Source organism: Nitrospirota bacterium (assembly GCA_030645475.1).
GTDB lineage: Bacteria > Nitrospirota > Nitrospiria > Nitrospirales > Nitrospiraceae > Palsa-1315.
In genome coordinates, this window is the sequence record JAUSMA010000033.1 from 1 (window position 1) to 57,671 (window position 57,671).

Genomic DNA, 57,671 nt, shown 5'->3' on the forward strand with positions numbered 1-57,671 from the left:
CACCCGGCGACGGTGGCGAGGGTCGAACGCCTGCTCAACCGTAGACCTAGAAAATCACTCGGATTTAAAACGCCCAACGAGGTCTTTCAGGCTCTGGTCAGACGCGGCTGAATGTTATGCACTGGGGAGTTGAATCTGCGGCGAGTTGGGAGAGGGCGGCCAGACCTCAGGCCGATTCGTAGAGGCGAGGGACGCGAGAACCGATCCCGCAGAGGACTTCGTAGGGGATCGTGCTGATCCAATCAGCGACTTCATCTGCCCAGATAGCTGCCCCACCTTGCTTCCCGATCAATGTGACGGTCTCGCCAACTTCTACCGTTGGGATGTCTGTGACATCCACCATGATCATGTCCATACAGACCAGGCCGACGATCGGGGCGCGACGACCTTGAATCAACACCGATCCGCGATTGGAGAGTTGCCGACTATAACCGTCGGCATAGCCGATGGGCAGTACTGCGATCCGCGTTGGTCTATTCGCGATAAATGTCCTGTTGTAACTGACTGTTCCTCCCCGTGGAATGGTCCGTATGTGGGCGATGGTGGAATGCAGTGAAAGGACCGGTTGTAGGTTTGGCGCGGGCGTGGAGACTGGCAGGGTGTGGTACCCATAGAGCATGATGCCGGGGCGCACGAGTGAGTAATGAGATTCGGGAAACCTGACGATGGCGGCACTGTTGGCCGTATGTACCAGCGGGAGGGCAAGTCCACGCCGCCGGACCTGTTCCAGGATGGCCTGAAATATGCCAATCTGTCGCTCCGTAAAGGCGGTATCCGTTCCGTCTGCGTCGGCAAGATGTGTCATCAAGCCCTCGACGTGAAGTGCACCCCGCAAGAGAGGGTTATCGAGGAGCGGGCGCAATTCTTCCGGCGAAAAACCCAACCGCCCCATGCCGGTTTCGATCTTGAGGTGAATCGGATAGGGGGATGGCTGTGAGTTGGCTGCTTGTGCCAAGGCAGGTAGGATAGATCCATTGCTGATGACCGGGGTCAGCCGGTGCGCGACCAGGTCTGCCAGTTGCTGGTCGAAGAGTGCTCCCAGCACGACGATGGGAGTCGAGAGGCCGGCTTGACGGAGTGTGATCCCCTCCTCAAGCGAGGCGACGGCAAATCGTCCGATACCTTTGCGTGCAAGGGCGTGAGCGATCTCAACGGCTCCATGCCCATAGGCGTTGGCCTTGACGATGGCCATGACCTCGCAGCCGGGAGAGAGATAGCCTTGGATACACGAGAGATTGTGGGCGAGTGCCGAGAGATCGACGGTGGCGTAGGTGGGTAGCAAGGTCGAGGCCGCAGTCACACTTCCATGATTTCTTGTTCTTTTTTCTTCACCACGTCGTCGACCTTTTGAATGTATTGGTCGGTCAGCTTCTGGGTGTCTGCCTCGGCTTTCCGTAAATCGTCTTCTGTCAACTTGGCATCCTTTTGCAGTTTCTTCAACTCTTCGTTGCCATCTCGACGAAACCCTCGCACCACGACTTTGGTATCTTCGCCGTGCTTTTTGCAGACCTTGCCGAGTTCCTTACGGCGTTCTTCGGTGAGCGGAGGAAGGGGAATGCGAATAATTTTTCCGTCGTTTGACGGGGTCACGCCGAGGTTCGATCCGGCCAGGGCTTTTTCGATTTCCTTGATCAGGTTCGGTTCCCACGGTTGGATCGTGATGAGGCGCGCTTCGGGTGTCGAAATATTGGCCACCTGCTTCAGCGGGGTCATGGTGCCGTAGTAGTCGACACGGACACCGTCGAAGAGGGCCACAGAGGCTCTTCCTGTCCGCAGTCCAGCCAAGTCGCGCTTCAGATATTCCAGTGCGGACTCCATCTTTTCCATGACTTTTTGGTGGATAGCGGCAGGATTCGACATGCGAGACTCCCTGGAATATTAGCGGCGATCGGGCGTGACAACTGTTCCGATCGCTTCGCCAGTGGCGACGCGTTTGAAGTTGCCTTGTTCCTTCAGGTTGAACACGATCAGCGGAAGATTGTTGTCCATGCAGAGGCTGATGGCCGTCGCGTCCATGACTTTCAAATTCTGATTCAAGATCGCGAGAAAGGAAATGGTCTGATACTTTGTGGCCGTGGGATTCTTCACGGGATCGGCATCGTAAATGCCGTCGACTTTGGTCCCCTTCATGATGACCTGCGCCCCGATTTCCATCGCTCTGAGTGCGGCGGCGGTATCGGTGGAGAAGTAGGGATTACCCGTGCCACCGGCAAAGATCACAACACGTTTTTTCTCAAGGTGGCGAATGGCCCGGCGGCGGATATAGCCCTCTGCCAGTTGACGCATTTCGATTGCCGATTGGACACGCGTCATGATGCCGATGCGCTCGAGTGCATTTTGCAGAGCCAAGGCATTGAGGACGGTCGCGAGCATCCCCATATAGTCGGCGGAGGCCCGTTCCATGCCGGATGCGCTGGCGGCAATACCGCGGAAGATATTGCCGCCGCCGATGACCACTGCGACTTCGATGTCGAGGGCCACGACGGAGGCAATTTCCGTGGCAAGACCTTCAAGGATGGAAGGTTGGATGCCATAGCCCTGCTCACCGGCCAACATCTCTCCGCTGACTTTGAGGAGGATGCGCCGATAGTTGGCAGAGCTCATGCTTCGCCTAATTGATACCGGGTGAAGCGGCGGATGTTCATGTTCTCGCCGATCTTTGAGATCTTCAAGGCCAGAAGATCTTTGATCGTAACGGCGGTGTCTTTTACGAAGGTTTGTTCGATGAGACAGCTCTCTTGGAAGAACTTCTCCAGCTTGCCTTCGACGATCTTCGGCCAAGCCGCCGGAGGCTTGCCCATTTCTTTGGCCTGTCCCTCATAGATCGATCGCTCTTTTGCGATCAGCTCGGCGGGAATATCTTCCCGTTTGACGTAAGAGGGCTTTCCAGCTGCAACCTGGAGGGCCAAGTCGTTGACGAAGGATTTAAACTCTTCGTTCCTGGCCACGAAGTCGGTTTCGCAATTGACTTCGATCAGCACGCCGATTTTTCCACCCATGTGGATATACGAGTGGATGAGGCCTTGGTTGGTCTCACGGCCGGACTTTTTGAGTGCCGCGGCCAAGCCCTTTTGCCGTAGGTAATCCACGGCTTTCTCGATATCGTCGCCATTCTCGGTGAGTGCTTTCTGGCAGTCGAGGAAACCGGCGCCGGTTTTTTCTCTCAGTTCTTTGACAAGCTGACTTGATCCAGCCATACGTGACGGTCCTTTTCAGTAAACAGTGAGTGCCGTAGTTGACCTATGCTATGCCGGACGTTATGAGGCCGGCGTGCTTGCGAGGCTCATGGCTGCTGGTTTACCGCCAGCCACAGGCGCTGGTTTAAAGTCCGCCTCTTCGCGCTGTGCCCGTATATTGGCGCCTTCGATACAGGCGTTGGCAATAAGGGACGTGATGAGTTTAATGGAGCGAATGGCGTCGTCGTTTCCAGGGATCGGGTAGGTGATGTGGTCCGGATCGCAGTTCGAGTCCAGGATCGCGATCATCGGAATCTCAAGCCGCTTGGCTTCCTGCACGGCAAGGTGTTCGATGCGGGTGTCGAGCACGAAGACGGCTCCGGGGACGCCGCGCATGTCTTTGATGCCGCTCAGATACTTCTGGAGCTTGACGATCTCTTTCTGCATCTTCATGATTTCTTTTTTCTTCAAGCCGTATTGGCTGGGATCCGCGAGCTTGGTCTCCAGCTTTTTCATCTTATCGATGCTCTTCCGGATGGTCTGGAAGTTCGTGAGCATTCCGCCGAGCCAACGCTGGTTGACGAAGAACATGTTGGCGCGCAGGGCTTCTTCTTGAAGGATCTCGGCAGCCTGTCGCTTGGTCCCGACAAACAAGACCGACTGGCCGGCGGCGACGGTGTCGCGGACGAAGGCATAGGCCTGCTCCATACGAGCCAATGTTTGCTGAAGGTCGATGATGTAGATGCCGTTACGTTCGCCAAAGAGGAACTTCTTCATCTTTGGGTTCCACCGATTCGTCTGGTGTCCGAAATGGACACCCGCTTCTAGCAATTCCTTGATCGAAACCACTCCCATGCCTTCACCTCCCCTCAAGACTTGCAGAGCACCCGCTGACGCAGATGAGGGGGACTGGCCCCCTTATTCTCAAGTCGAGCGACGTCCATGACGCCGATATGAATTTGATCTGGTTCCTCAACGCACGAAATTATGCGAGAAGGAGACAGTCTCCTGACTACTAAAGCCTTGGCACGCTAGCATAATGACATTGCGTTTGCAAGACGACAGGGTGGAATTATGCCCTAGGATCGATAGCTTGCGTTAATACGGACATAATCGAACGACAGGTCGGTCGTCCACATATGGGATCGGTGACGACCGTTGCCTAATCCCACAGAAATCGTAAATTCTTTCTGACGGAAAACCTTGGCAATACGGCGTTCGGCAACGAGTCCGAGGCCCATTCCGCTCCGGACCATCTGGACCTCGTCAAACCACACATTCAGTTTTGAGGGGATAATTGGAACTCCGGCCCGGCCGATTGCGGCCATGACACGTCCCCAATTGGCATCCTCTCCGAAGAGAGCCGTTTTTACCAAGTTTGAGGTGGCAATGGTTTGGGCAACCTGCCTGGCTTGTGCCACGGTGGCTGCGCCGGTTACCTCAATCTTCACGACTTTGGTGACTCCCTCGCCGTCGCGGCAGATCGCCAGCGCCAGAGCCTGACAGGCTTCTGTCAGGAGTTGCAGAAACCGACGAAAGGCGGGAGTGCCTTCCTTGATAGTGCGGTTCTCCGCCATGCCGTTCGCCAAGCAAAGGACGGTATCGTTGGTGCTCGTGTCTCCATCGACCGAGATGCAATTAAATGACTCGTTGGCCGCCAGCGTGAGGGCTCGTTGGAGGGCGCTCCTCGTGATCGAGGCATCCGTGGTGAAATAGCCCAGCATCGTGGCCATATTGGGATGGATCATGCCAGAGCCCTTGGCCATCCCGCCGATGGTAATCAAGCGACCGCCGATGGTGTCTTGAAGGGCAATCGATTTAGGGCGCAGATCAGTCGTCATAATTGCTCGTGCGGCGTCTGGGCCTCCACGATTGCTGAGCTGGCTGAATACGTTCGGGATTCCCTTCATGATTTGAGTCAGCGGCAAGACACGGCCGATCACGCCGGTCGATCCGATGAAGATCTGGTGCGAGGGGACTCCTACGTGTCGTGCGACCAGGGCCGCGGTTTTTTTTGCGGCAGCCAACCCTTTAGCGCCCGTACAGGCGTTGGCGTTACCACTATTGACGAGAATGGCTCGCCCGACTCCTTTGCGTAAATGTAGGCGATCGACGACGACCGGTGCTGCAACCACCTGATTCAGCGTGAAGACACCGGCAATGGGGCCGCTCTGTTCTGAGGCGACCAGCGCGAGATCGAGTAGGCCAGGCTTCTTGATCCCGCAATGGATGCCGGCAGCGCGGAATCCTTGTGGCGCGGTGATTCCGCGTCGTGGAGATGTGGTTGATGTCTTCTTGGTTGTCATGGTGAAAGGGCCGTCTTGGTTTGTATGCGTTAGGGATAGGCCGCTGGAGCCGTCAATCCTGTTTCCTCCGGGAAGCCGGACATGAGATTCATCGCCTGAATGGCTTGCCCTGCGGCACCCTTCACCAGATTATCCAGCGCGGCCACCGTAATGACTGAACCGGAACGGGGGTCGAGATAGACGCCGATGTCGCAATAGTTTGAACCTTTGATGTAGCGAGGATTCGGCATGATGTCTTCCTGGACTCTGACGAATCGCTCCCCCTTATAAAAGTCTCGATACAGCATGCGGAGGTTGTCCAGTGCCATCGGGCTCTTCAGTTTGCAGTAGGCGGTGCTCAAAATACCGCGATTCATTGGGACAAGGTGGGGAGTGAATGTCACGATCGGCCGTGTGGCCCCTGCTCCCGTCGGCGATGAGGCCCGTTGAAGTAATCCACCGAGTTCCTGTTCGATCTCTGGGATGTGCCGATGCTGCCCGATTTTGTAGGGCTCTAGAGATTCATGGGCTTCCGGAAAATGATAGGGGAGAGCCGGGCTTCGCCCTGCGCCTGAAATGCCAGATTTCGCATCGATGACCACGGTGTTCGGTTGCACGAGGTCGTGGGCGAAGAGTGGGGCCAACTGTAGAATAGCGGCAGTCGGATAACAGCCTGGCGAGGCCACCAACTTGGCTTTGGCGATGGCGGCACGGTGTAATTCCGGAAGTCCGTAGACCGCATCCTTCAGGAGGCCCGCATAGGTATGCGGCGTGCGATACCATTGCTCATAGACAGCGGAATCTTTCAGGCGATAGTCGGCGCTGAGGTCGACCACCAGTTTGCCTGTTTGAAGACAGGCGGAGACTGGCTCCAATGACTTGGTATGAGGAAGCGCTAAGAAGACCGCGTCGACCTGATCTGCTAAGGCTTCGGGTGAGAGCGCTTGAAATGAAAGAGATACGAGCCCTGCCAGACTGGGGAAGACTGAGGCCACGGGGGTTCCCGCGGATTTTTCCGATGTGACGGCGTGCAGCTCGAAATACGGGTGGAGGGCTGCCAGGCGGACGAGCTCCGCTCCGGCATATCCACTGGCTCCTGCAATTGCGACGCGTATCTTTTTCATCGTGCTCACCTATGGCGGACCCTACAGACACAAAAAAAGGGAAGGCATGGAGCCTTCCCTTTTTCTGACTGTGGCTCCGATGTTTATCGCTTCGAGTACTGGAACTTCTTTCTCGCGCCCTTCTGTCCGTACTTCTTCCGCTCTTTGACGCGCGAGTCGCGTGTCAGCAAGCCTTCCTTCTTCAGTGGCGTACGGAGGGGGAGATTCAGCACGACCAACGCACGTGCGATTGCATGACGGAGGGCGCCGGCTTGTCCGACTTCTCCGCCGCCATGTACCGTGGCTTTAATCGAGTACTGCCCGACGACCCCGCCGATTTCGAGCGGGAACTGGATGATCTGCCGCAAGGTCAGGCGTGGGAATGCCTTCTCAATCGGTTGATCGTTGATCGTAATGTCGCCTGCCGTCCCGGTGACCCAGGCTCTGGCGACTGCGCATTTGCGTCGTCCGGTTGCATATTGAGTTACTGCTGCCATGCTACAACGTCTCCTTCTTCACTCTCGGTGATGATTGATTACAGGATAATCGGTTCCGGTCCTTGGGCCTGGTGCGGATGAACTGGTCCGACATAGACGCGGAGTTTCTTGGCCATGCCGTTTCCCAATGGGGTCTTCGGCAACATGCCTTCGATCGCTTTGGTCAAGAGGATCGTGGGGTCTTTTCGGAAGACATGCTGCGCCGATTCGGTCTTGAGTCCGCCCGGGAACCCGGTATGGTGACGATAGAGCTTCGTGGTCATCTTGTCGCCGGTCAGGTGGATCTTCTCAGCGTTCACGATCACGATATGGTCGCCCATGTCGACATTGGGGGTAAAGGTCGGCCGGTGTTTGCCGCGTAACATTCCTGCCACGCGAGCTGCCAGGCGGCCCAGTGTTTTCCCTTCTGCATCCACGAGATACCACTTCTCCTGTACGTCTAAAGGCTTTTGTTGGTAGGTCAACATTGTGTTTTCGTGCTCCTTCGCTAACGAGTGAATCAGGTTTCCTGTACTTCCGGTGTGCCGATATTCTTCGATTCGAGTTTTGCGAGCCAGGCATCGAGATTGGTGGTGCTCCGCCTGGTCAATACGTCCTGGGTGATGTAGATCGGGCAATGAGCTCGCAACGCCAGGGAAATCGCATCGCTGGGTCTGGCGTCGATCGTCCGCTCCACGCCTTTGTTGGCGACATAGACGGTCGCATAATAGGTGCTGCTTTTCACGTCGGCAATGACGACACGCTGAATCGTGACGCTCAAGTGTTCCGCGAAACTCTTGATCAAATCATGGCTCATGGGGCGTGGCGTGATCATGGCATCGAGCGCTAACTTAATGGCATTGCCTTCCGCGGCCCCGACCCAGATCGGGAATGTATCGAGGGAGCCGTCCTGTCTTGCCAGCACGACGATTCGGGTATCAGTGTTGGCCTCCTCGAGAATGCGGTCTACCCGATATTCAATCAGGCTTTGCTCTTTGGGTGAATTGACGGTGCTCATATATCGGGTGTCCTTGGATCAGGAGTCCAGTTTGCCAAAATCTTCCGGCTTAAGATTTTCCAGCCACTGTTCAAGTTCCTCGGAGCTTTGTTTCGTAATGACGCTGTCATTGGCAAATACCGGCGCATTAGACCGAAGGGCGAGTGCAATCGCATCGCTGGGTCTGGCATCGACGGTATATTCTGAGTCTTCGTACATCAAGTGAATCTTGGCAAAGTAGGTATGCTCAGACAGATCCGTAATGACCACACTAATGACTTTCGCATTATATGCATCGAGAAACGACTTCATGAAGTCGTGCGTCATCGGCCGGGGAGGCGTGACATTTTCCATCGCCATGCTGATCGCCCCCGCTTCTGATTTCCCGACCCAAATGGGGAGCATGTCGGAATGTTCTTCATCGCGTAGCACCACGATATAGGCGTTATTATAGGGATCGAACATCAACCCCTTAATATGCATCTGTGTAATCACGACAAACCCGTTCCTCTTCCCTGCATTTTTAAGGTCGTGAGGAGATGCTGATCATCCACATGGATGGATCAAGAAGGGAGCAACTTAGCATTTCCGAAACAGGCCTGTCAACGAAGCCTGCGAGATCGCTGGAGAAAATCAGGTGAAATTCGCCAGCACGGACAAAGAGGAGGTGCCGGAGCCCGTTGAGTGGCTGTGAGGCTTAGGCTTGCGGGCGAAAGTTTTGATCGATCTTTGCGGTGTCAATTTGTTCGCCGAGCTTCAGGAACGCTTTCATCTGCTTTTTGACGAGTTCTCTGCCGCTTTCTTCGCCCAGGTTGACCTGATACTCGTTAATGACCATGACCCGCATGCCTTCCCATTTTTTCCAGCAGGGTTTGCAGACCTTGGCTTTGATCTCGGTTTCGAGCTTTCCCATGAAGAGGGTGTCTGTGATGGCTTCTCCTGCCTGTCCGCACGTGACGCACTGAACGTCTGACATAATCTAAGGATCCTCCTGCACATAATGTATGAGTGGGTAGAGGCGTCAGTGTAGCACTGCGTTCATGTGTAAGAAAAGAGGGGAGATTGATTGACCCGCACATGGCTTCGTGTTAAGAATGTGCGGCGTTTCTTTTGTGAATATGGTCTATGCCCGGATGGCGGAACTGGCAGACGCGCCGGACTCAAAATCCGGTTCTCGTAAGAGAGTGGGAGTTCAACCCTCCCTCTGGGCACCATATAGTTGCAGTAGAGCAGGATTTCTGAGTGTTTTTATTGCGGGGCAATCCTTCTGTAGTGCTTCAATCAATGCTAAATTACTCACGATTATGCCTCTTGACATGTCCGAATTGGTGGCCTATAGTCCGCCCCGTAGTCGTAATGAAACAGCATAAACCTGATCATGTTGGTCCCATCTTGTTTGTCCGTCATTTCACTTCATTCTCTAATCTCACCAAGGAGGCAGCACATGCGTAAAGTGTTGGCACTAGGAACGGCAATTCTTTTTGTCGGTTCCGTGGGTGTGTCAATCGCTCAGGAGCGCTTGCAATCTAACCAATCAGGGTTGGGCGTGGGCGAAGGAGTCGGCGATGTGTCGGGGTCGAGCACCCGTGTGACCACGTTCGATCGGAGCAGCTTCCTCGATCGTTTGTCACAGGCCGAGACGATCTATGGCCGAGTAATCGGCCTTGATCTTCCGGCGAAGAAGATGCATCTTGAGGGCGGTGGAAGCTCTCATGATGAGGGTCGTGCAGGTGGTGGCGCCATGAACTACCGCACGGTGTACTTTGATGACAAAACCAACTTCGACCAGATTCGTATTCTTGAGACTGGCGACGATGTGACCATTCAGGCGTTCGAGGAAACGAGTGCGGCGCAGCCATTCGGCACTGGACGTAAGATCGTCCGAGAGATCACCGTCATGCGTGGCAATGAGCGCCTCGCCGGTTTCGGCGGACTCGGGCAGCGCCCGAATCCCGGGACTGAGCGTGGGATTAACACGACCAGCGCTTCCACCACCGGTGGTATTGGTGGCGCAGTGTTGCCAGGGAAGATCGATTCCGGTATCACCAGCCCGGTTGGTGAATATACCGGTGCCGCTCCCTGCTGGCAATGTGAACCGCAGCCAGGATGGGGCAATGCAAGCGGTAACAGATCTGACTATGGGACGGACTATTCCAAGCCAAACTTGGTCAAGGGTCTGAACTAAGTCGCAATACATTCTGTGACTCTGTGGGAAGGGGCAGCGTTTCGCTGCCCCTTCTTTTTTTGTCTGCTTTGCCTGCCATGAAGTGTAGTGCTTGCGGGGTTGCCGACTCCTTGCTAGGATTTGCGTCCTGCCTGTGCAAGAAGAATGGCTTGGACTGATGCGAAGGAGAGACCTGTGGCTGGAGATGAAGAGAAAGGCACGATTGTGACGGATCAACCGTATGCCGAGTTGGATTTACGAGGAGTGATTTGCCCCTATAACTTCGTCAAGACGAAGTTGAAGTTGGAAACGATGGAGCAGGGACAGATCCTTTCGGTATTGTTGGATGATGGAGATCCGATTCAGAATGTCCCGCGCAGCGTGAGTAATGAGGGGCATAGTGTCCTCTCGCAGGACCGCGTCGAGGGATCATTTCGAGTGCTCATCCGCCGCCGCGAAGATGAGTAGTGCGGGGTATTGTTCCGCTCATCTTTTTCGATTTTGATCCTGCCCTGTGCCCTTCAATCACGACCGTCACTGCTGAGTCTTTCGATACCTGTCTGATCTGATCGAGCAGCTTCTCAGACCTTCCGCGCATAAGAGTCTCCTTGGGCGTCGTCAGATCTATCGCAATGGCAACCTGTCTATTGGGGAAGATTTGCGCCAGAGTTTGTAGCAGTCTTCTGAGGGATCTTGAGGTTACATAGAAGGCGAGCGTTCTGCGCTCCTCGCGAAGTTTGGCGAGGAATGCTGTGAGACGCAGGCTGGATGACGGCAGGTGCCCCTCAAAAATGATCGCATCGCCAGAAAACCCAGAGATGGCCGTAGCTGCCGTCATGACAGAGGGGCCCGGGATCGTTTTAACCATGATTCCTGCTCGATGGGCCGCCGCCACAAACAGACTGCCTGGGTCGTAGATCACCGGGGTGCCATTGTCTGAGACGAAGGCCACATCATGCCCCTGCGTGAGTCGATGCAGAAGGAGCTGTATTTTTTCGTGGCGATTGAGCGGGCCGTAGCTCGTGATCGTGGCGGTGATGCCGTGATGGGTCAGGAGTGCCTGGGTCTTGCGTGGATCTTCTGACGCAATAATCGAGACGCGGCGCAACGTCGCAAGAGCCCGAAGCGTAATGTCGTCAGGGTGACCAATTGGCGTGCCGACGATGTAGAGGGTGCCGGGGAAATGAGGGGCGGTGGTCCGGCCTTGTATCTTGCGATCGTTTGGTTGACTCCCGTCTCGCGCCATCGATATAATTCCTCGTTTCATGCGTGTCTTTTTGTCCTGAAAAGTTGAGGGGATAGCACTCTATGGCCGCCATGTTTTTCATGGTGACGATGGCCCTGTATTTTGCGGCCACCGTTTCCTTTCTTGCCTACCTGCTGTGGCCTTCAGAGGCCCTGTCCAAAGCCTCGTTGGGCATGACAGCGATCGGGTTTGCTGCTCATACCATTGCGTTGGTTGCGAGAATGGTCGGAACGGCAGACGTCTCGCCGCCCGGGTTCCATGAAGCCCTGTCGTTTTTTTCCTGGATGCTGATTCTCGTCTTTCTTGCTGTAGAGTTTCGTCATCGTCTGCATGTGCTTGGTTCGTTCATCGTTCCACTGGCCCTCGTGTCGCTCGTCTCTGCCGCGGCCTTGCCAGAAACCGCTCCGACGTTGAGTCCTGTGTTTCGTACGCTGTGGGTCCATGTCACGCTGAGTATGCTCGGGACCGTGGGGTTTGCGGTCGCCTTTGTAGCTGGTCTCATGTATCTGATTCAGGACAGGCTTCTCAAGTCTAAACGCTTCAATGTCCTCTACTCAAAACTGCCTGCGCTGGATTTTCTCGACCATCTCAATCAGCAATCGATCGTGATGGGATTTCCGCTGCTGACGCTCGGCATCATCACTGGGGCGTTGTCCGCCGAGTTCTCTCGAGGGTCGTACCTGAGCTGGAATCCCGAGCAAACATGGGCGTTGGTGACATGGGTATTCTACTTCGCCGTGTTGCTCGGACGACTCACGGTGGGCTGGCGAGCCAAACGAGCTGCCTATTTGACGATTATTGGATTTGCCGGAGTGATACTGACCCTCATTGGCGTGGTCCTCAAGGGCCACGGACCGGTGTCTTGAAATGCATATTGTTGTTGTCGGTCTGAGTCATAAGACCGCCCCGGTTGAAATTCGCGAGAAGCTCGCGATTCCTGAGAGCCGGATGAGTGAAGCCCTGACCCGTCTCTGTTCGTATCAAGGGGTACGGGAAGGCATATTGCTGTCGACCTGTAATCGTGTCGAGGTCTATGCCGTCGTCGATGAAATTGAAGCCGGGTATGGTCGTATTCAGGAATTTTTGGCTGATGCCCACCTGTCGCTGTCTTCAGAGCAACTGACACCCCATCTCTACTGGCACCAGGGGGATCGGGCGATCAGCCATTTATTTCGTGTCGCCTCTAGTCTCGACTCCATGATTGTCGGCGAGTCGCAGATTCTAGGGCAGATTAAAGATGCGTTCGAGGTAGCACTTACACACAAGTCGACCGGCATCATTCTGAACAAAGTCGTGAAGAAGGCGATCTCCGTCGCCAAGCGTGTGCGGACGGAAACGAAAATTGCCGAGATGGCGGTGTCGGTCAGTTATGCCGCGGTCGAGTTGGCCAAGAAGATCTTTTCGGATCTCAGCGAAAAGACGGTGTTGTTGGTGGGGGCGGGGGAGATGGCCAAGTTGGCGGCCAGACATTTTATTGCCAGCGGGATCCGTCATGTGCGGGTCACGACGAGGAATCCGCAACATGGAATGGAATTGGCCGATCGATTCGGCGGCACCGCGGTTCCCTTTGAACAGTTTCGGGAGGACATGGCGTCTGCCGATATTGTGCTGGTATCGACCGGTGCCGCTCATTATCTCGTGAGCGAGGACGACGTGCAGCGATCGGTCAAACAACGGATGAATCGCCCGATGTTTCTGATCGACATCTCGGTCCCGCGCAATATCGATCCGGCGGTGCGTCATGTGGATAATGCGTTTCTTTTCGACATCGATGATTTGAAAGCGCGGGTTGAACAGAACCGCGGAGGACGTTTGCTGGAGGCCGAGAAGGCCGAGCAGATGGTGGTGGATGAAGTCGGGATCGTTCGGCAGTGGCTCCAGTCGCTCGAAGTGACCCCCACCATCATGGCTCTCCGTACGAAAGCCGATGATATCAAACGGGTGGAGGTCGAGAAGACTTTGGGGCGATTGGCGAATCTCTCCGAGCCCGAGCGTGAATTGGTCGAGGCGATGGCGTCCTCAATCGTGAACAAGCTCATTCATAACACGATGGTGACGCTCAAGGCCGAGGTGAATTCTTCGGACGGGGCTGCGTTCGTCGAGGCGGCGAGGCGATTCTTTAGCCTTGGGGATGCCGCTGGTTCGGCCGTCAACGGGAGTGCAGTAGAGAGCAATATCCAGAGTCGTGAAGAGACGACTCCAAAAGCTGGCGCGAAGACACCGGATCGATGAATGCAGCAATTGTATGGGGAAGACCCGCACAGGGCCAAAACTCTTTACCTGTCCCAAATGTCGAAAGACGTACCTGGGACATGACCCTCTACCCGATTGCCCGGCCTGCGGTTTCGACTATCGCGAGCGGGAAGGGTTCCGGTGGGATGTGCTTGTCTACCTCTTGTCGATTCTTGGGTTGATCAGCTTTTTACTCGTCTCGTCCTCCTATAGAAGTTTCGTCAGCGGGACTTTGTCCAGCGAGACGTCACGGGCGGACCACGACAGTGTAGAGAAACTCCCGGGCCGCGAACGGGCCGCGACGTTTCCTACTCCATATCATGATACGAGTCGGTGAAAGGGAGCCATGTCGAAAGTCAGCCATGAACGATTGAGCGTCGTGCTGGGAACGCGCGGTAGCAAGTTGGCGGTGCATCAGAGCGAGTGGGTGCAGGCACAGTTACATGCGTTGGCTCCCCATGTGACGGTCACGTTGCGACGGATCCAGACATCAGGGGACAGGATTCTCGACGTTCCGTTGGCTCAAATCGGTGGGAAGGGGCTCTTTGTCAAGGAGATCGAGGAAGCGTTGTTGAGCGGCGAGATTGATCTGGCGGTGCATAGCATGAAAGATGTCCCCACGGAACTGCCCGATGGGCTGGAGATTCTCTGTGTGCCGCCTCGTGAGGATCCGCGGGATGCCTTGATCAGTCGTGACGGAAAGTCGTTCCTGGACCTTCCGCTTGGTGCCAGGATTGGAACCAGCAGCCTTCGCCGTCAATCGCAACTCTTGCATGCGAGACCGGATCTCACGATTGCGATGTTGCGAGGGAATCTGGATACCCGTCTCAAGAAGTTACGTGAGGGACAGTTCGATGCCATCGTGCTCGCCGCAGCCGGACTTCGACGATTGGCGTGGGCGCATGAAATCACGGAGTATCTGGCGCCTCAGATTAGTTTGCCTGCCATTGGCCAGGGCGCGCTCGGAATTGAGGGCCGGAGGGACGATGCCTTCATTCGTTCCCTCTTGAGCGGCTTGGACCATGCGCCGAGTAAGATCGCCGTTCTTGCTGAGCGTGCGTTGCTCCATCGGCTTCAAGGAGGCTGTCAGGTCCCAATCGCCGCCCATGCAACATTGACCGGTACAAAGGTGAGATTGGAAGGCGTCGTGGCCAGTGTGGACGGCAAGGAACTCATTCGCGATTCTGTTGAAGGCACGATCGAGGATCCTGAGTCGATCGGTGTTCAACTCGCAGAACGATTGCTTGCGCGCGGGGGCGAGAGAATTCTCCAAGGGATCTACGGGACGGCATGACGACAACGAGAAGGTCAGGAAAGGTCTATTTGGTTGGAGCGGGACCAGGCGATCCTGGCCTCCTGACACTGAAAGGGAAGGCATGCCTGGAGCAGGCCGATGTCGTGCTCTACGATTTTCTCGCCAATCCGGCCTTGCTGCAGTATGTTCCGGCCACGGCGCAGCGCATCTATGTTGGGCGACGGGGGCGTGGTCAGTATCGAGACCAAGCCGATATCAATCGGCTGCTGATTGAACGGGCTCAAGAGGGACATGTGGTGGTCCGGCTCAAGGGTGGAGACCCCTTTGTATTCGGGCGTGGCGGAGAAGAAGCGGAAGCGGTGGCCGCTGCAGGGATCGATTTTGAGGTGGTCCCTGGAGTGACAGCGGCGATTGCGGTGCCTGCCTATGCGGGTATTCCGGTGACCCATCGCACCCTGGCCTCCACGGTTACGTTTGTGACCGGTCATGAAGATCCCACCAAACCGGAGACCCTGTTGGAATGGCCTAAGTTGGCGGGCGCATCTGGCACGCTCGTATTCATGATGGGGATGAAGAATCTCCCCTCGATTGTTGGCCACTTAGTGGCAGAAGGTCGGTCGTCTGAGACGCCGGTAGCGGCGATTCATTGGGGGACCAAGGCGGATCAACAGACCATCGTGGGGACTTTGGACAATATTGTGGCGAGAACCGAAGCCGTGCACCTCGAACCGCCGACGGTGATCGTCGTGGGCGAGGTGGTGCGACTACGAGGGCAGCTGAATTGGTTTGAGACCAAGCCGCTCTTTGGGAAACGCATTGTGCTGACCAGGGCTCAGGAGCAGGCGCACGAGTTTTCTCAGTTACTTGCGGCTTACGGAGCGGAGCCAGTGGAGGTGCCGACGATTCAAATCGTCCCTCCGGTCAGTTGGCAGGCGATCGATGATGCGATCAATCGTCTTAATACCTATCAATGGCTGATCTTTACCAGCGTGAATGGGGTGAGGCCCTTCATGGATCGTCTCCATGCCGCAGGTAAAGATGCGCGCGCCTTGGCGCCGCTTCGTATTTGCGCGATTGGACCGCGCACTGCACAGGAATTGAGCATCCATGGATTGAGGGCGGATATCGTTCCAGCCGAGTTTCAAGCAGAAGGGGTCATTGCCGCGTTGGCTCAGGTGGGCATCCGTGGGAGCCGTCTGCTGATTCCACGTGCCGAAGTCGCTCGTGAGATTTTGCCGGAACAGTTGAGTGAGTTGGGGGCGGTTGTCGATGTGATTCCGGTCTACCGGACGATCGCTCCGACGGTAGATGTCGCGTCTTTGACGCAGCAACTTTGCGATGGCCGGGTGGCGGCGCTCACCTTTACGAGTTCGTCCACTGTGCGCAACTTTGTGGAGCTTTTTGGGGGGCAAGAGGCGGTCACGAAACTCGTGGCTCAGGTGGCGATTGCCTGCATCGGACCGATTACGGCACGTACGGCGGAAGAATATGGGTTGACGGTGACGATCATGCCGATTGAAAATACAGTGCCGGCATTGACCGAGGCCATTGTCCGGCATTTCAGTGAAGGGGTGCGAGTGGCCGTTTCTGCACATGGATAGGTCGCGGTAGACGACGGGGTACGGAACTGATTTGTTTAGTAAGAGGGGGGATTCTCATGGTTGCAGTCAAGTCGTTCATGGTTCCGAGAGAGAAGTTTATTACGGTTGAGCGGGATACCGATGCCCAGACAGCGGCACGTATCATGCGGGATCGTGGGATTGGCAGCCTGTTCGTGACGAACGGGAAGGAGATTGTCGGCATTTTGACCGATACCGATATGGTTCGGCGGGTGGTGGCGGCTGGAGCGGATACTCATAAGACGACGGTTGAGCAGATTATGTCGGCCCCGATTTTGACGATCGAGGAGAACAAGACGTTGCTCGATGCCAACGATCTGATGGCTCAAACGCATATTCGCCATCTTGGCGTGACGCGGGATGGCGGGTTGGTCGGTATGATTTCCGTTCGCGACCTCGTCGTGTTTTTAACGAATCTTCCAAGAAAGTAATTCGATGGCTTTTCCCATTCAGAGGCTCAGACGGTTGCGGCAGCAGGAGGCCTTTCGCCGTATGGTACGGGAGACGAACCTGGCCCCTTCCGACTTCATCTATCCGCTGTTCGTCGTCGAAGGACGAGATCGGCGGGAGGCGATCGCCTCGATGCCGGGCCAGTTCAGGCTCTCGGTCGATCTCTTGGTGAAAGAGGCCCGCGAGGTTGTGGCCTTGGGCATTCCCGCGATCATTCTGTTCGGGATTCCGGATCGGAAAGATGCGCGGGGAAGTTCAGGGTTCGATCCGAACGGCATCGTGCAGCGGGCGGTCAAAGCGGTGAAGGACCAGGTGCCTGGCGTGATGGTCATCACCGACGTCTGCATCGACGAATACACCGATCATGGGCATTGCGGGATCGTCAAGGACGGGCGCATCCTCAACGATGAAACGCTGGATTGTCTCCGTACCATGGCCAGAACCCATGCGCAAGCCGGGGCCGATATGGTGGCTCCATCCGATATGATGGATGGGCGAGTGGCGGCGATTCGGACGGAATTGGATCAGGCAGGATTTCCTGAGCTGCCGATCATGGCCTATGCCGCAAAATTCGCGTCCTGCTTTTATGCGCCGTTTCGGGATGCGGCCGGTTCAAGCCCGCAATTTGGCGATCGGCAATCCTATCAAATGGATCCGGCCAACCGACGGGAAGCGCTTCGCGAAATTGCCCTTGATGTCGAGGAGGGGGCCGACATCATCATGGTGAAACCGGCATTGCCGTATCTCGATATTATTGCCGCGGCCAGGGCGCAGATGTTGTTGCCGGTGGCGGCCTATCAAGTGAGTGGTGAGTACAGCATGATTAAAGCGGCCGCCCAAGCCGGTTGGCTCGATGAATCGCGCGCCATGATGGAATCGTTGCTCTCGATCAAGCGGGCTGGCGCAGATCTCATTTTGACCTACTTTGCTAAAGACGCGGCGCGTCTCCTTCACTGACGACCATGCTCAAAGTCACGCGTGGGCTGTCCGGTAAATGTCCTCCACGTGCGTATCCAGTCGCCACGATCGGTAATTTCGACGGCCACCACCTAGGCCATCGCGCGCTGCTGCAGACGGTCGTCGAGACGGCCAGGAAGGCGCAGGGGACTGCGCTCGTCCTGACCTTCGATCCGCATCCGGTCAAAATTCTCGCACCCCATATCGACCTTCGCTTTCTGACCAGCCCCGAGGAAAAGTTGGCGCATTTCGAGGCCGCAGGAATCGATGAAGTGGTGTTTCTGGAGTTTAGCCCCACATTCGCAGCGATGAGTCCTGATGAATTTGCAGAAGGCATCCTGCATCGATCTCTCACCCTCTCCGAACTGTTTGTCGGGAATCATTTTGCCTTTGGGAAGGGTCGGGCAGGACATATCGAAGATCTCATACGTCTCGGTGGGCTGTATAGTTTCCGCGTGCATCCTGTGACTCCCGTGATGCTTGAGGGAGGCGTGGTGAGTTCGACCAGGATTCGTCAGCTCATTCAGGCAGGGAACGTGGAGCAGGCTGCCACGCTCCTCGGGCGTTTCTACGGGATTCGCGGTACGGTAGTGCATGGGATGCAGCAGGGGGAAGCGATGGGCTGGCCCACGGCGAATCTACAGATCCCGGTCGATCGCGTCGTGCCGCCTGATGGCGTCTATGCCGCGAGAACGGTCCACGGGGCTCAGACGTCTGATGCGATCGCCTATATCGGGACCAGGCCGACTTTCGGTGCAGGGGAGCGCCTGATTGAAGTCAATTTATTGGATCAGCGCTGCGATCTCTATGGCCAGGAGATCACCGTGCAGTTTGTGGCGCGCGTGCGCGGCGATCATACCTTTGCCTCTGCCGATGAGCTGTCGCAGCAGATCGTCCGTGATGTGGCGCAGGCGCGCAGGAGCTTGCAGCGAATCCCACAGGGAGTTCAGTGACCATGGCTGTTGAGGCGGCGATCACGCGGACGTCCAGCAGACCTGCTGTACGTCTGGCTTTATTGACTCATCTCGTGCGAACGGTGCGTCAGCACCAGCTATTCGTTCCCGGCCAGCACCTCTTGGTGGCGGTATCGGGCGGGCCCGATTCGATCGCGCTGTTGTCTCTGCTGCATCGCCTGGCCCAGTCCTGGAGACTCACGCTCACGGCAATCCATTGTAACTACGGCTTGCGTGGAGCGGAGTCCGACGGCGATGAATCGTTTGTCAGGGATTTTTGTCAGGAACGGCAGCTGTCTCTTGTCATCCATCGACCCACGCTGGTCAAACGACGCCAGCGCTCATCGCTTCAGGCCAGGGCCCGTGACGCACGGTATGACTTCATGCGGCAATTGGCTTATGAGGTCGGGGCTGTCCGCATTGCGGTTGGTCATACCGCCAATGACCAGGCTGAAACGGTGCTCATGCGGATGTTGCGCGGGGCAGGGATGGCCGGGTTAGCCGGGATCCCGTATACGCGTGAGGACGGAATCATTCGCCCGCTCTTGGCCTCCACTCGTGAGGAGGTGTTGACCTATTTGGGGCATGAAGGACTGACCTACCGCCGCGACTCGAGCAATGAGAAGCCGCTCTATTATCGTAACCGGATTAGGAAAGACCTCCTTCCGGTGATCACTCGGTTGGCTCCGGCTGCCGTCCGTGTGCTGCAGCGACAGGCAGATGTTGTGCGTGAAGACGAACGGTACTTGGAACAGGTGACGAGGGATTTGGTGCAGGCGCTCGTGAGTCCTGATTTCGGAGGCGTGCAACGAGTCAATCTCCAGGCCTTCATGGAGTTGCCGGTTGCTCTTCAGCGGAGGCTCGTTCGGACAATCTTACGGACCTATGACGAAGAGGGGCGCGCGAGTAGCCTTCAGGTGGTGGAGTCGGTTCGGTATGTTTTGCTCAAGGGAAAGACCGGAGTTCGGCTGTCGTTGACGCAGGCCCTCGTGATTCTGGATCAGGGGTCGGTGCAATTTCGTCCCGTAGGAGGGGAGGACAAGGGGGCGGTTGGTGCGGGCCAGAGAAAGGGTGAGAGCCTCCGTCTTTCAGTGCCGTCAACGGTCTATTGGGCTAGAACGAATCAGCAAATTCATGTACAACGTATGGCTCGCCATGATGCGGAGCCGGGAGACGTGGGTTTGTCAGTACAACGAGCCTTGTTCGATGCCGACCGATGCTCGGAGCCGCTTCTGGTTCGGTCCTGGCAAGTCGGCGATCGATTCTCTCCTCGAGGGATGAAGGGGAAGAGTCAGAAACTCCAAGATTTCTTTACCGATCGGAAGATCGCGCGTTGCCGGCGGGAGGAGATTCCATTGTTGGTCGCGCCCGAAGGGATTCTGTGGGTCGTGGGGATGCGGCAGGATGAACGTTTCGTGGTCCGTCGAGGGACAACCAACTGTCTGATGGTATCGGTGAGCCATAGGGACTTAGAGAAGGAGTAGAGGGAGCATGGAACGGATTTTCGGTCGACCGATCGTGACGCAGGAAGAAATGCGTGCGAGGATTCGTGAATTGGGCAAGCAGGTCACGACCGATTATACCGGGAAGGATCTCGTCTTGGTCGGCGTGTTGAAGGGGGCCTATGCGTTTTATGCCGATCTGGCTCGCGCAATCAGGATCCCGATGCGGGTGGATTTTTTGATGGTGACCAGTTACGGGTCCCGGGCAAAAACATCCGGTAAAGTGAAAATGGTCACCGAACTGACCGAGGATATCAAGGGCAAAGATGTCTTGTTGGTTGAGGATATCGTCGACTCCGGACTGACCGTTCAATATCTGGTCAAGACCTTGGCGAAGAAGAAACCCCGCTCGATCAAAGTTTGTACGTTGTTGAGTAAGCCCGACCGGCGGACCATCGACGTCGCCATCGATTACGTGGGGTTCAATATTCCCAATAAGTATGTGATTGGGTATGGGCTTGATTACCAACAGAAGTATCGAAACCTTCCCTATCTGGCCGTGTTGGATGTGGAGGAGGATCAAGAGTAAGCGTATTGTCGTACGGTTGTCAGTATGAATGGGCATGTGGTAGCATCATCAAAGTGCGTGGTTTTTCTCACCAATTAAGCGTGCCATCCACAAGGAGATCTGGATGAATTCCAGGGCAAAGAATCTACTATTTTGGGTCGTCGTCGGCCTCTTCATGATTTTGCTATTCAACCTGTTCAGCGTGCCAACTCATGCGCCTGAAGAAGATGTCATTTTTAGTGAGTTTATGGCCAAGCTCGATAAGGGTGAGATCGAGCGAGTCATCATTAAATCGAGCCATATCAGTGCCGTGCTGAAAGACAAGACCCGTATTCGCACCTACTCGGTGGAATATCCTGAGTTGGTAAAGGTGTTGCGGGAGCGGGGCGTACAAATCGAGGCGAAGCCACCTGATGAAAGCCCTTGGTATATTACGTTCTTGGTAACTTGGGGGCCGTTTGTCCTGTTCCTGGGCTTGTGGTTTTTCTTGATGCGGCAAATGCAGATGGGGGGCAACAAAGCGCTTTCATTTGGGAAGAGCCGCGCTCGTCTGCTGACCGAAGAGCGGAAGAAGGTGATGTTCTCCGATGTTGCAGGCGTCGATGAAGCCAAGGAAGAAGTGCTTGAGATCATCGAGTTTCTGAAGGACCCGCGCCGGTTTCAAAAGCTTGGCGGCCGCATTCCCAAGGGTGTCTTGATCGTTGGCCCTCCCGGCACTGGAAAGACATTGTTAGCCAAGGCGATTGCCGGCGAAGCCAGTGTGCCGTTCTTCAGCATTAGCGGATCGGACTTCGTGGAAATGTTCGTCGGCGTTGGCGCATCCCGTGTTCGCGATCTCTTCGAGCAGGGGAAAAAACATGCGCCCTGTATCATCTTCATCGATGAAATCGATGCCGTTGGCCGGCTGCGTGGAGCGGGGTTGGGCGGAGGGCATGACGAGCGTGAACAGACGCTGAATCAATTGCTCGTCGAGATGGACGGATTCGATACGACAGAAGGTGTTATTTTGGTCGCGGCGACCAATCGGCCGGATGTTCTCGACCCTGCCTTGCTCAGGCCGGGCCGCTTTGATCGGCAAGTTGTCGTCAATCGGCCTGATTTGCGTGGCCGCACTGAAATTCTCAAGGTGCACACAAAAAAGGTTCCGATTGCCACGAACGTGGAGCTGGAAAAGATTGCACGTGGCACACCTGGATTCTCAGGGGCCGACCTGGAGAATTTGGTGAATGAAGCGGCACTCTGGGCCGCAAGACAGAATAAAAAAGAAGTGGAAGTCGTCGACTTCGAGATGGCCAAAGACAAAGTGCTGATGGGGGCTGAACGGAAGAGCCTGATCTTGAGCGATGAGGAGAAGCGGACGACGGCCTATCATGAAGCCGGGCATGCGTTGATCGCCAAGCTGATTCCTGGAACCGATCCGGTGCATAAAGTCACGATCATTCCACGGGGCCGTGCTCTGGGTGTGACGATGCAGCTCCCCACCGATGATCGGCACAACTACTCGAAGGAGTTCTTGTATAACAACCTCGCCATTCTCATGGGTGGGCGTGTGGCGGAAGAGCTGGTGTTGAAGCACATTACGACCGGAGCGGGGAACGATCTTGAGCGGGCGACAGATCTTGCGCGGAAGATGGTCTGTGAGTGGGGCATGAGTGAAAAGTTGGGCCCTCTGACATTCGGCAAGAAAGAAGAAGAAGTGTTTCTCGGGAGAGAGTTCGGGAGCCGGCGTGATTTCAGCGACCAGATCGCATTGGAGATCGACCAGGAAGTCAAACGGCTTGTGACGGAAAACTATGAGCGGGCGAAGCGGTTGCTCACAGAGCACATGGCCAGCTTGAAGGGTTTGGCGGAAGCACTCTTGGAGAAAGAGGTACTCGACTCAACCGATATCGACCAGATTATCACGCAGTCCACATCTCAGACAGTTCCTGCCTAATATTCAGTCACTGATTCCGGGACTCCATCTCAGGGCATTGGAGTCCCGGGCAGTACATCTGCAAGACGATAGGCGAGAGGGTATTCCTTCTCGCGATGCTCAGTTGTGACATGTATCAAGATGCGGCTACGATGAGTGGCTGTTTCTGGCCGCGTGATCAGTCTATATACGTGGAGGCGTAGTCGTGTGGTGTTAGATCTTAGGGCATTGATGCGGCAGGCGAAGGATCGGCTGATCGAATTTCCAGGTCGTCCATTATTGATGGGGGTCGTGAACGTGACGCCGGATTCATTCTCGGACGGTGGGCGCTATTTGGATGCGGAAGCCGCCGTCACCCATGCCATTCAATTAGTGGAAGAAGGGGCCGATCTCTTGGATATCGGAGCTGAGTCCACGCGCCCAGGCGCCGATCCCGTTGATGAGGCAGAAGAGCTCCGTCGTGCGATTCCCGTGGTAACCGCTGTCGCAAGAGCTGTCACGGTTCCGATTTCCATCGATACCTCGAAAGCCTCTGTCGCACAGGCGGCCCTCGATGCAGGCGCCGTGCTGGTAAACGATGTCACCGCCTTACGCGGCGATCCTACGATGGCCGAGGTCATTGCCCGTACGGGGGCCGGGATTATTCTCATGCACATGCAAGGCACGCCGCGCACGATGCAACAGGTTCCACATTATGAGGATGTGATCGGCGAGGTTGCCGCATTTTTCGAGGAACGAATTCGCTTTGCGACGACCCATGGGATTGGGCAAAGACAAATCGTGCTTGATCCTGGCATCGGATTTGGTAAGCTGCTCGTACATAACCTTACGCTGTTGGCCCGACTACACCGTTTCGCATGTTTTGGATGCCCCTTACTGGTGGGCGTGTCACGCAAGACATTTCTTGGACAGCTTGTGGATCGACCGGTTCAGGAGCGTCAGTGGGCGACGGCGGCGGCGGTGGCGATGGCAGTCGAGCGTGGAGCAGGAATCCTTCGCGTGCATGATGTGCGTGCCATGAAAGATGTGATGCAGGTGACCGTGGCAATCAGTCAGGAAACGACCGTATCCATGAAAGCTCAGCATGCGTAAATTATTCGGTACAGACGGAGTTCGAGGGGTCGCCAACCTCGATCCGATGACCAGCGAAATGGCCATGCAGCTGGGACGGGCCGCCGCACATTTGTTTATGCGCCGAGCGGGACGCCATCAGATTGTGATCGGCAAAGATACTCGCATTTCCGGTTATATGTTGGAGTCGGCGTTGATCTCCGGGATTTGCTCGATGGGTGTCGATGTGTTGGTAGTCGGTCCAATGCCGACTCCGGCGATCGCGTTCTTGACGAGGAGTCTCCGCGCCGATGCAGGGGTGATGATCTCGGCTTCGCACAATCCCTATCAGGATAATGGCATCAAGTTTTTCTCCAACGATGGATTGAAGTTGCCCGATGAGATGGAAGCGCGTATTGAGGAATTGATCGTCTCGAATGAGATTGCCCATCTTCGGCCGACGGCCGATGCCATCGGGAAGGCCTATCGAATCGATGATGCCGAAGGGCGGTATATCGAGTTCGTCAAGCGCTCGTTGCCGAAGGAGCTCGATTTTCAGGGCCTCAAAGTGGTGGTCGATTGTGCAAATGGCGCAGCGTATAAGGTTGCGCCGAAAGTACTGCGCGAGCTCGGGGCGAAGGTCGAGGTGATCGGCGATAAACCGGACGGGATGAATATCAATGCCGGCTGTGGGGCCGTCCACCCGCAACTGCTGCAGCAGGTCGTCCGTACGCAGGGAGCCGATATTGGAATTGCCTTGGACGGGGACGCCGATCGCGCCATTTTCGTCTGCGAACAGGGGACTGTTGTGGATGGTGATCATATCATGGCGATGTTGGCGTTGGACCTTCATGGTCAGGGCCAGTTGGCGAAGCAAACGGTAGTGGGGACTGTCATGAGCAACTTCGGACTGGAGCTTGCCATGACGAAAGCCGGTATTACGCTGGTGCGGACTGCCGTCGGTGACAGATATTTACTCGAACGGATGTCTGCTGAGGGGTACAACTTCGGAGGGGAGCAGTCGGGCCATTTCATCTTCCTGGATCATAATACGACCGGTGACGGGTTACTCTCGGCATTACAAGTTCTCTCGCTGATGAAGCGCACGGGCAAACCGTTGTCAGAGTTGGCTAAAGCCATGACGGCGGTGCCACAAGTATTACTTAACGTGAAGGTGACGAAGAAACCGAAACTCGATACAGTCCCAGAACTGCAACAGGCTATACGTGAGAGTGAGCAGCGTCTCAATGGTAGTGGACGCGTGTTGGTGCGTTACTCCGGGACCGAATCATTGCTGCGGGTGATGGTCGAAGGGGAGCGTGACGATACAATTCGTGATGTGGCCAATCGGCTGGTCGACGTCGTCAAGACGCATTTAGGGTAGAGTTGTCGTCTTCCCCAATTCCTGTTGAGGGAGGCTCATGCTGCCGTCCCTCATTGTGGTTTTCATTATCGGGCTCTTCGTCGGATCTCTGGTTTCCTATTTCCCTCTGTCCGTTTCATTCCTCCTCTTTCTCGCTGCCTGTGGCAGCACTCTCTTCGAACGATTCAATCGACAATCCAGTCCCCAGGCGATAGGGCTCTACGGCGCGCTCTTAGCAGGCGTCGTCTATTGGAGTCTCGCCGTACACCTGCCTGTGCATGCTCCGATGGTCGAGCCCCCTTCCGATACGATGACCCAAGTGATCGGTCGTATTGTGGCACCGGTGCAACAGTCGCCGGATCGACTGGTAATGATCGTCAAGCCGGATAATTCTGTGGGAGATTCGGGAGCAATCAGGCATGTTCGGCTGACCTGGCGGACTCCTGATCGACTCTTCTTTCAAGGGGATCGGATCCGTTTTCAGACTCGGTTGCGCCCTCCAAGTGGGTCATTGAATCCTGGCGGATTCGATTATGCGGTCTATCTTGAGCATCAAGGGATCGATGTCATGGGTACGGTGACGGGAGCTGAGGCGGTGCAGCTTCTTGAGTCTGGGCACGCGCATGCCTGGTGGGCGATCTGGAATCAGTTCGATCGGTGGAGGAGTGGTATCCGGCTCGCCGCGCTGCAGACCCTTCCACAACCGGCAGTGGGGCTTTATCTAGGCATCATCATCGGTGATCGGGGGTATTTGGACCCAGACCTGCGCGATCAGTTCATGATAACCGGGACGGTTCATCTCCTGTCAATTTCCGGAAGTCATTTGGGCCTTGTCGCACTGCTCATCTTCGCGGTGGTCAGATGGGGCGTGATTCTGTTGCCCGCTGATTGGTTACTGGCGCTGTCCCGGCGCATCACGCCGACTCGCGTGGCTGCGGTCTGTACCATTATTCCAGTGGCTGGCTATGCCTGCTTGGCCGGGGCGGAGCTGGCGACGATGCGTTCGCTGTTGATGGTGGCTGTGGGGCTGAGTGCGATCTGGCTTGGCCAGGAGCGTCGTCTGTTCCATGCCCTCTCTGCCGCTGCGGTTGTGATCCTGTTGCACGACCCTCAGGCGCTATTCGATATTTCCTTTCAGCTCTCGTTTGTGTCCGTCATCGCCATTGCCGGGTGGCTCTCTCGACACAGCGCTGCTGACATAGAAGAGTTACCAGCTGCGCCGTCGTTCCTGAGGACTTGCGTTCAATGGGGGAGAGACTCGATGCTGATGAGTGGAATGGTCACCCTCGTCACGCTTCCTCTTGTGGCCTACTACTTCAATCAGTTGCCCTGGCTTGGTGTCTTCACCAATGTGCTGGCTGTTCCGGTGATGGGCATTCTGCTGGTTCCAATCGGACTGGCCGCAGGCGTCTGGCATATCCTGGTAGAGGGAACGCATCTGCCCATGGCTTCGCTGAATCAGTGGTTACTCGAATCCTTCGTGGATGCGGTTCGCCTGCTGTCAACGTTGCCTGGAGGGGAATGGCATGTGGCAGCACCATCGATTCTTACCATAGTGCTGTTCTATGGATGTCTTGTGTTGTTGTGGCAACGAGTAGGCCTGGTGGCAATACGATGGGGTGCCGGCGCCGGAGTGCTGCTGGTATTACTCTGGTGGGCCTGGTCACCACGAGTATTTCCCGATGGGGATCACTTCCGAGTCACGTTTCTTGATGTCGGCCAGGGTGATAGCGCGGTCATCGAGCTGCCTGACGGTCAGGTCGTCTTGATCGATGGGGGGGCGACGTATGAGCGATTCGATATGGGCCGTGGGGTAGTTGCTCCGTTTCTCTGGAGCCGTGGAATTCACACCATCGACCATGTGATTGGCACACATCCTCAACTGGATCATGTCGGAGGGCTGGCCTGGGTGATCCGCCATTTCAGCGTAAAGAACTATTGGGGCTTGGGCGAGACAAGAGAAGAATTGTTCTATCACCGCTTGGAGCAGTCATTGAGCAGTCGAGGGTTGCAAGAGCAGATGGCCAATGAGGGACAGGAAATTGTATCGTCCGGGCCCTGTCGAATGGTGGTCCTCAACCCACTAGCCGATGAGCTAGTTGGTGCGCCGCTTCATGATCGCTCCTCTGGTGGACATGGCCTGAATAATCGTTCCGTGGTCACGCATCTGACGTGCGGCAGCCACACGATGCTTTTTGCCGCGGATGTTGAACGAGATGGTTTGGCCAGGATGAGGAGTGCGCGGCCTCATGATCCGATCGAGGTGCTCAAGGTGCCTCATCACGGGGCGGTGAGTTCGTTGAATCGTGAATGGTTGGCCTCGGTACATCCCCAGTACGCGGTATTCTCAGCTGGTCGCCATAATTCTTACGGACACCCGGCTGCAGCCGTTCTAGCTGCATATGTGGAGGAAGGGAGCATGGTGTTGCGAACGGATCGAGACGGCGGGGTGTGGTTTGACGGAGGAATCTCTGAGGCGGCGCTTCATGTGCATTGGACACGCGACTTGGTGTGGCAGCCGACGGATAGCGCATCGTGTTTGTGGGCCTGTGAACGGGCTAATTGGACTCGGGTCTGGACTCAGTGGCACGATCGGTAATGTGGACCTTGCCGCATGGCGTGAAGGCCCACACAGGACCATTACTGCTGACTCCCAGGTCGGTCCGAGCATGAGAGATTGCACATTTCACGTCCTGGCAAGACGAATTTCGTCCCTCTCTTCACCCCCGGTGAAGTCTTCATAGCATAAGGCTTCAATTTTGTTCATTTTTCATCATCTGCTAGCAAGGCATAGCATGTGCATTCATTCGTGGTGACTTAGGATCTGTGTGTCTATTTTTAAGGGAGCTAGGGTATGCCAAAACTCGTACGCATCGTGATTCAGTTACCGCTCGACCTCAAAACCCAGCTCGATAACCTGAAACAGCAGGGATACACCACCAGTGGCTTCATCAGGGCAATGTTAGAACGAGAGTTTGCCAAGATGGAAGAGAAGCCAGTCACGCCTTTTCCCGTCGGGAGACGGGCGAATAGCCGTTAGTTGTATGTGCCATATTTGAGCATGAGAGAGGCCGGGGGTAACGTGACGCGGTTAACCGATCTTCTTCGAGGACAGTCGAGTCCGGGCGCCCTTGGTCCTGATGCGAAAAGTCCCATTCATTCGGTTGCGCCGACCGGCCTTCCTGTTTCACCCTCCACACCGGCATCGTCTGTTCCAGAGATCAATTGGTATCAGCGGGCATGTCAGGAACTCCAGGGAATCAAACGAGCGGTCCAGGCGAGACAGCCTTGGCCACTTGATGAAATGGCCAGAATCGCATCCGGTATCGTGGCGTCGATCGGCGCTCATGACAAGCTGGTACAGACTGCTCTGCAGCAAGAAGCCGGTGATTATCTCATCAAAAATGCCGTCAACGTCGCAATTGTGAGTGTGAAGATTGCGGAAGCACTTCGGTATGAGCCAGCGAAGCTCGAGCGGGTTGCCTTGGCCGGATTGCTGCACGATCTCGGTATGTTCCTCCTGCCTGACTCGGTTCTGTATAAGTCTGAAGCGCTGACAGCGGAAGAACGCAAACAGATGAAAGAGCATCCTCAGCAGGGGGCTCATTTGTTCAAGGAAGCTGGAGATGTCTACCCATGGGTAGGAAAGGTCATCCTTCAAGAGCATGAGCGATGGGACGGCAGCGGCTATCCAAGTCAGTTAACGGGGAATCAAATCGACGAATTCGCGCTCATCATTGGGCTGGCAGACGTGTTTGATGCGTTAATGAGTGCGCGGCCCAATCGCAGTGGAGGGTCCCCCCACCGGGCAATTCGTACGTTGCTCGTCGAAGGCAAAACGGTGTTTCCGCATCATCTCCTGAAGGCGTTGATCGATCAACTCTCGATCTACCCCTTAGGCACGGCCGTTCGCTTGAATACCGGGGAAACCGGAATCGTGTTTCAACTGAATCGCCAGTACCCGTTGCGTCCCATTTTACAGATTTCGCAACAGGCTCTCTCTGGTCAGTCACCGTTATCAAAGACAGTGGACTTGCGGGCCGACACGTCCCTTCACATTGTGGAAGTGATGCCTCTCGGTTCCTTATCGGTTGAGTTGCGATAGAACAAGAGGAGATGAGAACGTGCGACAGCTCATATCCCGACATCTCATAGGTTTTCTGGGGGCTGGCTCGATTTGCGCGATGGCATTCATTGGATGCCACAATCCGGCGAGTTCCTCGTTGCCTCCATCGGCCATTAGTCCTCCAGGAACGGTGGTCCCGCCGTTGCCGAAGGGAGATGTCTATGCCGATGAAACGGTTCCGACTGCAGAAACGCCCGTTGAGACTGGCGACACGCTTGAGGTGGTGATTCGCCGCGGCGCAGGCGAAGAAAAGTTCTCCAGCGTGGTCCGGGAGAACGGAAAAATTTCCGTGGGATTTATGGAAGTGGATGTTGGAGGCATGACCGCGGCCGTGGCGGAATCCCGGGTTCAGGAAGCCGCGATTCCCTATATGAAACAGCCGCGTGTGCAGGTGTTGCTGAAGAAAAAGGTTTTAAAGGTCAAGCGTGTCTTCGTCTTCGGGGATGTGAAGAAGCCTGGGATGGTTCCCATGTCGAGACATATGACCGTGATGCAGGCCCTTGCCGCGGTCGATATGTATCATGAGACGGCCTTGATGGAAGAAGTTCGAGTGATCCGAGGCGGCGACCTCTCAAAGCCGAATATGTTGATGGCCGATCTCGCGCGCGCATTTACCTATGGCGATATGACGAGGAATCTCGCGTTGGAGGAAAACGACATCGTCTTTGTGCCGCGCCAACATCTGGGCGACGCCTCCGAAGCTGGGAAAATGATCATGCCGATCATTTCGGCCGGGATTGCGCCATTCTATCCGGCATTTATTATTCCCGCGTTGCTGGGGCGGTGATCGTCACAATCGAGATGAGAGAAGGACGCTGATCCTATGGCCCAATACGAACTCAACGTCATCGATTACTGGCTGATCGTCAAGAAGCGGAAGTATCTCATCCTGCTGGCGGCTGGTCTGGTCGTGTTGTTCACATTCCTATTCTCGGAGATGTTCAAGCCGAGCCCGCTCTACGAAGCGTCGGCGCGTGTGAAGTTCGACCGAACGAGTACAGTGGCACAACAGTTGATCGAGACCATGTCGTTTTCCAACGCCAACGACCTCAACTCCCAGACCGAGTTTATCCGGGGGTTCCCGGTCATGGAGCGCGTAGCGATGGAATTAGGGCTGGTGCCAGCTAGTGTGACGGCGGAAGAGAAGCGGTCGGCAGTGTATCTGAACATGGTCTATAACCTCGGGCAGGAGATTAAGACGCAGCGGGAAGGCGATACGAACATTATCCGTATCACAGCGACCTCGGATCGACCGGAGATGGCAGAGAAGACGGCCAATTCCGTGGCGAATGCCTACCGGCTGGAAAATATCATGACCCGGAATCGGCTCGTGATGGAATCGAGGCGATTTGTCGAGGAACAGCTGGCCGGGCTTGAAAAGCAGTTGAACAATGCGGAAGACGCGCTTCGGGCTTTTCGGGAACGCGAGGGCCAGGTCTTTCTGACCGATGAGGCGCGTGCTGCGCTGGAGACCTTCACCAAGCTGGAGGAGCAGCACAATGAGGTCATGCGAAAGCGGGCGGAAGGCGAGCGGCAGATCTCGGTGCTCAATCGAACCGATGCAGTGATTGGCAATCAAACCGGCCGGATCTTCACGGAGGAGCAGAATGCGCTGCTCACGATCTTGAATCAACGCCTCCTGGATCTCATGCAGGAACGCAACACTCTCTTGATCAATTACACAACGGATCATCCGCAAGTCCGGGAACAGCAGCAGAAAATCGACAACGTCAGGGGTGAGATGGTCCTTGAGCTTCGAGCCAAGCTCAAGACCATGCAGGATCGCGAGGCGACGCTTCTGGATCAGCGGGATCGTTATCGAGGCCGGTATTTGCAGTTCCCGCGCGCGGCGATTCAAATGAGCCGGCTCGAGCGTGAGGTGAAAGTCAACGCCGACCTGTTGGCGACGCTCAAGGCCAAGCATCAAGAGCTGCAGATTAAGAGTGCGGAACAGATTGAGGAGGTCACGATCGTGGCGCCGGCGATCACGCCCGGCGGACCGATCAATGCACCCAATACGCAGTTGAACCTCATGGTGGGCTCGCTCATGGGGATCTTTCTCGGGATCGTGGTCGCGTTTGCGCGCGAATCGTTCGATACCTCGATCGGGACGATCGAAGGCATTGAGGAATTTCTCAAGGTGCCGGTCCTGGGCGTGATTCCGCAGTTCGACGGGAAAGAAATGGAAGAGGCGGCCCGTGCGGCGCTTCCTGCCCGTGCCTCTGCGTCGTCCGTGGAGAATTTCTCGAAACTCATTTGTTTGATCGACCCGAAATCCGTGCTGTCGGAGAGTCTGCGGTCGTTGCGGACGAATATTCAGTTCGCCAGTATGGATCGGAAGGTCAAATCCATCCTCTTTACCAGCGCCGGGCTTGGGGAAGGCAAGAGCACCTGTGTGACCAATTTGGCGATCACACTGGCCCAGGAAGGACAACGAGTGTTACTCGTCGATGCCGACCTTCGGCGGCCGATCGTGCATCAGCGATTGGGCCTTGAGCGGATTCCAGGACTGGCGGATGCCTTGGTCGGCAGTACGTCTTGGCGTCACCATGTCCGATCCGCCACGGATCTGATGCTCGGCCCGATGGGAGTCGATCGTGTGATGAGCACGCCGGGATTAGATAATCTGCATATTCTCACCAGTGGGTCTGAGGTCGGCAATCCGAACGAGTTCCTCAACATGACCAAGATCAAGACACTCGTGAATGAGATGAATGAGGAGTACGATCTCGTGCTCTTCGATTCTCCCCCTATTCTTCCGGTCACAGATGCGGTCGCGTTCAGCTCGCGCGTCGATGGGACGATTCTGGTCTACCAAGTCGGGCGCATCGGTCGGAATGCCCTCAAACGGGCCAAGTTCCTCCTGGACCATGCCCAGGCCAATGTAATGGGCATCGTCTTGACGAACGTGAAGTCCGAGGTCACGCCGGACTACGGTGTGTACCGCTACGAATATCGCTGACGCGGCGCTAGGAGCTGAGATTCCATGCATGCGTCATTGGTGAAATCGCAAGATGCCGTCATCGTTTCGGTGTTGGCCGCCGTACTCGCGTTCGGCCTCACGCTGACGACTCCCATGGTCGGCATCCAGGTTGTCTTCGGTTTTCTTATCGTCCTGATCGCCTTCACCTCGGTACCCGCCGCGCTCTTCCTGCTCATCTTTTCCATGTTACTCTCTCCGGAAATTGCGGTCGGGCATGTGGACGGTCGAGGCGTCGGGGCGCGTGATCTCTCGTTGCGTGTGGACGATCTTCTGCTGGTGATTATCGGATTCAGTTGGCTGGTCAAAACGATTATCTACCGCGATCTGGCCCTCATTCGAGAAACGCCACTCAATCGTCCCATCGCCTACTACATGCTGGCCTGTGTGCTCGCCACACTCATCGGCGTCATCGCCGGACGGGTTCGTCCCCTGACGGGATTTTTCTTCATCCTGAAATACTTTGAATATTTCTTCGTCTTCTTTATGGTAGTGAATCATGTGTCGACTAAACGTCAGGTCGTCAGTTTGGTCACCGCGTTGCTTGCCATCTGCTTCGTCATCAGTGTCTACGCGATTCTTCAAATCCCGAGCGGGCAACGGGCGAGTGCGCCGTTTGAAGGGGAGAGCGGAGAGCCCAATACCCTTGGTGGGTATCTGGTCTTCATCATGGCCATCGTCATGGGCCTGTTTCTCCACTTGAAGTCCAATCCGATTCGGGTGGTACTCGTGCTGCTGATGGGGTTTATCAGTCTCGCGCTGATGGCCACGCTGTCTCGTTCATCGTACCTGGCTGCTGGAGTCTTGATGCTGGCTGTCGCTGCGACGCAGTGGCGGAGACCCGGTGTGCTCGCGTTGATGCTCCTGCTCGCCGTGGCCCTTCCGTTTGTTGTGCCGGACAATGTGAAAAACCGCGTCAACGAGACGTTTTTCGGGCGGCAGTATGGCGGCGAAATCAAAGTCGGGCGTGTCGGGTTGGATCTGTCCACGACTGAGCGGCTGCGTTCCTGGCAATATGTGCTGAATGATTGGCTCCATAGTCCTCTGCTCGGGCGGGGTGTCACCGGGTATGCCTGGGCAGACGCGCAATATGTCAAGATCCTCGGTGAAACGGGTCTTGCCGGTCTGGTCGCATTCATCTTCCTGATCGTCCGCTTGTGGCGCCGCGCGCGGGAGACCTTTCTGTCCGAACAGGATCCCTTCTGTAAAGGATTGGCCCATGGGTTGCTGCTCGGCATGGTGGCCATGCTGGCGCATGGCGTGGGAGCCAATACCTTCATCATCATTCGTATCATGGAGCCATTCTGGCTCTGCGCGGGACTCGTCATGATCTTGCCACGTCTGACATCGGAGCAAACGGACGGCACCCTTCAGCGAGCGCGGGCATGAGGTGGTTCATCTTCTGTTATTGGTATGAGCCGGATGCGCCATCCGATCCCGTCGGGCTTGTCCGGCTCTGGACGTTGGCACGTCAGCTCGTCGAACAAGGCGACAGCGTGACCGTGCTCCCCCCTCGATACCGGTCCTCGTTGCTTCAACGTGGTTTTTCGACCGCGCCGATCCCACTCCTCTCTTGGCCGCTCTTGCGGCCGCTGTCCTATGCGGTGGTTTCCTGTTTCGTCGGACTTGTGCAAGCCTGCAAGTCGAAACCTGACATCGTCTATTACCGGTGGATGGACAGCCCTCATCCGTTGCTCTTTGCGAGACTCGTCGGAGCTCAGTGTGTCTGTGAAGTGAATGGGGAGCCGGTGCCTGATTGGTCGGAGACCGACCGCGGGCTCAAGCTGAGGCTCAAACATTGGCTGGCATCGTTTGCGCTCAGGCGCTGCGATCGGGTGGTTGTCTTGACCGTTGGATTGCGGGATCTCGTCATTCACCGCTATCGGGTTGCTGCTGAGCGAGTGGCCGTAGTACCGAGCGGGACGGATACCGGCTTATTTGCTCCTCAGGACGCCGCGACATGTCGGCATCGACTTGGGTTGGACGCTAATAGGGACTACATTGGTTTTGTCGGGAGCTTTTATCGATATCAAGGACTGCATTGTTTGTTAGATGCGATGGCCATCATCAGGCGGACGAGACCATCTGTGCATCTCCTTTTAGTTGGTGATGGAGAAGCTGCGCCGGAGTTGAAACAGCAAGCAGAACGCTTAGCACTGACTTCGTGCATTACCTGGGCAGGCAGGATACCCTATCGGGAGGTTCCGATCTGGATCGGTTCGACGACGCTCTGCGTGGCTCCGTTCCGAGGGGATAGGGGGGAAACATCTCCGGTCAAAGTGTTTGATTACCTGGCCTGCGGAAGGCCCGTGATTGCCAGCGCGATTCCCTCAGTCTCCGCCATATTTTCTGTTGAGGCCGGAGTCGTCTTGGTTCCGCCTGACGATCCGGTCTCATTGGCTGAGGCGGTGGTAGCTTTACTGGACGACCGGGAACGGCAATCTGATATGGCTACGCAGGGCCGACGTTTCATTGAGCAGGATTATAGTTGGACGCACCTCACGACTCGCTTGAAAGAATGGCTTGCCGCCAGGCAGGTTCCGATACACCATGCGCATTCTTCTGTTCTGTGATGAAGACCTGAGTATTGCAGCAGGCGGAGCCAGGCAGGTTCTTGAATTTGCCAAGGCTCTTTCGTTACGCGGTCATACCATTAAAATTCTTGGCCCTCAGCCTGTTCAAGGACATCAACTCGCGCAGGAGTTTGCCTCGCTGTCGTTCCATCCTGTTTGGGTCTGGCGGATGGCTGGACTCAGGCCCTTTTCCTTTCTGATTGCGTCATGGGCTGTGCTCCGGCAAGAACTGGTGACGTGGCGGCCGGATGTGCTGCTCTGGTTCGATTCACCGGGGCAGATGGCTCCATTGCTCGCCCTGTCCGGCCATCGCTGTGCGAGCGTACTGTTCGTCAACGGATTCCCGGAGGAAGAGGTACAAGGGTTCTGGCGGTTTCCTCTCATACGGTGGGTGCTTCGTACGGCATTGAAAGTTGCGGCGCACCGTGTGGAGGCGGTGGTGAGTATCTGCGGCGAGATCGTGACGCAGATGCAGCAGTCTTGGGGCGTTCTTCCAGAGCGGTGTTTCGTCGTTCGCAATGGAGTCGATGGGGACCGGTTCCACCCTCAATCGCATGGAGCGGCGAGACAGGTCCTCGGCCTTCCTGCCTCAGGCCCCTATATCGGATTTGTCGGGGGATTCTTTCCTTGGCACGGGTTGGAGACGCTGATTGACGCCGTAGGGTTGGTCCGTGACAAGGTGCCCACCGCCACATTTTTGCTGGTGGGAGACGGCCAAACAAGACCTGCCCTTGAAGAACTGGTTCAGCAACGGGGATTGACGGATATCGTCCGCTTTGTCGGTCGGGCCGACTGGGCACAGGTGCCGACATGGATTGCGGCCTGCGATGTCTGTGTCGTCTTGCATCGTCACACTCGATCCTATCCAGGCGACTCTATGAAATTATGGGAATATCTTGCTTGTGGCCGTCCTGTCGTGACGACAGTTGGTCCTGGGTACGGAGAGACGGTGGAGGCGATCGGTTGCGGGCTCGCAGCACAGCCGGACGATGCAGAGGATTTGGCCCGACAGTTGCTCCGCCTGCTTGAAGACCAAGATGCGCGGGCAACAATGGGGGAACGTGGACGGATGGCGGTGGTGCAATCCCATACGTGGGGAGCGCGTGCGCAAGAGTTGGAGCGGGTCTGTCTCGCGGCTCATGCCGCAGCGCAGCGAACAACATGATGACACAGGGCGAGATGACGATCACTGATTCTCAGATGAAGCAGGGCATGGCAGAGCCAGCTCCGCTCCGTCTCCGCCATCGAATTCTCCAGGCCGGTGGATGGGCTGGGGCTGGATTTATATTGGATAAGGTGATCGCAGCTATTCAGCTCATGGTGGTAGCTCGACTCCTGAGCCCGGCTGATTTCGGTGTCATGGCGGCATCCGCGACCATCGTGCTGGCCTTCATGACGATCAGTGAGCTGGGCGTTGAGTCGGCGTTGATCGCCAAGACTGAGGTTGACCGTGAGGATTTGGCGGTTGCCTGGACCATCGCGATTGCGCGGGGAGTGGCCATGGCCGCTTGCCTCTGGACCACGGCCGATGTGATCGGTCAGGTCATGCAGATGCCTCAATTGGCGTCGCTGTTGCGGGTCCATGCCTGGTTACTCGTACTGCAGGGATTGCAGAGTCCGGCGATGGCACTCGTGGCAAAAAGTCTGAACCTGCGCCTTCGTGTCACCATGGACCTCGTCAGACGTGTGATTGAAGCCGGCGCAATCATCTCACTTGCGTTGTGGCTCAGAAACGTCTGGGCGCTTTTGCTTGGGCAACTGCTAGGGATGGGCGTGGGCAGCCTCCTGTCGTTCTGGGTAGCACCGTTCAAGCCGCGCCTCTCGCTCTATGGTCCTGCACGGGAGTACTTGTGGAGTTACGGCAAACATCTGAACGTCACGACGCTCTGTATCTTCGTGGTCATGAGCGGGGGCGAGCTGATGATCGGTCGTATGCTCGGACAGGATTCGCTGGGACTCTATCAGATCGCGTTAGCGATTCCGCTGTTGTTGGGCGTACGGGCCACTGTGTTGATCCATCAGATCAGCATGCCCACCTATGCGTTGCTTCAACGGGATCGACCGGGGGTGATCCGTGTTTTCGAACTGCAAATGGGGCTGGTGGGATTCATCTTTATTCCACTGGCCGCTGCAGTCGCGGTGTTCGCTCCGGTGATTGTGCCCTTGGCATTCGGCTCCCAGTGGCTTGCGATCGTCGACCCTCTGAGGGTGCTGTGCCTGTATGCGGTCTGCGCGGGGTACTCGAGCGTCATGACCGCCCTCCACTATGGGGCGAATCGGCCGGATCTTCAGATGAAGAGCTGGATCGGGCAATGTCTTTTTTACACGTTGGCGATTGTGCCGCTCACCATGAGGTATGGTCTCACTGGCGCCGCTGCTGCGCTGGTCGCCAGTTACCTGGTGGGACTCCTATTACAAGGGATCGGGACGAGAGATCTGATCGGTACGGCAGTGGACGCCGTGTATTGGTCGACCGGGAGAGCCTGGCTCATTGGCGGGGCCCTTGCCGGAGCGATTCTTCTGATGTCTGGAGCCACCTCAGCCGCGCCATCCTCATGGGTATTAGCCGCGGCCTGTCTGGCTGCAGGTGGACTCTATAGTGGCTATCTCTGGCTGATCGAGGTTCCACGGTTGAAAGTGCTCTGGGAGCATCGCTGACGGATGGATGATGCGATGATCGATCTGTCGATTGCCATTGTGAGTTACAACACGAAGGACCTCCTTCTGGATTGTCTTCGTTCTCTCCATGCCCACACGTCTGGAATCAGGTTTGACGTGATCGTCGTCGACAACGATTCACGTGACGGCACGGTGTCGGCAGTCAGAGATAGCTATCCTGCGATCACGATCATTGCGAATCCGGACAATCGGGGATTTGCCAAGGCGGTGAATCAAGCTGGGGCGGTGAGTCGCGGGAGGCACATGCTTCTGCTCAACAGCGACACGCTGGTCAGGGATCACGCGCTGGCGACGATGGTCAGGTACCTGGACGATCATCCGGATGTTGGGGCAGTCAGTTGTAAACAGTGGACAGGAGAGGGACATCTGAACCAAACCTCTTTCCCTTTTCCCTCTATTCGCGATCACCTGTTCTATTCGGCCCTCTTCCACCGAATAGCCCCGTCCATGCAAGCGGTTGCCGCGGCGACACAGGCGGTCGACTGTACAACATCTCAAGATGTCGATTGGGCGAATGGGGCCTGCTTGATGGTCCGGCGATCGCTGTTCGAGCAGTTGGGGGGATTGGACGAATCATTCTTTATGTATTTCGAAGACGCCGATCTGTGCCGGCGTCTTCGCCAACAAGGATATCGCGTGCGGCATCTCGCTGAGGCGGCCATCGTGCACTTGATTGGGCGGAGCAGTGGCCGAGATCATGACTTCTTACAGCTCGTGTGGGAGTTCAGCCGTATCCGATATGTCGAGAAGCATTTTCCTCCGGTCAAGCGCTGGCTCATGAAGGGGTGGATTGCGGGCGGCATCGGGTGGCGATTGGCGCAGTCGCTGGGTTGTGCGCCCGAGTCGCGGCGCCTGAAGATCCAGAGTGGTGTGGCGGTCTTCCGTCGATTGTGGAGAAAGCCGCAGCCGGTTGAGCAGCTGTTGGCCTATTCATCAGCATCGCACCGGTAGAGAGAAAAGACGATCGTATGGAACGCCGCGAAGCCTATCCGACCGATACGCAACATATCGTGAACTTGTCAGGCTATGTCTGGGCAGCCAAACAGATTCCAGGGCTGGATCGGTTGCGTGTGCTCGATCTTGCCTGCGGGACGGGCTACGGGTCCGACTATCTGAGCGGAAAGGCCGGTCGAGTTGTCGGGGTGGACTGTGCCCCTCAGATCGTCGCCAGTAACCGTGCCCGCTACGGCTATTCCGGCGCGTCGTTTTTGGCCATGGATGGTTGTGCGCTCGGTTTTCAGGACGAATCCTTCGATTGCATCCTGTCGCAAGATACCATCGAACATATCGTGGACGACCGGCGGTTCGTGGCCGAGGTTGCACGCGTCTTGCGCAAAACGGGCAGGCTCGTCATTTTTACGCCTCACGGGAACAGTATCGTCGACAAGCCGGGAGATCCCTACCACGTGCGGGAGTACAACCAGGAAGAGTTTCGCGAGATACTCTCTCCCTACTTTTCGAGCATCTGCTGGTTCGGTCGCCGTCAGGGCGCACGATTGCAAGCGGCGGAGCGATCGATGGACTCCGTACGTCGATTCGACCCAGGGGGGCTCCGTAATGTCGTGCCTCGTCCCGTTCGGCATTGGCTCGGTGGTCTGGTCAGTCGGCTCCAGGGTGGACCATCGTTGAGGGCCCTGACTCCGGAAGATATCGAGTATGTGGAAGGAGTCGCCAGCGATACGAATCTCATCGGGATTTGCACGAAATGACGCAGGCCAATGACGAGCGATCAGCCGGACGGTGGTCTCCCACGGCGCTGTTGCTGTTGGCCGGTATGCTGGGATTGTTGGCCAGGGCCTGGACGATTTCCCATACGCCAAGACAGGGTTATGCCGTCGATGACCTGTTCGATACCTTGGCCTGGAATCTTGCATCGATTGGACGATTCACTCTAGATGGGAGCACGCCGTCGGCCCATGTCGGTCCTCTCTATCCCGCTGTCTTAGCCGCGTTCTATCAGCTAGTCGGCCACAGACCGGATTGGGTGCCCTATCTGCATGTCATCTTCGACATCGGCACAAGCAGCTGTATCTACCTGGTGGGAACGAGACTGTTTGGCTCTTGGACCGGTGCGATCACGGCATCGGCCATGTTTCTCTATCCAGCCTATTGGACCTACGATCCCCGGATCAGAAGTGAGAGTTTGCTGACATTGCTGATGAGCGCATGGTTATGGGCGATGATCGTCTCGATCGAATCAAGACGGTTCCGCCACTTTGCCATCACGGGCATACTCGCCGGGTTGACCCTGCTGTGTAAGCCGGCTGCGATGCTGCTGGGGATCGGTGTCGTAGCGCTGGCCTATGGGGGAGCCGAGACCATCGGGCTCAAGACCCGCTACGCAACGGTCTATCTGCTTGCCTGTCTGCTGATCGTGATGCCCTGGACCATTCGTAACTATCAGACGTTCGATAGGGTCATGCCCGTGTCTGCCGGAGTGGGGGCCGGTCTTTGGATGGGCAGTGATCCCGTCTCGCGAGGGAGTTGGCCTATGTCCAATGAGACCGAGTCGCAGATTTGGGAAACCGCCGGGATTACCCCCTTGCGTCACGCCTATGCGATGTACGAGGTGTCGACCGATCGGCTCTTGCAGGAAAAGGGATGGGCGCGTATCAGCGAAGCGCCGGTTCGATACCTCGGGCTGACCCTGACTAGAATGTTCGATTTCTGGATCGGGAACTCCTACTATCTGGTCAACTCGGATCAGGGATTTGTCTCTGGTCTCAGCAGGGATGCTGCCGACCGAGGCTGGCTGGTGGCTAGCTACAGTGTCGGGAAACGACTGCTCCTGATTCCTGGTCTGGTTCTGTTGGCGGTCTGGAGCGCCTGGTCTCATCGTGTCCGCTGGCGTGAGCTTCTTCCCCTCTATCTGTTCCCCATCGGCCTGATGTCGGGCTACGTATTATTCACAGTGGAAGCTGGCCGGTATGCCTTACCTGTGTTACCGTGCCTTATGGTCCTGTCGGTGGCGGCGTTGGCACAGGTTCGCCTCTCAAGAATGTCTGTGCGGCATCGGTAACCTTTTTCCCTGAGGCCGTGATTCTCATGGGTTATGATCTCACCAGAAGGCAATTCAATCGCCTGGTACGAGCCTACCAGCCCTCGCGGTATGAGACGTTTGAGGCGGAAGACGTGCGTTTCACGACCCCGATGAATCATGCCTTGAAATCTCGCGACCGCCTCCATGTGGCGCTGCGAAGCGGGTTGCAGCGTTTTTCTGAAGGACCTCAGACGATTGTGGACTTCGGTCCCTTTCCAGGCAGTCTTTTACGCCTCTTGCGGGGGATTCAGCCGACGAAGACGGCGCGGCTGTTCGGCGCCGGTCTGATGGCGAGTCCAGAATTTGTGCAATTCATGAAGCAGGATGCCGATGTGGAGATTCTTACCGTGAATCTCGATCCTGCCGGGCAACAGTTTGCGTCGAAAGGGTACCAGGAGACCGTACCGCTGCCGGACTCTTCCGCACAGCTCGTCTTTGCGCTGGAGATCGTTGAACATCTGACGTCGCCGTTTCATTTGATGACGGAAGCCTACAGATTGCTGAAGTCCGGCGGGCATGTGGTGATCACCACCCCGAATGTCACCCGCATCGGTAATATTTTCAAGCTGCTGATCGGCCGATCACCCAACGATCGGCTGGCTCCTCCCGGGTACAATGATCCAAACGATGAGTGGCGACCCCATGCGCGGGAATACGCGATGCATGAACTGGCGGAGATGCTGCGTCATGTCGGATTCGAGGTCGCGCTCTCGAGGTTTTTCTTGGGCGAAGACACGCAGGATTGCCAACAGACCCCCCGCCAGAGCGCGATCGACTGGGCCAAGGTGCCGTTCTATCTTGTCCCGCACTTGCGCGGGAGTCTGTTGATCCTGGGGAGAAAGCCCTGATGCCGGTCGTGGTTGCAGAGCTGGCAGGGTCCGCAGCCTATGGAGGCGGTGAACGATATCTAGAGTTACTCTTTGAGCGTCTCGACCGCACGCAGTACTGCCCGCTCTTGATTTGTCCAGAGCCTGGTTCGTTTGTCGGGCGGATGGAAGCACGAGGCGTGGAGACACACCTCGTCCACCTGGCGCCCTTGTTCAATCCCTTTGCCCTCTGGCGGTTGACTCGGTTGTTGGTTCAGGAACGAGTGACCATCCTCCAGACGCACGGTGCCCGGTCAAACTTTTATGGACGGATTGCGGGACGTCTGGCCGGCGTCCCAGTGATTATTTCGACTGTTCATAATTCGCTGAAAGACTATGAGTCTCCTGCGTTCACACGATGGGTCTATGCGGCAGCACTTCGTCTGACGCTTTCATTGATCCAACGGATCATCTGCGTCTCGGACGCCACTTGCCGTGACTTGATCGACGAATGTCCGGCCGCGGAGGCGAAGGTGCAAGTGGTTCACAACGGGATAGACCCCTCGGCATTTTCGGCGCAACCTGATCGTCAAAAAATTAGGCAGGAGTTGGGACTGGGACAGCAGCCAGTCTTGGTGACGATCGCGCGGCTGACCGAAGCGAAGGGACATCGATACTTGCTTGGGGCGCTTCCTTGCCTGCTCGCTACATGGCCGGAGCTCTGCTGCCTGTTTGTGGGAGAGGGTGAATTACAAGACGCGTTGCAGCGGACAGCGAGAGAGCTGGGTGTCGAGCGGGCCTGTCGGTTTGTGGGGGTGCGTGAGGACATTGCCGATATTTTGGCTGCGGCGGATCTGTTCGTGTTGCCCTCTCTCTCTGAGGGGTTTCCCTTTGTGTTGTTGGAAGCGCTGGCGATGGGTTGTCCCGTCGTTGCGTCGAGGGTGAACGGTATTCCTGAGTTGATTGAAGACGGTAAGACGGGGCTCCTTGTTCCGGCGCGAGACCCCCAGGCGCTTGCGATGGCCATACAAGAATTGTTGAGCGATCCGGCCGCGGCATCGAGGATGGGAGCCGCGGGACGAACTGTGGTACGCGAACAGTTTACGGCGGATCGCATGGTGGCGAAGACGACGGTAATCTTCGATGCGGCGGTGCAAGATGCGGGCGGGCCATTATCGGTCCAGAAGCAGGTGATCGCGTGAAGACGGCAGCCATGCCGGAGACAGAGCAGATCTCCTGTCCCTGTGGGAGCCAGGTCCTGCCGATCGAGATGTTTCAGACGCCGACCAGGCACTATGTCCGTTGTCCAGACTGTGAGCTGGTGTTTCTGAATCCTCGTCCGTTGACAACCACAGTCGAAGAGTTCTACCGCGAAGACTACGACGAGGCCTATGGCGAAATGGAGGCCTCGTCGGATCGCGACCCGGTGTTCGAGAGTGTCGCACGCCGTCTTGCCCAGTACCGGAAGCCGCCCGGGCGGCTGCTCGATGTCGGTTGTGGGGATGGCGCGTTCCTCTCTCTCTGTCAGTCGGCTGGATGGACCTGTTACGGGTTGGAGTTGTCTAAGCGAGCCGCTGCGCGCGCGGTTCGTCGCGGGGTGACGCTGTTGCCTCCCGATTCTTTGGAGCGGATCGGTGAGTGCGAACAGTTCGATGTTATCTCGCTGGTGAACGTGTTGGAGACGGTCACGAGTCCGGCGACAGTCCTACGGCAGGTCGCGGGCGCCTTGGCACCATCCGGCCTTCTGGTGATCAGAGCGACCAACGGGGCCTTTCACCTCCCGATGCGGACACCGGCTCGATGGGTCGGGTCGCGTTACGATCAGGCCTTTCACCTCTTTCTCTATTCGCCAGAGGCCCTCCGTTCGTTGCTGCAGGGGATCGGATTGGAGACGATTGCGATCCATAACTCAGTTCCGAGTCGAGGGCCGCTCACTCCGGCGAATCCCTGGATGAGCCGCCTCAAGTGGCGGATCGGTGCGGCCGCGTTCTGGTCCTGTGCGGAGTTGCTCTACAGGGTGACAGGCGGGCGTGTGGTCTGGGCTCCGTCATTTGAGCTCATCGCCAGGCGGAGGGAGGGATTGGCATGAGTAAATCTCATTGGCTCAGTCTCCGAGGGAGACGCTCACTCAGGTTTCTGGGTCTGGTGGTGGCGCTGTGCCTGCTTGGCGCATTGGCCACACTCGGGGTGCGCTCGATGTTCACTTCGGTGGGGTCTGCCAAACATATGCGGTATGAGCCGGTCGATGTGCCGCCTCAGGAGGTCTCGCCGCGGCACCAGAAGGAGCGGGACGAGTACGACCGGCGGGAGCGAGTCGTGACGGAGAAGAGTCGGTAGCCACGTTTCATGGGAGTCCTCATTTCATGTGCGGTATTTGTGGCCTCGCGGGTGACAACGATCCGGTCCTGCTTGAGCGGATGCTCGCCCGTCTGGTCCATCGTGGGCCTGACGATGAGGGGATGCATTCTGCCGCAGGCGTCTCACTGGGGGCGCGGCGATTACGAGTCATCGATCCGCGCGGCGGCCATCAACCGGTTCGCAACGAGACCGGCTCTGTCTGGGCGGTCTTAAATGGGGAGATCTACAACTATCGCGAACTTCGCGAGGAGTTGATCCGGAAAGGCCATCGCTTTCAGTCCGATTGTGACACCGAAGTCCTGGTGCATCTCTATGAAGAGGAGGGGCCAGAGGGGGTCTATCGGCTGCGAGGCATGTTCGCCTATGCCATCTGGGATCGAGAGCGGGAGCTCGTCTTGCTGGTCCGCGATCGCTTGGGGATCAAACCGCTCTACTACTCCGTCCAACCGGGGCAGGCGGGCGCTGCTCATCGCATACTCTTTTCGTCGGAGCTTCCGTCGCTGTTGGAAGGTCTGCCGGATTGGAGGGTTCGTCCGCAGGCTATCGCAGATTTCCTGTCGCTACTCTATGTGCCGGGCCCCGATACGATGGTGGAAGGGGTCTATCAGCTCCGACCGGGCGAGGCCCTCAAAATTGTGCGGGGCCGGTTGGAATTCTGGCGCTATTACCGTCCTGAGGAAGAGGTTCTTCGCCAGGCTGAGTTTCAGCAGGGCGACCAGCGAGACCAATTTCTGAGCATGCTCCGTGATTCAGTACAGGCCCACTTGGTCAGCGACGTCCCGCTCGGCTTGTTTCTCTCCGGTGGGCTGGACTCCGCATCGATCCTGGCCTGTATGCGTGAGGTCATTCCTGGATCGATCAAAACGTTTTCCATCGGGTATGAGGCGCCGGAAGACCAATCGTACAATGAGCTCAAGGCCGCCAGGCTCCTCGCGACGCACTTCGGGACCGACCATACGGAAGCCCTGTTACGTCCGGACGTGGTGTCGCTGCTGCCTCGCGTCGTGGCCGGGATGGGGGAGCCATTTGCCGACTCTTCCGCCATCCCCACCTATCTGGTGTCCGAGGTCGCCAGACAGTCCGTGACGGTGGCGCTGTCCGGTATCGGCGGAGATGAACTCTTCGGCGGGTATCCCCGCTATCTCGGGATGCGTGCGGCGGCTCGTTATGCCGCGTTTCCCGTGGCAATGCGTGCCTGGGTCGCCGCTCGCGCGGAGTCGCTGTCCGATGGCTCAGGGAGCCGCAATGAGCTCGGCCGCATCAAACGGTTTCTGCTTGATGGCAACCGCCCTCTCCATGAGCAATATCTCCGCTGGACGACGTTTCAACCAGCCGGATGGAATGGGCCGTTGCTGGCCGCTGGACTGCGTACGGCCGTCGCCGATAGCTCGGCGCTCCTCCGCCATATCGGGAGTCTCTTCGATCAATGGCCGTCTGATGAGCCGGCTGATCGAGCCATGGGTGTCGATCTGCAATCGTATCTGCCGGACGATCTATTGCGGATGGGCGATCGGATGAGCATGGCCCATTCACTCGAACTTCGAGTGCCGTTTTGCGACCACCATCTGCTGGCCTTTGCCTGTTCCTTGCCGGCTGCCACGAGACTGCAAGGATGGAAGCTGAAAGGATTCATGAGGTCTGCCCTGCGAGACCTCTTGCCTCGAAGCATTGTCTCTGGTCCGAAGCGAGGATTTATGCTGCCGCTTGGGCGATGGCTGCGGGAGGATCTTCGCGAGATGAGCCGGGATCTGCTGTCCGATGAGGCGATTCGCCGTCGAGGTTATGTCAATCCTTCCTATGTGCAGTGGTTGCTGGCTGAGCATCAGAGCGGGAGACGGAATTTCACCGATCAGATTTATGCGCTCATGGTGTTGGAACTGTGGCATCGGCAGGTGGCGCAGCCTGTTTCTCACCAGACGATGGGAGTGGGCGCGGCATGAACGTCGTTCTGTTCTCAGAGGTCACGATCGAGCGGGTAATCGGCGGCGCCGAGCGAGTCCTTCGGCAGCAGTCGTTGGGCCTTGCCAAGCTGGGCCATCACGTGCGCGTCATCGTGCGGGCTCCCTGCGAGTCCGCCGAGGCGACATGCTCGATCGGCAACGTGATTGAACGGCGCTATCCCGTGACCAGAACCAGCGAGCCGGCCTTTGTTTGGTCTTCGGTACAGAACTCCCTGCGCGCCTTCGATGTGATGGGACAGACCGGTCCTATCGATGTCGGGGTCATCCATCAATCATTGGCTGGTCTCGGTCCGATCTTGTCTCGCTATCGCACGGTCGGTCGCTGGGTCTACGTCTGTCATTCGCTGGCGCATGAGGAATATCTCACGAGGGCGGAGCGGGCACCTTCGACATTGGAGCGGGTCAGGCGGAAGCTGAGCGCGCGCGCCAGACGGTGGATTGAACGCATGGTGATGCGCCGCTGTCATCATGTGGTGGTCTTGAGCGAATTCATGAAACGGCAAGTCATGGCTGCTCATGGCATTGCATCGAAGGACATTACGGTGGTCCCTGGTGCAGCCGATCTTGCCATGTTCTATCCGGCCGAGGATCGGGGCGAGGTCAGGCGAGAGCTGAAAATTTCCGAGAGCCGCAGGGTGTTGTTCACGGTGCGGAATCTGGTCCCTCGCATGGGGTTGGAACACCTGATTGAAGCCATAACGTTTCTCGGGGAGGAGCGGAGGAATCTTCTCCTCCTGATCGGCGGGGAAGGCCCGCTCCGCCAGCGATTGGAGGAGCTGATTCGCAGCAAGGGACTACAAGACTTCGTGCAATTGATCGGGTTCGTGCCGGAGGAACAGTTGGCGAAGTATTACCAGGCCTCCGACTTGGTCGTGATGCCGACGCTGCAGCTCGAAGGGTTCGGTCTGGTCACGGTTGAAGCGCTGGCCTGCGGCACCCCGGTGATGGGGACGCCAGTTGGCGCGATTCCAGAAGTATTGAGAACGGTCGATCCGCTGCTGGTGACGGAAGGGACAGACGGAGGGTCTCTCGCAAAGACCTTACGATTATGGCTGACGCGCTTCCGTGAGCAGCCTGGTGAGCGGCAGCGTCTTTCGAACAAAGGCCGGGAGGTCGTGGAGCGGCGTTTCAACTGGGACGCCCATACGGCTCATTTGGATCGTCTCTTTGCCGTTGGTTCGAAAGACGGACAGATGACCGGGGCGAGGAAGGTGATCCATGTGATCACGCGCCTCGACTATGGTGGGTCGGCGCAGAACACGATGTTGACGGCCCTCGGTCATGATCCTGCGCAGTTCGAACCGCTAGTGGTGGCTGGCTATCCGGGATCGTGGGATGCGCAAGGTGGACAGGCTGCGACGGAGGAGAATTGCCGGCGGCTCGATCGGGCCGGAGTTCGTTGGCTGCTGCTGCCTTCCCTGACGCGAGCCGTTCATCCGTTAAAAGATCTTCAGACCTTGTGGCAATTGATTGGCCTCTTCCGGCGAGAGCAGCCGGCATTGGTTCATACCCATACGTCGAAGGCCGGCGTATTGGGACGGATGGCAGCCTGGTTGGCGAGGGTGCCCGTCATCGTCCATACGCCGCATGGCCATGTGTTCTACGGCCATTTCGGTCCCTTCCGGTCATGGCTGTTTCTTCAGATCGAACGAGGGTTGAGCGTGATCACAGACCGTCTGATCGCATTGACTGACGCGGAGCGGCAGGACCACCTCGATCGTACCGTCGGCAGGGCAGACCGATTTGTTGTTGTGCCGAGCGGGATCGATCGTGAGAAGTTCGGACGAGCGAGGGCCCAAGGGAAACAACAGCCGGACTGGTTCGGTTGCCCCGCAGATGCGCTGGTCGTCGGATCGGTCGGGTGGCTCACCGATATTAAGGGCCATGAACATCTGATCGAAGCTGTTGCCCTGTTGAAGCAGAATGTTCCCTCTCTCCATCTCGTGATCGTCGGGAGTGGGGATCGGCGGGAAGCATTGTTACAGCAAGCGGAATCGATCGGTCTCCGCGATGCCGTGCATCTCCTCGGTCATAGGGACGATGTCGATATCTGCCTCGCGGGGATGGACCTGTTTGTGTTGCCTTCACTCAATGAAGGGATGGGGCGTGCGCTGATTGAAGCCATGGCATCTGGACTTCCGGTGATTGCTTCCCGCGTCGGCGGTATTCCGGCCGTGATCGATCACGAACGAACCGGCCTGCTAGTCTCGCCCGGCGATGCCGGTGCATTGGCAGAGGCGTTACGCCGGTTGCTCGATCGACCGGAGTGGGCCAGGCAGTTGGGCGTCGCAGCGAGCCGCAGCGTGGATAGCCGATATGGATCGCTCTCTATGGTCCATGCCATCGAATCCATCTTTGCCGAAGCGCTCACGATACATGGGTAAGCGAGAGAGACAGATGAGAGCGGTCGGGCGGCTGATGTTGCCATTGATGGCGATCGTACTGTGCTGCATGGTCGGGCATGTCGAGGCGTCGGATGATCGCCAGCAACTATTGGCCACGTTCCATGTCCATAGTACCGCCAGTACCGGCGATATGACGGTTGAAGCCTTGGCTGCAAGGGCGGAACAGCTCGGCCTGGATGTACTGATACTGACCGATAATTTCTCGCTGCGGTATGAGTATGGACTCTGGCCCTTGCGGGGTATCCTGAAACAGCGAGTGAGTGTTCTCTCCGTGCTGGAGTATGGGATTGAACGGTATCTCGATGAGATCGCGGCTTCGCAGCGCCGTCATCCGAAACTCATCATTGTGCCTGGTGTTGAAGTCGCACCCTATTACTATTGGACTGGTTCTCTCGCAGCAGGCTCGTTGACGATGCACAATGCGCAACGCAACCTCCTGGTGCTCGGCCTGAACAAGCCGGAGGATTACCGGTCCCTTCCTGCCAGTGGGAACCCTGGATCCTACACCTTCGATTGGCGAGGGGCGGTGAATGGTGCGCCGATCTTGTTGGTCGTTCCCGCCGTCTGGCTCTGGAGACCCTTCCGGCCTGCGGCTGACCGGCGTTCCCCACGGCGAATAGTTTCTGTGGTTTTGATCGTCCTGGCCGTGGCTCTGGTGGCCAATGCCTGGCCGTTGAGTCAGCCGGCGTTTAGTTCCTATGACGCAGGGCTGGGGTATCGTCCCTATCAGGCTCTCATCGATGATGTGAAGGACAAGGGCGGACTGTCGTTTTGGTCGATGACGGAAGCGCGAGACTTTCATGAATATGGATTCGGGCCACTGGGAAGGGTTACCGTCAAGACGGAGGCTCACCCGGAATCGTTGCTGCAGACGACCGGGTATGCCGGTTTCGGCGGGCTCTATCAGGATGAGCGAACCATCAACAAGCCTGGTGAACTCTGGGATCGGTTGCTTCAATTGCCGGCAGATGAGCAGCGGCCGGTTCCGGTGTTGATCGGGGAGTTGGCGTTTCATGGATTGAAGGATGCCGGGAAGGATCTGAATCGTGTAGTCACGGTGCTTTTGGTCAAAGAACGAACGATGCCCGCGGTGCTGGAGGCGCTTGGGTCAGGTCGCGCGTACGCAGTGGGTGAGGGAGACCACCATGTCCAGCTTCGGTTGGATGAGTTTCGAGTGCTCTGCCAGGGCGGAACCAGATCGGCATCGATGGGCGATCGGCTGGATCCAGTCGGCGCTCGCAATCTGATGGTTCGCCTTTCGATTTCTGCGGCCGATCATGGGCGCCATCCGGTGAAGGTGCGGCTGATTCGTTCCGGGCAGGTCGTGGCGCAATTGGCAGGCGAGACGCCGTTTCTCGTCGATTGGCCAGACAACTCCATGCCGACAAGAGAGCGGATGACCTATCGTGTAGAAATCACCGGCAGCGGAGAATTGTTGAGTAACCCGATCTTTGTGGGACCGATTCATGAACCGAACGCTGTCAGCTCTCAGCCGTCAGCGTTCAGCTCAAACATGATTTCACCTCCGAAGCTGAAACCTGAAGGCTGATGGCTGAAAGCTCGCTCATGCGCGTCACCATTCATCAACCGCAGTTCCTGCCCTGGCTGGGGTATCTGGACAAGATCGATCAGGCGGACCTATTTATCGCGTTAGACACGGTGCAGTTCAAAAAGAATGAATGGCAGAATCGTAATCGGATCAGAACGGCGGACGGTTGCCAATGGATTACGGTGCCGGTGATCCATCGCTTCGGTCAATTGGTGAAGGATGTGCGAATCAATCAGACGGTGAACTGGCGGGCTCAACATCTGCGGGCGCTCGAGATCCATTATGCGAAGGCTCCGTTTCGTGACCGCTATCTGCCGGAGTTGCGCAGCCTCTATGAGGCCCCATGGGAACGGTTGCATGACGTGAATCTCGCGGTCATCCGCTGGTTGCTTGAGGCCTTCGGGATTACGACGCCCGTTCGGTGCGCGTCGGAGTGGGAGGCGTGCGAAGAGCCCACCGATCGATTGATCGATCTGTGCCGCGCCGTTGGCGCATCGGGCTATCTGTCGGGCCCCGGCGGGGATGTGTATCTGGACGTGCCTCGGTTTGAATCGTCCGGGCTGACGTTAGAAATGCAACGGTTCCAGCATCCGATGTATCGGCAAGTCTACGAACCGTTTATGCCGGCGATGTCGGCGATCGATCTATTGTGTTGTTGCGGGCCGGAGGCGCTGACGCGATTGCGTGAAGCGCGGGTGGGGCAGAATGTAAATGCGGTGACAAAGCTGTAAAAGTCGGCGGAGAAAGTGTTGTGGCACGATGTACATCGAACAATGGAATGGTTGCGAGTGGTGAGATCGGTATAGTCATGCAGGATGCTCAAACAGGCTGTCTAGCAAGGCCGCAGCCGACGAACGCACCGGAGGCGTAGCCTCAGGGCTACGTTGAGGATGCGTTCGAGGCGAGAACGAAGCTGGCGGACTGTTTCAGCATCCTGGTAATCGAGGAGGATGGGATGGCAACTGAGCGTAGAGTGCCGATGCGGATTCTGGCCATTGGCGCGCATCCGGACGATATCGAGGCTGGGTGCGGGGGGACGTTGCTCAAGTATGCGCAAAAGGGACATCGTATCTTTCTCCTCGTGATGACCGCCGGCGACAAGGGTGGATCAAGCAGCATACGCAAACGCGAGCAGGCACGATCGGCGAAACAATTGGGCGTCGAAAAGATTTTTTGGGGCGGATACAAGGACACGGCAGTGCCGATGGGGCTGGACGTGATTCAGAAGATCGAGCAGGTGGTGGAGGACGTGCAGCCGCATTTTATTTTCTCGCATTATCACGACGATACCCATCAGGACCATCGGCATCTGGCGATGAGTACGATCACCGCGACCCGCTATACCAAGAACGTGCTGTTCTACGAAGGGCCGACCACCCAGAATTTCTCTCCGACCGTCTTTGTCGATATCGATCAGGTGGTCGAGGAAAAGGTGAAATCGATCGAGGCTCATGGCTCGCAGGTGAAAAAGACCAACATCGAAGGCCTGAGTATCGTGGATGTGATTCGAGCCGGGGCGCATTTCCGTGGCATTCAGGGTCGGGTGAAAAACGCAGAAGGCTTTGTTCCGCTGCGATTGTTTATTAATATCGGCGTATGACCACTGTGGCGACTATCATTCCCCATTCACGGCCTGCCATCGACGAAGAAGACCTGCGCGCAACGGCTGAGGTGCTGCGTTCAGGGCAGATTGCCCAAGGGCCTTGGGTCGAGCGATTCGAGCGCGACATGGCATCGTTCGTAGGGGTGCGGGGTGGGGTGGCGGTCAGTTCCGGGACTGCGGCGCTTGAGTTGGCGCTGCGGGCGCTTGATGTCGGAGCCGGCGACGAAGTCATCATGCCGAGTTATGTTTGCCAGGCGCCATGGCTTGCGACGCAACGGGTTGGGGCCCAGGCCCGGCTCGTCGATATCGATCTGGATACGTTCAATATCGATCCGCTCGCCGCCTGCCAGGCGGTGACCAAGAAGACTCGCGCGATCATCGTTCCGCATCTGTTCGGCCTGCCGGCCGATCTGACCGCACTTGAGCAGATCGGGATTCCGTTGATTGAAGATTGTGCGCAGACGCTGGGGGGCACGGAACAGGGTCGGCCTGTCGGGACTGTCGGGCGGCTGACGGTCTGCTCCTTCTACGCAACGAAGCTGCTGTGCGCCGGAGAAGGTGGGATGGTGCTGTCGAATGTGAAGGGGGATCTCGAACGAGTCCGGTCGCTGCGCGAATATGACGGCGCACCGACATTGAACCCCTCCTCTTTTAATGTGAAACTGACCGACATGCAAGCTGCGCTTGGGCTGTCCCAGTTGGGACGGTTCTCGGCCTTTCATGAACGGCGCCAAATCCTCGCGGCAACCTATCGTATTGCACTCTCCTCCAAGGCTGCCGTCTGTCCGACTGCGCCTCCTGGCAGGACACACGGATATTATCGCTATGTGGTCAGACTTCCGCATCTCCGGACCAATCCCGATGGCCTCATGTGCCTGATCAGCACATTGGAGCAGCAGGGGATTCAATGCCGTAAGCCGGTCTTTCGACCGCTCCACCGCTATCTGGATCAGTTCGGTTTTCCCAACAGCGACGAAGCAGATCGAACGGCCTTGTCGATTCCACTCTATCCCGATCTCACAGACGACGAGACCAGGCAGATTTTACAATCGTTGGACGAGGTTCTTTCGTGAAAGCCATCGGCGTTGAGGCGTCGCCGTTCGCAGTCCGTAGTAGTTGGCGTTGGCTGACGCCTGCTGTGCTGGGGGCCTTGCTGGGCATCGTGGCCTTGGCCATTCCAACAGTACGTCAGCTCTTCGTCTTCGAAGGGCTTCGGTGGCTCTATATCCTGCTCTTTGCGTTTCTCGGCGCCGGGGCGTTGACGCCGCTCATGGTGCATCTCAGTCATCAGTGGGGGCTGGTCGATCAGCCTTCCGACCGGAAGATCCATGTGTACCCGACTCCCAGACTCGGTGGAGTGGCCGTCTATCTGGGCTTTCTGGGTTCGGTGCTGCTGAATTCGATTTTGCCGGACTGGATGATCGCGACGTTGGTCGCCGGATCGTTGTTATTGATCGTGGGTGTGGTCGACGACGTCTGGGAATTACCTGCCTCGTCAAAATTGGTCGCCCAGGTGATCGCTGCAGGAATCGTCATCTCGACGGGGAAGGTTCTGACCCTGTTTCCGGTCGGTCCTATCGGGGATCTGGCGAACGTGCTGCTCACGTTGCTCTGGATCGTCGGGATCACGAACGCCTTCAATTTTTTCGACGGCATGGATGGTTTGGCTACGGGGCTGGCAATTCTCATTGCCGGATTCATGGGGGCGGTGGCATTTGAGACGAACCAGCCGGGAGTGGGCTGGCTGGCCATCGCCATCATCGGAGCCGGGGTCGGGTTTCTGCCCTATAATTTTCGGGGGCGTAAGCCTGCCGTGATTTTCCTGGGAGACGGAGGGGCAACCTTCCTCGGGTTCACGTTGGCCTGTTTGGCCGTCAAGGGGAATTGGGCGGATCATAGTCCCATCGTCTCATTCAGCAATCCGCTCCTCATCTTCGGCGTGCTGATCTACGACATGATCCACATCACCGTGGAGCGGGTGGTGACGGGGAAAGTGCATTCCATCAAAGAATGGCTGGACTACGTGGGGAAAGACCATCTCCACCATCGTCTGGAACGTGCGTTAGGGTCTCGCCAGGCAAGTGTCGCGATGATCTGTCTCATGACGATTTGCCTCGGGCTGGCGGCGTTGGCGCTCCGTCACGCCGGAACGGCTGAGGCGGTGCTGCTCCTCATCCAAGCCTGCTTAATTGTGGTTATGATCACGATTCTCGAATGGAGCGGACGCCAGAGATATTAGCCCCCCCTTGCACTCCATCCCAGTTCCCGCTACAAGATGCCTCATGGTTCCTACCGTTGAATGGAAAGATGGCGCAGTCAGGCTGCTCGATCAGAGCCGGTTGCCAGAGTTCGTCGAGTTTCTGGACTGCCGGGACTATCAGACCGTTGCCGATGCCATTCGTACATTGAAAGTCAGAGGCGCTCCGGCGATCGGGGTGACTGCGGCGATGGGAGTCGCCCTCGGTGCCCAGACCGTCCCCGCATCCGACTATGAGACCTTCGCCAAGGAGGTGCTCGTCATCTGCGATCATCTGGCGGCGACCAGGCCGACGGCAGTCAATCTGTTTTGGGCCATCGAACGGATGAAGCGCCTGCTCGCCTCGGTAGGTACGCAGCCCATTGTATCCATCAAAGCGACCTTGCTGAAAGAAGCGCAAGTCATTCTCGATGAAGATATCGCGCTCTGTAAAGCCATGGGGCAGCATGGCGCGACCCTCATCTCGAGCGGCCAAACGGTCCTGACCCATTGCAATGCCGGTGCGCTGGCCACAGCCGGCTATGGTACGGCATTGGGTGTCATTCGCGCAGCCTGGGAGCAGGGGAAGAAGATTCAGGTTATTGCAGACGAAACCAGGCCGGTGCTGCAAGGCGCGCGGCTGACGGCCTGGGAGCTGATGCAGGACAAGATTCCTGTGACGCTCATCACCGACAACATGGCTGGTTCACTCATGCGCCAAGGGAAGATTCATCTCTGCGTCGTCGGCGCCGATCGCATTGCCGCGAACGGGGATGTGGCCAACAAGATCGGGACCTATTCAGTCGCGGTGCTAGCGAAGGCCCACGGGATTCCCTTTTACGTCGCCGCGCCCTATTCCACGATCGATCTGAAGACCAAAACCGGCGACGACATTCCCATCGAACAACGCAATCCCCTCGAAGTCACCACCATCCATGGCAGTCACCCTATCGCGCCCCAAGGGGTCGCAGTCTACAATCCAGCCTTCGACGTCACGCCCGCGGAGCTGATCACCGGCATCATCACCGAGCGCGGTGTCTTCAAGCCGGCCGACCTGGCCGCACAATTTCAGTAATCCGTACTCCTGATATTTCCCACGCTATTCTGTTCGCAGAGCTCAACAGCTAGTAGGTCTGTTTTGCCCACGGTTGTTTGGCAGGAGAGCGTATGGCTGGCTAAGTCTAAGTCGCTTCTCCTGACCCTTGCAGCCTACGGTGTCTTTCCCGGAAGGCCTGTAGCCTGGACTCTCACCGGGTGTTCCTGTATAAAGGGAGGCCCGTCAAAGGCGTATCTTGATTCTTTGGTGCATTCTGTCTGAGCGCTTGAAGGTTTCAATGGTAGGCCGCTAAACGATATAGCGGTGAGGCTGATACGGTGGTCCTACTTGTCGGTTCTCCAGCCGTAGGGCATAGTATATGTGATTATAATCCCAGCGTCGGGGCGTAGCGCAGCTCGGTAGCGCGCCTGCTTTGGGAGCAGGATGTCGCAGGTTCGAATCCTGTCGCCCCGACCAACCACAGTCTACCCGATCCGTCGCCGTATCATTGAGGCGACGGGATCAATGCCGCCAGTGGTTCGCACCCATATCTCAGGCTCATAAAACATAGCGGTGTACGTATGACGAAGGGGATTGTCCAAGCCAGGGACAATCCCCTTTGTCATTGATACCATTCACGCATTTGTTGGTTGGCAGATACGGCGATTTTTTTGTCGTGCCGCAGTCTATTTGATCGCTGCGATGGGGAAATCCATGCCACGAGATTCGGCGACCGGATATTGCCGTTCGGTTTTGAATTTCAGGCTGAGTTCAGGCAGGCGGGCTTCCACAAAGGCGAGGAGTTCTCGCACCGTGACGATGCCATCTTTCGGGCTTCCGTCGGCTTGTCCTTGGAGCCCTTCGAGCAGGGTATAGGTGAATACGCCATGTCCGAGTTCTTGAACTTCGCTGGCAAATTGATCTTTTGTGGATGCGGCCACGATATGGACCCCATTGGCCCGCGCCAACTGAGCCAGGGCCTGGCGTTCGTCCACGCCTCTGGCTGAAAACGCTTGCAGGGCAAATCCCGATTTGCAGGCATCCATGAGCAAGAGCACCTTCTTGGCTCCGATCTGCATCACCAGATCTTTAATCTCTTGTGACGAGATACCCTTCAGCCGTATTTCTTCCGGCCGTTCCGGATAGACGACCTCGTGTGGAAGGAAGTACCAGTCTGCTCCAACACTTTCACCGTGCCCGGCAAGATATACGATGACGACGTCTTCCGGAGCCGTGCCTTTCAAGCTCTGGAGCTTCGTGAGTAACTCGGTCTTGGTTGCACCGTTGTTGAATAGCTCGGTGATTTTGACGGTTCGAAACAGACTGGATGATGATGCAGAGAAAAACTTCAGAATGCCCGCGGCATCAGGTTGGGCGAAATTGAGATTCAACGCAGAGTTCTGATACTGATTGATACCGACCGCAATGAGATGCAGGACGGCTTGTTTCTGCGGCCCGTGAAAGGTCATTCGCAGCTCGACCGATTTCCCTTCGATCCTGGCCGTGCTGATGGCCACGGCTCTCAGGCTGTTCTCTCCCTGAACGAGGCGGATATGAAACGGGAGGGTTCGTTGCTTCCGTACAGCGGTATCCGCCGTCACGGCGACCCCGCGAGTATCGGTTCCGACGAGCTTGTCGTTGTGGTAGAGGCGTATCTCGCCGATCCCTCCTCCTTGATCCTCAGCGGTCACGGTCACGTCGATCTCTTCTTGGTTCAACTGGGCATTCAGCGTAGGAGCCGTGATGGAGGCCGTCGGCGGAGAGGTAAATCCGACGGCCAAGTTGACTCGTTCCTGTTGGCCGAAATATTGGAGCGCGGCCGTATCGGCTTCTGTCGTGCGGAGCACTCGTGCCACGAGTTCCGGGTGGTAGAACTGCTCAAAGAAGTGCGAGGCGTCGTAGAACTCGGCTTCGCGGTTGCTGCCGCGATTCAGATGCCACCCGATGAGTGCTTCCGCATCTGTCTCGGCGTCGAAGTAGCCCTTGGGGGTCCAGACGATCCAACGTTTCCGATCTGTATGGGGGTAGAGCGCCAGTAATTCCTGACCATCCTGGAGGCGAAACCATCGGACCGTGCCGTCTCCTAGTGCGGCGACCGCCAGGCGGCCGTTTTTTGAAATGGTCACGTTCCAGGCAATGCCGGGAACGGAAATGTGCCACCGTGGGGTCCCGTCACGTGCGAAGAGCCGTAGCTTGGATTCCGTGCCGAGCAGAAAGCTGTCCTGGTCCGGTGCGATGGCAAGACTGCGAGAGAGTTCCCCTGGCTGGAGGGGGAGCGGTCGGCCGTTTAGTCGAGGCGTCGGTGAGTCATGCCAGTCTGTGATCCGGAGATCTTTCTTGTCGTCTCCGAGCAGACCGAACATCGTGAAGGTGGGCTCTCCCCGGTCTGGACCATGCAATACAAGGCCTGGAGGGGGATCTTGCGTGAAGGATCTGGCAGGGAGCGAAAACAGGGTAAACGATTTGCCGCGGTTGTAGGCAAACTTCACGATTGCGGCATCTTCCGAGATCATGAAATCTTCACCCATGCCGCGAAAGTCCGGAATAGGACGGCCGAGATATTGAGTGCGAATGCCGGAGCTGTCGATGGCACCCAACGCAGGATCGTGCGAGGCGAAGATCACATCCCCATTTTTCAGGGAAAGTAATTGCTCAATGGAGCCTTCTGCCACGGGATAGTCTTGGAACGTTCTGTTTGCACCGATCGCCCACCGGCGGATGAAGGTCGTGCCGCGTGCGTGCCCGGTCTTGCCACGTTCTTGATAACTCCCTGCCGCATAGAGACTTTGCCCATCGCCGGACCATGCGACGGATATGAAATACTGATCTTCGTCCACTTTGGACGTGGGTAGGGAGGTCAGCGCGGTGAGGTCCTTCCCCGATACCAGATCCACTCGTGGATGGTCTACAAACCCCACCGCCAATGTGTTGCCGTCAGGGGAGAAGCTGGCAGAACGAGGGCGGTCGCCGGCTAGCTTTCGTTTGCCGATGAGCATGAGCGGTGACGTGCTGGTTGCGCCTAACTCGTAGAGACGAAGATGGCCATCATCCGATACGGTGATCAATCG

Annotated in this window: 53 protein-coding genes and 2 tRNA genes (1 of these 55 running past the window's edge); 41 read left to right on the top strand and 14 right to left on the bottom strand. The window is 57.0% G+C overall.

Features of this window, described 5'->3' with window-relative positions; all coding sequences use genetic code 11:
* Positions 1 to 166 precede the first annotated feature (166 nt).
* From alr to Q7U76_07985, 12 genes are all read right to left on the bottom strand, one after another.
* Positions 167 to 1,300: an alanine racemase gene (gene alr / locus Q7U76_07930; protein MDO8356301.1), complete on the bottom strand. Its 1,134-nt coding sequence runs from the start codon at positions 1,298 to 1,300 to the stop codon at positions 167 to 169.
* The gene (gene frr / locus Q7U76_07935; protein MDO8356302.1) at positions 1,297 to 1,860 is read right to left on the bottom strand and encodes a ribosome recycling factor; all 564 of its coding nucleotides are present in this window, start codon (positions 1,858 to 1,860) and stop codon (positions 1,297 to 1,299) included. The genes alr and frr overlap by 4 nt, the downstream gene beginning before the upstream one ends.
* 18 nt (positions 1,861 to 1,878) lie before the next feature.
* On the bottom strand, positions 1,879 to 2,604 hold the full coding sequence (pyrH, locus tag Q7U76_07940; GenBank protein ID MDO8356303.1) for a UMP kinase: 726 nt from the start codon (positions 2,602 to 2,604) through the stop codon (positions 1,879 to 1,881).
* Complete coding sequence (tsf, locus tag Q7U76_07945; GenBank protein MDO8356304.1) at positions 2,601 to 3,197, bottom strand: translation elongation factor Ts; 597 nt, start codon at positions 3,195 to 3,197, stop codon at positions 2,601 to 2,603. Before tsf ends, pyrH begins: the two co-directional genes overlap by 4 nt.
* A 60-nt stretch (positions 3,198 to 3,257) precedes the next feature.
* The gene (rpsB, locus tag Q7U76_07950; GenBank protein MDO8356305.1) at positions 3,258 to 4,031 is read right to left on the bottom strand and encodes a 30S ribosomal protein S2; all 774 of its coding nucleotides are present in this window, start codon (positions 4,029 to 4,031) and stop codon (positions 3,258 to 3,260) included.
* 224 nt (positions 4,032 to 4,255) lie between these two features.
* Positions 4,256 to 5,482, bottom strand: a complete 1,227-nt coding sequence (gene argJ, locus Q7U76_07955) for a bifunctional glutamate N-acetyltransferase/amino-acid acetyltransferase ArgJ (GenBank protein ID MDO8356306.1) — start codon at positions 5,480 to 5,482, stop codon at positions 4,256 to 4,258.
* A 29-nt stretch (positions 5,483 to 5,511) separates the two neighbouring features.
* A complete protein-coding gene (gene argC / locus Q7U76_07960; protein ID MDO8356307.1) occupies positions 5,512 to 6,585 on the bottom strand; it encodes an N-acetyl-gamma-glutamyl-phosphate reductase in 1,074 nt (357 codons plus the stop codon).
* Positions 6,586 to 6,668: 83 nt separating this feature from the next.
* A complete protein-coding gene (rpsI, locus tag Q7U76_07965; protein MDO8356308.1) occupies positions 6,669 to 7,061 on the bottom strand; it encodes a 30S ribosomal protein S9 in 393 nt (130 codons plus the stop codon).
* Positions 7,062 to 7,099: 38 nt separating this feature from the next.
* The gene (gene rplM / locus Q7U76_07970; protein MDO8356309.1) at positions 7,100 to 7,528 is read right to left on the bottom strand and encodes a 50S ribosomal protein L13; all 429 of its coding nucleotides are present in this window, start codon (positions 7,526 to 7,528) and stop codon (positions 7,100 to 7,102) included.
* 32 nt (positions 7,529 to 7,560) lie between these two features.
* The gene (locus Q7U76_07975) at positions 7,561 to 8,058 is read right to left on the bottom strand and encodes a bifunctional nuclease family protein (GenBank protein MDO8356310.1); all 498 of its coding nucleotides are present in this window, start codon (positions 8,056 to 8,058) and stop codon (positions 7,561 to 7,563) included.
* A gap of 18 nt (positions 8,059 to 8,076) precedes the next feature.
* Positions 8,077 to 8,532 (bottom strand): bifunctional nuclease family protein, encoded by a 456-nt coding sequence (locus tag Q7U76_07980; GenBank protein MDO8356311.1) that lies wholly within the window; start codon positions 8,530 to 8,532, stop codon positions 8,077 to 8,079.
* A 202-nt stretch (positions 8,533 to 8,734) separates the two neighbouring features.
* The gene (locus tag Q7U76_07985) at positions 8,735 to 9,013 is read right to left on the bottom strand and encodes a Fe(2+)-trafficking protein (GenBank protein MDO8356312.1); all 279 of its coding nucleotides are present in this window, start codon (positions 9,011 to 9,013) and stop codon (positions 8,735 to 8,737) included.
* A 151-nt stretch (positions 9,014 to 9,164) separates the two neighbouring features.
* Between Q7U76_07985 and Q7U76_07990 the strand changes: the two genes are divergently transcribed.
* From Q7U76_07990 to Q7U76_08000, 3 genes are all read left to right on the top strand, one after another.
* Positions 9,165 to 9,251: transfer RNA gene (locus Q7U76_07990), tRNA-Leu, on the top strand.
* Between the two features lie 230 nt (positions 9,252 to 9,481).
* Positions 9,482 to 10,222, top strand: a complete 741-nt coding sequence (locus tag Q7U76_07995) for a hypothetical protein (protein MDO8356313.1) — start codon at positions 9,482 to 9,484, stop codon at positions 10,220 to 10,222.
* A gap of 174 nt (positions 10,223 to 10,396) precedes the next feature.
* Entirely contained in the window at positions 10,397 to 10,669 is a 273-nt protein-coding gene (locus Q7U76_08000) for a sulfurtransferase TusA family protein (protein ID MDO8356314.1), read from the top strand.
* Here Q7U76_08000 and Q7U76_08005 read toward each other — a convergent pair.
* A complete protein-coding gene (locus Q7U76_08005) occupies positions 10,644 to 11,468 on the bottom strand; it encodes an SAM-dependent methyltransferase (GenBank protein MDO8356315.1) in 825 nt (274 codons plus the stop codon). The two genes, Q7U76_08000 and Q7U76_08005, sit on opposite strands and share 26 nt — an antisense overlap.
* Positions 11,469 to 11,509: 41 nt before the next feature.
* Here Q7U76_08005 and ccsA point away from each other — a divergent pair, with 41 nt between their 5' ends.
* The 38 genes from ccsA (at position 11,510) to Q7U76_08195 (ending at position 55,080) form a co-directional block, all read left to right on the top strand.
* Positions 11,510 to 12,313, top strand: a complete 804-nt coding sequence (ccsA, locus tag Q7U76_08010; protein MDO8356316.1) for a cytochrome c biogenesis protein CcsA — start codon at positions 11,510 to 11,512, stop codon at positions 12,311 to 12,313.
* A gap of 1 nt (position 12,314) precedes the next feature.
* A complete protein-coding gene (hemA, locus tag Q7U76_08015; protein MDO8356317.1) occupies positions 12,315 to 13,679 on the top strand; it encodes a glutamyl-tRNA reductase in 1,365 nt (454 codons plus the stop codon).
* Positions 13,680 to 13,692: 13 nt separating this feature from the next.
* Entirely contained in the window at positions 13,693 to 14,016 is a 324-nt protein-coding gene (locus Q7U76_08020) for a hypothetical protein (protein MDO8356318.1), read from the top strand.
* Between the two features lie 9 nt (positions 14,017 to 14,025).
* Entirely contained in the window at positions 14,026 to 14,973 is a 948-nt protein-coding gene (gene hemC / locus Q7U76_08025; GenBank protein MDO8356319.1) for a hydroxymethylbilane synthase, read from the top strand.
* Positions 14,970 to 16,535, top strand: a complete 1,566-nt coding sequence (gene cobA, locus Q7U76_08030) for a uroporphyrinogen-III C-methyltransferase (protein ID MDO8356320.1) — start codon at positions 14,970 to 14,972, stop codon at positions 16,533 to 16,535. The genes hemC and cobA overlap by 4 nt, the downstream gene beginning before the upstream one ends.
* A 56-nt stretch (positions 16,536 to 16,591) precedes the next feature.
* On the top strand, positions 16,592 to 16,984 hold the full coding sequence (locus Q7U76_08035) for a CBS domain-containing protein (protein MDO8356321.1): 393 nt from the start codon (positions 16,592 to 16,594) through the stop codon (positions 16,982 to 16,984).
* A gap of 4 nt (positions 16,985 to 16,988) precedes the next feature.
* Complete coding sequence (hemB, locus tag Q7U76_08040; protein ID MDO8356322.1) at positions 16,989 to 17,960, top strand: porphobilinogen synthase; 972 nt, start codon at positions 16,989 to 16,991, stop codon at positions 17,958 to 17,960.
* Positions 17,961 to 17,965: 5 nt separating this feature from the next.
* Entirely contained in the window at positions 17,966 to 18,913 is a 948-nt protein-coding gene (locus tag Q7U76_08045; protein ID MDO8356323.1) for a bifunctional riboflavin kinase/FAD synthetase, read from the top strand.
* A gap of 2 nt (positions 18,914 to 18,915) precedes the next feature.
* Positions 18,916 to 20,397: a tRNA lysidine(34) synthetase TilS gene (tilS, locus tag Q7U76_08050; protein MDO8356324.1), complete on the top strand. Its 1,482-nt coding sequence runs from the start codon at positions 18,916 to 18,918 to the stop codon at positions 20,395 to 20,397.
* Positions 20,398 to 20,404: 7 nt separating this feature from the next.
* Positions 20,405 to 20,944, top strand: a complete 540-nt coding sequence (hpt, locus tag Q7U76_08055; GenBank protein MDO8356325.1) for a hypoxanthine phosphoribosyltransferase — start codon at positions 20,405 to 20,407, stop codon at positions 20,942 to 20,944.
* 103 nt (positions 20,945 to 21,047) lie between these two features.
* On the top strand, positions 21,048 to 22,859 hold the full coding sequence (ftsH, locus tag Q7U76_08060; protein ID MDO8356326.1) for an ATP-dependent zinc metalloprotease FtsH: 1,812 nt from the start codon (positions 21,048 to 21,050) through the stop codon (positions 22,857 to 22,859).
* 186 nt (positions 22,860 to 23,045) lie between these two features.
* Positions 23,046 to 23,930, top strand: coding sequence for a dihydropteroate synthase (gene folP / locus Q7U76_08065; protein ID MDO8356327.1), 885 nt, complete (start codon positions 23,046 to 23,048; stop codon positions 23,928 to 23,930).
* Positions 23,923 to 25,272 carry a phosphoglucosamine mutase gene (gene glmM / locus Q7U76_08070; protein ID MDO8356328.1) on the top strand — a complete coding sequence of 450 codons (1,350 nt, stop codon included), beginning with the start codon at positions 23,923 to 23,925 and terminating at the stop codon, positions 25,270 to 25,272. Before folP ends, glmM begins: the two co-directional genes overlap by 8 nt.
* Positions 25,273 to 25,309: 37 nt before the next feature.
* Positions 25,310 to 27,850 (top strand): DNA internalization-related competence protein ComEC/Rec2, encoded by a 2,541-nt coding sequence (locus Q7U76_08075; GenBank protein ID MDO8356329.1) that lies wholly within the window; start codon positions 25,310 to 25,312, stop codon positions 27,848 to 27,850.
* 255 nt (positions 27,851 to 28,105) lie between these two features.
* Positions 28,106 to 28,291, top strand: coding sequence for a hypothetical protein (locus Q7U76_08080; GenBank protein ID MDO8356330.1), 186 nt, complete (start codon positions 28,106 to 28,108; stop codon positions 28,289 to 28,291).
* 21 nt (positions 28,292 to 28,312) lie between these two features.
* Positions 28,313 to 29,356: an HD-GYP domain-containing protein gene (locus Q7U76_08085; protein ID MDO8356331.1), complete on the top strand. Its 1,044-nt coding sequence runs from the start codon at positions 28,313 to 28,315 to the stop codon at positions 29,354 to 29,356.
* A gap of 79 nt (positions 29,357 to 29,435) precedes the next feature.
* A complete protein-coding gene (locus tag Q7U76_08090; protein MDO8356332.1) occupies positions 29,436 to 30,164 on the top strand; it encodes a hypothetical protein in 729 nt (242 codons plus the stop codon).
* Positions 30,165 to 30,200: 36 nt separating this feature from the next.
* Positions 30,201 to 32,339, top strand: a complete 2,139-nt coding sequence (locus Q7U76_08095) for a polysaccharide biosynthesis tyrosine autokinase (GenBank protein ID MDO8356333.1) — start codon at positions 30,201 to 30,203, stop codon at positions 32,337 to 32,339.
* A gap of 24 nt (positions 32,340 to 32,363) precedes the next feature.
* A complete protein-coding gene (locus Q7U76_08100; protein ID MDO8356334.1) occupies positions 32,364 to 33,746 on the top strand; it encodes an O-antigen ligase family protein in 1,383 nt (460 codons plus the stop codon).
* Entirely contained in the window at positions 33,743 to 34,930 is a 1,188-nt protein-coding gene (locus Q7U76_08105) for a glycosyltransferase family 4 protein (protein ID MDO8356335.1), read from the top strand. Before Q7U76_08100 ends, Q7U76_08105 begins: the two co-directional genes overlap by 4 nt.
* Positions 34,908 to 36,095 (top strand): glycosyltransferase family 4 protein, encoded by a 1,188-nt coding sequence (locus tag Q7U76_08110; GenBank protein MDO8356336.1) that lies wholly within the window; start codon positions 34,908 to 34,910, stop codon positions 36,093 to 36,095. The genes Q7U76_08105 and Q7U76_08110 overlap by 23 nt, the downstream gene beginning before the upstream one ends.
* A 47-nt stretch (positions 36,096 to 36,142) precedes the next feature.
* The gene (locus Q7U76_08115) at positions 36,143 to 37,588 is read left to right on the top strand and encodes an oligosaccharide flippase family protein (protein MDO8356337.1); all 1,446 of its coding nucleotides are present in this window, start codon (positions 36,143 to 36,145) and stop codon (positions 37,586 to 37,588) included.
* 3 nt (positions 37,589 to 37,591) lie between these two features.
* Entirely contained in the window at positions 37,592 to 38,560 is a 969-nt protein-coding gene (locus tag Q7U76_08120; GenBank protein ID MDO8356338.1) for a glycosyltransferase family 2 protein, read from the top strand.
* 17 nt (positions 38,561 to 38,577) lie between these two features.
* Complete coding sequence (locus Q7U76_08125) at positions 38,578 to 39,318, top strand: class I SAM-dependent methyltransferase (GenBank protein ID MDO8356339.1); 741 nt, start codon at positions 38,578 to 38,580, stop codon at positions 39,316 to 39,318.
* Positions 39,315 to 40,628: a glycosyltransferase family 39 protein gene (locus tag Q7U76_08130; GenBank protein ID MDO8356340.1), complete on the top strand. Its 1,314-nt coding sequence runs from the start codon at positions 39,315 to 39,317 to the stop codon at positions 40,626 to 40,628. The genes Q7U76_08125 and Q7U76_08130 overlap by 4 nt, the downstream gene beginning before the upstream one ends.
* A gap of 26 nt (positions 40,629 to 40,654) precedes the next feature.
* Positions 40,655 to 41,497 carry a methyltransferase domain-containing protein gene (locus Q7U76_08135; protein ID MDO8356341.1) on the top strand — a complete coding sequence of 281 codons (843 nt, stop codon included), beginning with the start codon at positions 40,655 to 40,657 and terminating at the stop codon, positions 41,495 to 41,497.
* Positions 41,497 to 42,657 carry a glycosyltransferase gene (locus Q7U76_08140; protein MDO8356342.1) on the top strand — a complete coding sequence of 387 codons (1,161 nt, stop codon included), beginning with the start codon at positions 41,497 to 41,499 and terminating at the stop codon, positions 42,655 to 42,657. The genes Q7U76_08135 and Q7U76_08140 overlap by 1 nt, the downstream gene beginning before the upstream one ends.
* Positions 42,654 to 43,544: a class I SAM-dependent methyltransferase gene (locus Q7U76_08145; GenBank protein MDO8356343.1), complete on the top strand. Its 891-nt coding sequence runs from the start codon at positions 42,654 to 42,656 to the stop codon at positions 43,542 to 43,544. Before Q7U76_08140 ends, Q7U76_08145 begins: the two co-directional genes overlap by 4 nt.
* A complete protein-coding gene (locus Q7U76_08150) occupies positions 43,541 to 43,792 on the top strand; it encodes a hypothetical protein (protein ID MDO8356344.1) in 252 nt (83 codons plus the stop codon). Before Q7U76_08145 ends, Q7U76_08150 begins: the two co-directional genes overlap by 4 nt.
* A gap of 26 nt (positions 43,793 to 43,818) precedes the next feature.
* Entirely contained in the window at positions 43,819 to 45,753 is a 1,935-nt protein-coding gene (gene asnB, locus Q7U76_08155; GenBank protein ID MDO8356345.1) for an asparagine synthase (glutamine-hydrolyzing), read from the top strand.
* A complete protein-coding gene (locus tag Q7U76_08160) occupies positions 45,750 to 48,158 on the top strand; it encodes a glycosyltransferase (GenBank protein ID MDO8356346.1) in 2,409 nt (802 codons plus the stop codon). The genes asnB and Q7U76_08160 overlap by 4 nt, the downstream gene beginning before the upstream one ends.
* A gap of 13 nt (positions 48,159 to 48,171) precedes the next feature.
* A complete protein-coding gene (locus Q7U76_08165) occupies positions 48,172 to 49,728 on the top strand; it encodes a hypothetical protein (protein MDO8356347.1) in 1,557 nt (518 codons plus the stop codon).
* A complete protein-coding gene (locus Q7U76_08170) occupies positions 49,728 to 50,459 on the top strand; it encodes a WbqC family protein (protein ID MDO8356348.1) in 732 nt (243 codons plus the stop codon). Before Q7U76_08165 ends, Q7U76_08170 begins: the two co-directional genes overlap by 1 nt.
* 224 nt (positions 50,460 to 50,683) lie before the next feature.
* Positions 50,684 to 51,328, top strand: coding sequence for a PIG-L deacetylase family protein (locus Q7U76_08175; protein ID MDO8356349.1), 645 nt, complete (start codon positions 50,684 to 50,686; stop codon positions 51,326 to 51,328).
* Positions 51,325 to 52,404, top strand: a complete 1,080-nt coding sequence (locus Q7U76_08180) for a DegT/DnrJ/EryC1/StrS family aminotransferase (GenBank protein ID MDO8356350.1) — start codon at positions 51,325 to 51,327, stop codon at positions 52,402 to 52,404. The genes Q7U76_08175 and Q7U76_08180 overlap by 4 nt, the downstream gene beginning before the upstream one ends.
* On the top strand, positions 52,401 to 53,570 hold the full coding sequence (locus Q7U76_08185; GenBank protein ID MDO8356351.1) for an MraY family glycosyltransferase: 1,170 nt from the start codon (positions 52,401 to 52,403) through the stop codon (positions 53,568 to 53,570). The genes Q7U76_08180 and Q7U76_08185 overlap by 4 nt, the downstream gene beginning before the upstream one ends.
* A gap of 43 nt (positions 53,571 to 53,613) precedes the next feature.
* Positions 53,614 to 54,642, top strand: coding sequence for an S-methyl-5-thioribose-1-phosphate isomerase (gene mtnA / locus Q7U76_08190; protein MDO8356352.1), 1,029 nt, complete (start codon positions 53,614 to 53,616; stop codon positions 54,640 to 54,642).
* A gap of 361 nt (positions 54,643 to 55,003) precedes the next feature.
* Positions 55,004 to 55,080 (top strand) — tRNA-Pro (locus tag Q7U76_08195).
* A gap of 209 nt (positions 55,081 to 55,289) precedes the next feature.
* Here Q7U76_08195 and Q7U76_08200 read toward each other — a convergent pair.
* Positions 55,290 to 57,671 carry the 3' portion of a caspase family protein gene (locus Q7U76_08200; GenBank protein ID MDO8356353.1) on the bottom strand. The gene runs 591 nt beyond the window's last position, so the window shows 2,382 of its 2,973 coding nt (coding positions 592-2,973); its start codon lies off the right edge, out of view — the gene reads right to left on this strand; it ends in the stop codon at positions 55,290 to 55,292.

Coding starts and splice junctions, on each gene's coding strand:
- mtnA (MDO8356352.1), top strand. CDS start 53,614: ATGGTTCCTACCGTTGAATGGAAAGATGGCGCAGTCAGGCTGCTCGAT.
- ftsH (MDO8356326.1), top strand. CDS start 21,048: ATGAATTCCAGGGCAAAGAATCTACTATTTTGGGTCGTCGTCGGCCTC.
- Q7U76_08095 (MDO8356333.1), top strand. CDS start 30,201: ATGGCCCAATACGAACTCAACGTCATCGATTACTGGCTGATCGTCAAG.
- Q7U76_08160 (MDO8356346.1), top strand. CDS start 45,750: ATGAACGTCGTTCTGTTCTCAGAGGTCACGATCGAGCGGGTAATCGGC.
- Q7U76_08150 (MDO8356344.1), top strand. CDS start 43,541: ATGAGTAAATCTCATTGGCTCAGTCTCCGAGGGAGACGCTCACTCAGG.
- Q7U76_08110 (MDO8356336.1), top strand. CDS start 34,908: ATGCGCATTCTTCTGTTCTGTGATGAAGACCTGAGTATTGCAGCAGGC.
- Q7U76_07985 (MDO8356312.1), bottom strand. CDS start 9,013: ATGTCAGACGTTCAGTGCGTCACGTGCGGACAGGCAGGAGAAGCCATC.
- Q7U76_08035 (MDO8356321.1), top strand. CDS start 16,592: ATGGTTGCAGTCAAGTCGTTCATGGTTCCGAGAGAGAAGTTTATTACG.
- Q7U76_08005 (MDO8356315.1), bottom strand. CDS start 11,468: ATGAAACGAGGAATTATATCGATGGCGCGAGACGGGAGTCAACCAAAC.
- rpsI (MDO8356308.1), bottom strand. CDS start 7,061: ATGGCAGCAGTAACTCAATATGCAACCGGACGACGCAAATGCGCAGTC.
- Q7U76_08105 (MDO8356335.1), top strand. CDS start 33,743: ATGAGGTGGTTCATCTTCTGTTATTGGTATGAGCCGGATGCGCCATCC.
- hemC (MDO8356319.1), top strand. CDS start 14,026: ATGTCGAAAGTCAGCCATGAACGATTGAGCGTCGTGCTGGGAACGCGC.
- Q7U76_08170 (MDO8356348.1), top strand. CDS start 49,728: ATGGCTGAAAGCTCGCTCATGCGCGTCACCATTCATCAACCGCAGTTC.
- pyrH (MDO8356303.1), bottom strand. CDS start 2,604: ATGAGCTCTGCCAACTATCGGCGCATCCTCCTCAAAGTCAGCGGAGAG.
- asnB (MDO8356345.1), top strand. CDS start 43,819: ATGTGCGGTATTTGTGGCCTCGCGGGTGACAACGATCCGGTCCTGCTT.
- frr (MDO8356302.1), bottom strand. CDS start 1,860: ATGTCGAATCCTGCCGCTATCCACCAAAAAGTCATGGAAAAGATGGAG.
- tilS (MDO8356324.1), top strand. CDS start 18,916: ATGGCTGTTGAGGCGGCGATCACGCGGACGTCCAGCAGACCTGCTGTA.
- Q7U76_08135 (MDO8356341.1), top strand. CDS start 40,655: ATGGGTTATGATCTCACCAGAAGGCAATTCAATCGCCTGGTACGAGCC.
- Q7U76_08045 (MDO8356323.1), top strand. CDS start 17,966: ATGCTCAAAGTCACGCGTGGGCTGTCCGGTAAATGTCCTCCACGTGCG.
- Q7U76_08115 (MDO8356337.1), top strand. CDS start 36,143: ATGGCAGAGCCAGCTCCGCTCCGTCTCCGCCATCGAATTCTCCAGGCC.
- Q7U76_08180 (MDO8356350.1), top strand. CDS start 51,325: ATGACCACTGTGGCGACTATCATTCCCCATTCACGGCCTGCCATCGAC.
- Q7U76_08020 (MDO8356318.1), top strand. CDS start 13,693: ATGGGGAAGACCCGCACAGGGCCAAAACTCTTTACCTGTCCCAAATGT.
- Q7U76_08075 (MDO8356329.1), top strand. CDS start 25,310: ATGCTGCCGTCCCTCATTGTGGTTTTCATTATCGGGCTCTTCGTCGGA.
- Q7U76_08140 (MDO8356342.1), top strand. CDS start 41,497: ATGCCGGTCGTGGTTGCAGAGCTGGCAGGGTCCGCAGCCTATGGAGGC.
- ccsA (MDO8356316.1), top strand. CDS start 11,510: ATGGCCGCCATGTTTTTCATGGTGACGATGGCCCTGTATTTTGCGGCC.
- Q7U76_08090 (MDO8356332.1), top strand. CDS start 29,436: ATGGCATTCATTGGATGCCACAATCCGGCGAGTTCCTCGTTGCCTCCA.
- Q7U76_08130 (MDO8356340.1), top strand. CDS start 39,315: ATGACGCAGGCCAATGACGAGCGATCAGCCGGACGGTGGTCTCCCACG.
- hemB (MDO8356322.1), top strand. CDS start 16,989: ATGGCTTTTCCCATTCAGAGGCTCAGACGGTTGCGGCAGCAGGAGGCC.
- Q7U76_08125 (MDO8356339.1), top strand. CDS start 38,578: ATGGAACGCCGCGAAGCCTATCCGACCGATACGCAACATATCGTGAAC.
- argC (MDO8356307.1), bottom strand. CDS start 6,585: ATGAAAAAGATACGCGTCGCAATTGCAGGAGCCAGTGGATATGCCGGA.
- cobA (MDO8356320.1), top strand. CDS start 14,970: ATGACGACAACGAGAAGGTCAGGAAAGGTCTATTTGGTTGGAGCGGGA.
- argJ (MDO8356306.1), bottom strand. CDS start 5,482: ATGACAACCAAGAAGACATCAACCACATCTCCACGACGCGGAATCACC.
- Q7U76_07995 (MDO8356313.1), top strand. CDS start 9,482: ATGCGTAAAGTGTTGGCACTAGGAACGGCAATTCTTTTTGTCGGTTCC.
- Q7U76_07975 (MDO8356310.1), bottom strand. CDS start 8,058: ATGAGCACCGTCAATTCACCCAAAGAGCAAAGCCTGATTGAATATCGG.
- Q7U76_08175 (MDO8356349.1), top strand. CDS start 50,684: ATGGCAACTGAGCGTAGAGTGCCGATGCGGATTCTGGCCATTGGCGCG.
- hpt (MDO8356325.1), top strand. CDS start 20,405: ATGGAACGGATTTTCGGTCGACCGATCGTGACGCAGGAAGAAATGCGT.
- Q7U76_08100 (MDO8356334.1), top strand. CDS start 32,364: ATGCATGCGTCATTGGTGAAATCGCAAGATGCCGTCATCGTTTCGGTG.
- rpsB (MDO8356305.1), bottom strand. CDS start 4,031: ATGGGAGTGGTTTCGATCAAGGAATTGCTAGAAGCGGGTGTCCATTTC.
- Q7U76_08120 (MDO8356338.1), top strand. CDS start 37,592: ATGGATGATGCGATGATCGATCTGTCGATTGCCATTGTGAGTTACAAC.
- rplM (MDO8356309.1), bottom strand. CDS start 7,528: ATGTTGACCTACCAACAAAAGCCTTTAGACGTACAGGAGAAGTGGTAT.
- Q7U76_08165 (MDO8356347.1), top strand. CDS start 48,172: ATGAGAGCGGTCGGGCGGCTGATGTTGCCATTGATGGCGATCGTACTG.
- hemA (MDO8356317.1), top strand. CDS start 12,315: ATGCATATTGTTGTTGTCGGTCTGAGTCATAAGACCGCCCCGGTTGAA.
- Q7U76_08080 (MDO8356330.1), top strand. CDS start 28,106: ATGCCAAAACTCGTACGCATCGTGATTCAGTTACCGCTCGACCTCAAA.
- tsf (MDO8356304.1), bottom strand. CDS start 3,197: ATGGCTGGATCAAGTCAGCTTGTCAAAGAACTGAGAGAAAAAACCGGC.
- Q7U76_08085 (MDO8356331.1), top strand. CDS start 28,313: ATGAGAGAGGCCGGGGGTAACGTGACGCGGTTAACCGATCTTCTTCGA.
- glmM (MDO8356328.1), top strand. CDS start 23,923: ATGCGTAAATTATTCGGTACAGACGGAGTTCGAGGGGTCGCCAACCTC.